We start from the raw sequence: 50,869 nt of genomic DNA, 5'->3' as shown, positions 1-50,869 counted from the left end.
CCTTTTGCTTTGCCAATCGATGAAATACTTCACCAAGCTCTTTGCGTATTTGGCCAAAAAGCACTTTCCTACGATATTTCGGGATGAACACGATATGGTACTTACACTCCCACCTCGTGTGACTTAAACTTTCTACTCGTCTCATGGTTTCTCCTTTGCGTGTTGCTTGGCGGCTCACGCTTTGGAGTTACTATGAGACTCCCGTTACTGTCAAACTGCTAATGCCTCCCCAGCAAAGCTGGGGGGTCTCTTATATTTGTCTAGGTCTCATCAAACAGGCGGAGATCGATAAATGGAAATCACACTACGCAACCTGATTGCGCACCAACCGAGAAGACACCCCCACCGTCGGCTCGGCGAACTGATCACTATTTGGTACCAACGGCAACAACAGCGCCGGGTATTGCTGCAATTGAATGACCGTATGCTGAGTGATATCGGTATCAGTCGTTGTGAGGCGGAACAGGAGGCAGCTAAACCCTTCTGGAGAGAGTAACAATTTTGACACTGTTGTTTACATTTACTCACTTGATACATACCAGGCTGATTGTCATCATGGACCCCACAGGGAACCACCGGTTGTTCCGCCATCAGCAGACTATCAAGACGAGGCGTGTCATGAACAAACAGGTATTAATAATTGCAATATCCACGTTGCTTTTGGCTGGTTGCGGTGCGGAAAATCAGGGTACCGAGCGCGCTTCCGGGAGCGCGGAAAAAAGCAGCATGGAAAAGGCTGCCGAGCATGCAAAAGCATCAGCTAAAGAGCTGGGCAATGCGATATCAGAGTCCACCGAGTCGGCGCGTGAAAAGTGGGACGAAATGAACAAAGATCGCCTCGATGAACCCTCCCGGGAAGAGCCGTCACCACCAACCCAGGATGCCGACATGGAGGCCATAAAGCAAACATATGAAGAGGTGAAGCAGGCGACCATCGAAAAAACCGGGGAGGTGGTCGACAAGGTCAAGGAGATGACCAAATAGCGACACTAAGGTGTTTGTTGCTCCTACTTACCTGCCGGCCCGACAGGTTGATCACTTATTTTGATACGGTGATCTGCATGCCCTGCATGCGCAGGGCCACCATGACGGCCCGGGCCTGAACCGGCTCAAGCTTTACCCGTTTCAGGCTCTTGAAAATGCTCAGCTGATCCAGGTAGAGCTGTTCAATCTGTGGATCACACCCCAGCCCCTTCAGGACCAGATCGATGGTCTCTGCTACCTTGATATAGCTGGAGTCAACAAAGTAGATGGCATTACGGCCGGGTGAGTAATGAACGCGGTCCATGCAGAGATTGAAGAAAATATTCGCTTCACCCTCGGAGGCCGGAGAGCTCACCTTGCGGTGGCTTTTACAAAGGGTCTTGGCGCAATTGGAGTCAACGGGACCGATCATAACAATATTTTCAGGCTGTCTCTGGTCTTTGGGCAACAATCATCACTAAGGCGATAGTACGCCGGACCTCGGAACCGTGGCAACATTAAACCCGGCACCCATCCTGAATACCCAGCTAACCGCCGTATTCAGGAAAACTGCGGGTACTATTTTGTAGATGCCACGATCGCATCCGTTCCTGCCTGGCAGATTGATCGGCCGCACCCCGCCACAGACGCTCAGCGAATTGCCGGGTTTATCCCTAAATCGGTGCGACTGGAAACAAAAGCCGCGGCGCCAGCGCCAATGCGTTTGGCGAACCGCTCCAGCAGATCCTCTGACCGGGTATAATCCACCAGAGTCTCGGCGCCGATCAACTCGCGCGCGACGTAACTGCTGCTGCCCAGACCATCCGCCAGTCCGAGCTTGATACTTTCCTCGCCGGACCAGAACAGCCCGCTAAAAATATCACCGCTCTCCTTCAGTCTGTCTCCGCGACCATCCTTAACCGCCTGGATAAACTGTTGGTGCACCTGATCAAGCATTTCCTGGATATGCTGTTTCTCCTCCTGCTTCAGGGGAGAAAATGGATCGAGAATGCCTTTGTGTTCGCCAGCCGTCAGTAATCTGCGTTCTACGCCCAATTTCTCCATGCCGCGCTCAAATCCAAAAGTACTCATCAGCACACCGATCGAGCCGACGATGCTGGCTTTATCCACATAAATATCGTCGGCTGCCACAGCTATATAGTAGCCGCCCGAGGCGGCCATATCGGTGACCACTGCATATACGGGTATTTTCGGGTGCTTCTCTTTAAGCCGACGGATCTCATCATTGATATATCCCGCCTGCACCGCACTGCCGCCCGGACTATTGATACGCAAAATTACCCCTTTGGTTTTCTTGTCCTCATAAGCTGAACGCAGGGCAGTCACCACATTATCCGCACTGGCCTCCGCATCGTCCGCGATTACGCCGTTGATTTCGATCAGAGCGGTATGCTCCTTGGTCGCTTTCATGGCGGCATCTGGCAAGGTGCCCGGAATCCAAAGAATGAGTAGCGTGACCAGATAGGCAAAAGTCAGCAGTTTGAAAAAAATGCCCCATCGCCGGGCACGCCGCTGCTCGGTGATGGATGCCGTGGCCAGCTTTTCCAACAACTCCCGTTCCCAGCCTTCCTTGCGTTTCACTCTCTCTTGTTCCAGATTATCCATCTTTCTCACTCTGAATTTATTGTAATAGTCCTAAATCGAGACTTAGCGATCCAGCCAATCCGAAAGCTCTGATATATCATCCAGACATCCGAGGGGATTGAACTGATTAAGACGATCGACCGAATGAACCCCATAGCTTACCGCCAGCCCGTGGGTTCCGGCATTAATGGCCATCTGCAGATCGTATTCGGTATCCCCGATCATCAGGGTGTTCGCCGGTTCTACGCCCAGTTCATCCATAATCTGCACCAGCATCTCCGGATGTGGTTTGGAAAAGGTTTCGTCAGCACACCGGGTGGCATGGAACAGCGACTTGAGACCGGTCTCCTCCAATACCTTGTCCAGGCCTGGCCGCCCCTTTCCCGTGGCAACAGCCAGCAGATAGTCCTGGGCAACCAAACCGTTCAGCACTTCCAAGGCGCGGGGAAAGAGCAGCGAAGGCGTCCTGTCTTCATGGAGAAAATAGCGCCGATAAAATGCGATAAAACGCTCCTTGAAAGGCTCATCAGAGCCGGGGAACAGCTTCTCGAGGGCCTCTTTCAGCCCCAGTCCGATAATATCTCTGATCTGCTCGTCTGCCGGGGTTTCAATCGCCATATCCCGGGTGGCGGCACGTACACATGAGACAATCCTCGCTTCCGAGTCCATCAGTGTGCCATCCCAGTCAAACACCAGGAGCTTGAACTTGCGTTTCATTATTTGTAAATACCAGTTTAATTCAGCTCGCTTTCGCTCGAATCCGGGTCAACAGTTCATCCAGCACCGGCTCAAGCGGCGCCCTGAACACCAGATCCTGTTTCTCATCGGGCCAGCGAAACCTTAATGTTTCAGCATGGAGGAACAATCGCCTCAGACCCAGTTCCTTCGCCTCCCTGTTGGCAGCTGCATCACCATATTTTTCATCGCCCAGTATCGGGGTTCCCAGGTGTGCCGCATGAACCCTTATCTGATGGGTGCGCCCTGTCATCAACCGGGCCTCGATCAATAAAAAGTTCCCCATTCGTTCCCTGATACTGAACCGGGTAACGGACTCCTTTCCGCGGGGATCAACCACCACGACCCGCTCACCACCTTGTAGGGTGTTTTTCAGAAGCGGCGCGTCAACTTCGACACGATCACGACGCCAGTGACCCTTCACAAGCGTGATGTAACGCTTATCGATCCCATTGGAGCGCATAAGTTCATGTAGCGTGCGCAAGGCACTTCTGCGCTTGGCAATCAGTAGACACCCGGAAGTTTCCCGATCCAGTCGATGCACCAGTTCTAGCTGATGTTCTTCAGGACGCAACTGACGCAGGGCCTCGATGACACCGAAGCTGAGGCCACTCCCACCGTGCACCGCGACTCCCGATGGTTTATTCAGTACCAGCAATCGCTTGTCTTCAAATATTATGGCCTTTTCGAGCCGATCCAACTGGCGGCTATCGACTCTCCCCGGCTCATCCTTTTCAGCCATGCGAACCGGAGGGACGCGCACCTGATCGCCCACCTGCAGGCGATAGTTTGCTTTAATGCGCCCTTTGTTGACCCGCACTTCGCCGCGGCGGAGAATCCGGTAGACCAGGCTCTTGGGAACGCCTTTGAGATGATTGATAAGGAAGTTATCAATACGCTGCCCTTCATAACCTGGTTCTATATTCAGGATATACACGGTGCTGCTGATCGGCTGGGAGTTTGACATCGGCCTTATGATACCAGTTTCGGAAACGACACCAAGCAGTTGTTGGCGTACTGCAGTAAATTAGTTACTTAAGCTGATATTACCTGGCCAGGTATCGACAATAGTGTCGACCTGTCCCCATGCACTCTCTATTTGCTGCACCTGCTTAAGATAGTTATAATCCTCCGTTAGCGGCGAATTTAGCTAATAGGGCTATCTGTATCCGCTATAAGCAAACTGATCACCGAACGCCCACCTGCCTGGTGGCGTTCTGTTATTGCCGGGCGATCAGATCTCTCACCCAGGTGAGATAGATCGATCAGCAGAATCCACTGCCGGCCCTATGCATAACAAAGAACGCATCGTATTGCAGACGCACTCGATGTACATAATTAACGGCGTGCTTCAAAGATGCTGCCGTGTTGAACAGGCCAAAGGCTGATTCAATCACGCGTGCAGCTCTCGCTTTTGATGGGAATCTGGATACTGGGAACGACCCGGTAAAGCCAGGTGTCATATAACCCTGTCCGGTTCCTGCAGGAAGAAAGCGCGCCCTGGGAATTTCACAATATGAAACGTATGTTGATCAACGCAACTCAGCCAGAGGAGTTGCGGGTAGCCATCGTGGATGGCCAAAAATTATATAACCTGGATATTGAAACAGCCGGTCGAGAACAAAAAAAAGCCAATATATACAAAGGGAAAGTTACTCGGGTAGAGCCGAGTCTTGAAGCCGCCTTTGTAGAATACGGATCGGACCGTCACGGTTTCCTTCCACTTAAAGAGATCTCCCGTAACTACTTTACCGGTGCCGCCAAAGAGTCTGGGGGACGTGTACAGATCAAGGATGCCATCAAAGAGGGACAGGAAGTCGTTGTCCAGATCGAGAAGGAAGAGCGTGGCAACAAGGGTGCCGCACTGACCACCTTCATCTCTCTCGCCGGTCGTTATCTCGTGCTGATGCCGAATAATCCCCGGGCCGGCGGTATTTCCCGCCGCATTGAAGGCCAGGAGCGCAACGAACTGCGTGATGCCATGTCCGGCCTTGAGATTCCAGATGGCGCCGGCCTGATCGTACGTACTGCCGGGATTGGCAAAAGCCAGGAAGACCTGCAGTGGGACCTCAACTACCTGCTACAACTCTGGGAAGCGATCGAAACCTCCGCCAAAGAGAAACCCGCCCCCTTCCTGATTTATCAGGAGAGCAATGTCATTATCCGCTCTATCCGCGACCATCTGCGGGCGGATATCGGCGAGATTGTGATTGATCACCCCGAGGTCTATGCAGAGGCTTGTGAGTTTATCGAGCAGGTGATGCCGCATAATGTTAAAAAACTGCGTCACTACACCGATGAAGTACCACTGTTCAGTCGCTATCAGATCGAAAGTCAAATAGAGTCCGCCTTCCAGCGTGAAGTGCGTCTGCCTTCCGGCGGCGCTATCGTCATCGATCACACTGAGGCATTGACCTCTGTCGATATCAACTCGGCGCGCTCCACCAAGGGTGCCGATATTGAAGAGACGGCACTGAACACCAATCTGGAGGCGGCGGATGAGATCGCCCGCCAGCTCAGAATGCGTGACATGGGTGGTCTGTTTGTGATCGATTTCATCGACATGACCCCCACCCGTAATCAGCGGGAGGTTGAGAACCGACTTAAAGAGGCGATGAAGCAGGATCGTGCGCGTGTCCAGCTGGGACGCATATCGCGTTTTGGTCTGCTTGAGCTATCGCGGCAGCGCCTGCGTCCCTCACTGGGCGAGTCCATGCTGCATGTCTGCCCCCGATGTGATGGCCACGGTTTTATCCGTGGGGTCGAATCCCTTGCTCTTTCGGTGCTTCGTATCATTGAAGAACACGCCATGAAGGAGAATACCCTGCGGATCAACGCCCAGTTGCCGGTGGACGTGGCGACCTTTCTGCTGAATGAAAAACGCGAGGCGATACATGACATCGAGCAGCGTCAGGATGTGAATGTTGTACTGATCCCCAATATCCATTTTGAGACGCCACATTACGAAATTGAACGCATTCGCGAACAGGATCTACCGGAAGACGCTGAAGAGACCTCCAGCTACAAGATGATGGTGGAACCGGAAGACAAAACCCCTGGTTTTGCCAAACCCAAGGAGACTAAAACGGAAGAACCGACGGTTAAACGGGTTGTTCCCTCCTCCCCTGCTCCAACACCCCAGCAGCGTCAGACGACTGTGGAGGAGAAGCCACGCGAGAAAGGATTCTTCAGCAAATTGTGGAAGGCCATCATTGGCGATGATGCCGAAACCGTTGAATCCCGCACGCAAAAATCGGCACCGGCAAGACAGTCCAGCGAAAAGCGTGAAGAACCCAAAACACGTGACAAGCGCACCCGGGACAATCAGGAAGAGAGCCGCCGATCGAACTCGGGCCGCTCAAGCAAGCCAAAGCCGACCGGAAAGAAAAAATCCGACGATAGCCGTCAACAGCAGTCTGCCCAACGCAAGAGCGACACCCGTGCCGACAAGCGCAACGGTAGTGATCAAGAGCCTGCGGTGGAGCAAAAACCGGCAACAGCCGGAGACAACCGCCCAGCCGAGCAATCATCCACTGGAGATGAACCGAAGCGCAGCTCCCGCCGCGGACGTCGCGGTGGCCGGCGGCGGCGTAAAACAAACACCGGTGACAACGAAACCGGCACGACAAATGTTAACGGAGATACAGCCAAGAGTGACCGGACAGGAGATACCGCCGTCTCGCAAGAGAGAGGCGCCCAGGAGAAGGATCAGTCCCGTCCCGGCAGAAGTCCGCGTACGCGCAAGCCAAGAGCGTCTAATCAAGATGGAGACAGCGGCACGCCAGATGTCCAGGCATCAGGTGACTCAGGGGACGAGAAAACAGCACGTCGCCCGGTTGCTGGCGAAACCGATGTAAAAGCCACCCAGGCTGCGGCCCGGACCGGCGGAGGTGCAGAAACAGATACCACTGCCAGGCCGACATCGGCTGCCGAACCGCAGGCCCAAAAGTCACCGGCAACAGAAAAGTCGCCAGACACCACTAAAGGCCCGGCCGCTGAATCCCCCGCAGCCCCGGCACCAGAAAAACCACAGGTAAAACCTGAACAACCAGCAGAGCCGAAAGCCGTGGTGAAACCGGCGGAAAAGAGTGAGACCAAGCCGGATACCAAGGTAAGCGGGCCAAAGGAGCCGCCATTGCGGCAGGTTGAGACCAAAGCGTCGGCAATTAAACCGGCTGAGTCAGCAGCACCGGTAAAACAACCGGCAGGAACACCACCCAAGCCTGCGGCGGTGGCTACGGCAACACCAAAATCCCCCCTAGCCACAGAACAACCACTGCGGCAGGTTGAGACCAAGCCTATGGCGGCAAAGCCCGTACCAACGCCTCCTCCGGCCAAACCGGCACCAGCCAAGCCTGAAGCGACACCAGCGAAGGAGGCTGCCCAGCCGTCTCCGGTGGCTGAGCAACGGCCGCTACGCCAGGTTGAGACCAAACCCGGTGTCAATACCGACCCGGCAAAACCGCAAGGCGAGACATCCGGGGCCAAGCCGGCAATGGCCAATAAATCGGCTGAAGCGCCGGCAGCTAACAATGACATGGTGTCGAGCAACAAGCCGACAAATAGACCTGCGTCAGATACGGACTCGTAAACAGACACCAGGAAATTTCACAGGTATGGCGGAGGGCGGCAATAAGCCGCCCTCCGCTATTATGCATTACCTGATCAAATCTGATGCTCCCTTCTTATTGTTGCCAACAGGGCCTCCGAGGCGGCCGAAACCAGATCAAAAACCCTATCGAATCCCCCGGTACCACCATAGTAGGGATCGGGGACTTCCCGTATGCCCAACTCAGGGGCGAAATCGAGTAGCAGATGCAGTTTCTCCCGGAAATCATCCGGAGCAATTTCCAACAGATTGTTCAGGTTGTCCCGATCCATGGCGATGACATAGTCAAACCGCTCAAAATCTTCCCGTGCCGCTTTGCGAGCGCGTTGCCTGCTAAGGTCAATACCCCGACCAAGTGCGGTTTTCTGGGAACGGGGATCGGGTTGATTGCCCACATGGTAAGCATGCGTGCCCGCTGAATCGACTTCAATATATGGAGTCAATCCAGCATTTTTGACCATCTGTTCAAACACGCCATGTGCAGTAGGTGAACGACAAATATTGCCCATGCAGACGAACAAAACGGATACTTTTTTCATATTTTGAGACCTTTAAACGGGGCAGGACGGGGTCCGTATCCTGTGACCGATAACCTATCAGTCAGGCATCCTGCACATTATTCATTCTTATCGCATTATTCCACGATTGGCGGGACCGTTGTCTGCCGTCATTGAAATGACACTCAGGATAAACGGTTGCCGAATGATGTCCAGCACCCCGCGGAACTGCGGCACTCCATCAACCCCCAGCCACCTGGCACTTCAAGTCCGTTTATAGTCTAGCTTCCACGGTTATCCCGGGCTTTTCAGCATAGGGAGAAAGTTGGCCTATAATTATGTATACAGTGCATAGACCGGTATTAGATATCATGAAATGGTTTTCCAAATACGAAAGCAAACCGTTAAGCATTGAGGAGATGCGGAAGGCCGAACTGGATAAGATCAGACGATATGATCGCTTTATCCTGCTAAGGGTATCCAGGTGTGGCTGTAAATCCGCCATCCGTCAGATGGACCAGGTGTACCAGGTCAACCAGCCTCCAAGACTTCCGTTTCCTGGCTGTGATGCCACTGAATGTCATTGTGTCTATGAGGGAATTGTTGACCGGCGAACCACAAGATCCCGGCGCTACCGCGTGGAACGCAGGCGGGCTCATAGAGACGGCTCGGACCGCCGCTTTAATCATGGTCGCAGAAATAGTGATCTACTTGTATCCTATGGCCATTTTTAGGAGGAGTGACCCTGTCTCTTCCGATCACCCATCCGTTTTTGCCCCTTTACCCTGGAGTCTATTTTGGAAGATCAGGATTTTGTTCTGCGCATACGCTCACTGATTGGAAGCCATTTCAACCATCTCGGTAGGGAGTGGGTGTTGCATGAAGTGCTGGCGGATGAGGGAGTCCTGGTGCTTTCTGACCCATCCAATAAAGCAATCATTCAGGAAAACCTGTTTGGCGAGCCGTCCAGAAAAGGACCCGAAACCGTTCTGATTCCACTGTTCGGAAAAGTACCTGACACCCTTTCCGAGGAGCTTTTGGAACTCCTGGCCAACAAGGTCGGCACAGATATTACTCACTAGCCGGCGGTCTGTTCCGTTGCTGAAACCGTTGATTGAGCAGGTCCAGATCTTGCTGCGTATCCACGCCCTGCCCCGGCATCTCCGCCGCGGCACTGACATGTATCCGTTCGCCATGCCAGAGCACTCTGAGCTGCTCAAGCGATTCAACCAGCTCGAGCGGAGCGGGCTGCCATTGGATGTATCGATCCAGAAACCCGGCGCGGTAGGCATATAGCCCGATATGACGGCGATAACCCTGAACCGATGTAGGTAGCCGTTCCCGGTTGGCAAACTCATCCCGATTCCAGGGGATGGGCGCCCGACTGAAGTAGAGGGCGTAGCCCCTGGCATCGGTCACCAACTTGACCACGTTCGGATCAAACAACTGCGCCGCATCGCTCAGGTCGGCGGAGAGGGTGGTCATGACAGCATCCGGATGGTTGTCCATGTCAACGGCAACCTGGTGCAACAGCGTGGAGGCCATATCCGGTTCGTCGCCTTGCAGGTTGACCACGATTTCATCCGCTGCCCAGGCATACTGTTTTACCACCTCGGCTATGCGATCGGTGCCACTGCGATGACGGGAATCGGTCAGACAGACCTCACCACCAAATCCCCTCACGCAAGCGGCGATTCGCTGGTCATCCGTGGCAATGATTATCTGATCGGCCCCGCTCTCAACGGCACGCTCATGCACGTGCTGAATCATCGGTTTTCCATCTATTTCAAGCAGTGGTTTTCCCGGCAATCGAGTTGAAGCATAACGAGCGGGTATAACGACTTTAAAGTTCATTGCTGACTCCGGACGATGGGACGGATTACTCTACCTCTTCATCCGCGGGCAGACTACGCGCCTCCTCCTCCAGCATCACCGGGATGCCATCGCGGATGGGGAATGCCAGCCGATCCGCCTTGCAGATCAACTCTCCTGCCTTTTTGTTGTAAGTCAGTTTGCTTTTGCACAGCGGGCACACCAAGATATCAAGCAATTTCTTATCCATCTCTAAACTCTCTGATTCGCTTATCCAGCTGTTGTATAAAACCCATGTCCGGTTGCGCACTGACTTCCAGGTACCAGTGCCGCCGATGGGCGAATGGAGCGCATTTTACCGCATCTTTCTCCGTCATGATCACCGGCAGGGCATCATCCGGGGTTATTTCCGCCTCGCTGAAACAGTGGTGATCGGGAAACGGGTGCACATGTGCTTGCAGACTCGCCGCGCGCAGGGTGTTAAAAAAACGTTCGGGATTCCCTATACCCGCCATCGCATGCACCGACTGATCCTTGAAATAGTCCAACCCGACCTGGAGGGATGGCGATGCCAGATTGATCATTTGTCCCGGGTACAGACTCATCTGGTTGCTGGTTAAATCCGAAGGTCCATTGGCTATTACCAAGTCCACCTGGGTCAGCCGTGACGGACGCTCGCGCAGCGGCCCGGCAGGCAGAGAAAATCCATTGCCCAGCCCCCTGGCCCCATCGATGACCAGGATTTCCAGGTCACGATGGAGTGCGTAATGCTGCAGGCCGTCGTCCGAGATCAGGATGTCACAATCGGCTGCGGCGAGCAGCGCCTGGGCGGTCGCGGGTCTGTCGGGCCCTACCCACAACGGGCAGCCGGTTCGACTGGCCAGCATGACCGGCTCATCCCCCACCAGGACAGGATTGCTTTCAGGTACTACCGGCTGTGGCCAGTCGGCTGCCTTACCGCCATAGCCTCTGGAGATAATGCCGGGCTTGTAGCCCAGGTCTCGCAGGTGTCGAGCCAGCCAGATCACCAGCGGGGTTTTACCCGTGCCGCCAACTGTGATATTGCCCACCACAATGACGGGCACCGGCAGTTTTTTTGTGGCAAGCAGCCCGACCCTGTAGGCACGATACCTTAGCCAGCTGACCATGCGAAACAGCCAGGAAAGCGGCAGCAGGGCAGCGGAAACCGGATTGACGCTATCCCAGTAGTGATCCAGACGTTTCACGAATCGGTCAGTTGCCCTCTACCGGCTGCTTGCCGGGAAAGGTCATGTTGACAAAGCCCAGCTGACTGGTGACATCCATCACCTTGAACACCGACTGAAAGGAGGCGCGGGCATCCGCCTTGATAATGACCGGAAGGTCGCGGCGCATGCCGGCCGCTTTTTCAATGGCCCGCTTCAGCGTATCGGCCTCGGTGTTCACCACTTCCCGCTCATCCACATAGAAGCGTCCACTGGCATCGATGGTGATCTCCAGGACCTTCTCTTCCTCTACCTGCTCATCCTGGGTCGCCGCGGTCGGCAATTCCACCTTGATACGGGACTCCTTATCGAAGGTGGTGGAGACCATAAAGAAGATCAGCAGCAGAAAGACCACGTCAATCAGCGGGGTAAGATTCAGCTCTGGCGACTCCTTGCGATGTGGGCGTAAATTCACCTGGGTTTACTCCTGCTCTCGCTCACCCTGCATCACCTCCACCATTTTCAGCGCCTGCTCTTCCATCTTGATCACCAGTCGCTCCACCTTGCCGCCAAAGTAGCGGTGAAACATGAGGCTCGGAATGGCAACCGACAGTCCGGCGGCCGTGGTGATCAGCGCCTCGGAGATGCCGCCCGCCAGCACGGTGGGATTACCCACACCCGCAGTCATAATGGCGGCAAAAACCTTGATCATGCCAATCACCGTCCCCAGCAGTCCCAACAGAGGCGCGATCGAGGCGATCGTGCCCAGGGTGTTGAGGTAGCGCTCCAGCTCGTGGACCACCTGGCGCCCGACCTCCTCTATCGCCTCTTTCATCACTATCTTGGTATGCTGGCGATTGGCCAGACCGGCCGCCAGAATGCGACCCAGGGGGGAACCCTCCTTGACGGTAACCACATGGGCGTTGGTGAGTTGTCCCTTGCTATGCAGCTGCCAGATCTGCGCTACCAGGTTATTCGGTATGACACGCTTGGATCGAAGCGCCCACAAGCGTTCGATGATAATCGCCATGGCTACGATGGAACATGCGATGATAGGCAGCATCAGAATGCCGCCAGCTTTAACCAGTTCAAACACCTTGTCTATTCCCTCTGGAGTTCTTTTGTGCGGATCAGGGCCGCCCGCCTCACCAAATGAGCAGTATCATACTGTATTCCATGCAGTGATCGAAAGCTGTTAGACATTTCCCATCCTGATCGTCCTGCACAATCATGGGGTCATCCAGTATCGTCTATGGGTCTCTCGATAACGGAAAGGGCCGTCGATCTGGCCATCTGCCTTCAATCTCAGGGATAAAGCACCGGCTTCAGCAGTGTTCAACAGGCTGGCATTTTGTCCCTGCCAACGTTCCAGTACTGCGGCCTTGGGGAATCCGTAACGGTTCCGGTAACCGGTTGATATCAAACCATACTGTGGGTCGGTTGCAGCGATAAACCGGCCACCCGACGAACTGGCACTGCCATGATGCGGTATCGTAACCACTGTCGCCGCCAGTCGTTCCCCATAGTTTGCAACCAGGGACTCTTCCGCTTCCGCCTCGATATCCCCGGTCAGCAACAACCGTCCAGCCGGCGTGTCGACAGCAAGCACACAGGATGCATTATTGCCCCGCCAGCGCGAAGAACCGTCTGGATGCAGTATCTCAAATCGCACCCCATCCCATACCCATTGCATGCCGGCGGTACAACGCACCGGCTCACCGATGGGGATACGTTCCGGCTCACCACTTAACAGCTCTGTCGATGGAAACGATCGCATTAACGCTGCCACTCCGCCCCGGTGGTCCATATCACCGTTCGTCACGATGATCCGGTCGATTTTTTCCACACCCCGGGTATTCAGAAAGGGCACGATAACCGCTTCACCGGTATTAAATCCGGATGGGAACATAGGACCCGTATCATAAAGCAGCACGTGGTCTGAGGTCTCCAGCACGATAGCCAGCCCCTGTCCCACATCAAGCATGGTCATCCAGACCTCGCCATGGGGCGGATGCGCTGGCCGGTAGAGCAGCAGTGGGGAGAGCAGAAGCGTCCCCAACCATCTTCCCGGGATGCCGGCTGGCAGCAGCAGTAACAGAGTGCTCACCAGAACGCCCAGCAGCATCCACAGCGGCGGTGTACCGGCCAGGGAAATGAGGTCACCGTGCTCCGCCACCAGGGCGAGTATCGCCTGTATCTGGCCCAGCGACCAGGCGGTAGCCGTGAGCAGCGTTACACCCAGGGATGGCCACAACATGAGCATCAGCACCGAGACCAGCGTGAGGGGAACCAACAGCAGTGAGAAGAGTGGAACGGCGATAAGATTGACCAGTGGAGAGACGACTGGCAGATCAAACCCAAGCAGCAGCAGTATCGGAGCAAGACCCAGTGCAACAACCCACTGAATCTTGAACAACCCCGGAATCACCACAGGCCTTACCCTGCTCCCCCCAAGTATCCCTAGCATAATCACCGCCACGGCCCCAAAGGAGAGCCAGAAACCGGCGGACAATACCGACACCGGGTCCGCCAGCACAATTAACAGCAGTGCGATACAGAGACCGCGTGACGGTTGAACCATGCGACGAAATAGCAGACCACCCAGCACGGCTGAAAGCATTACCAGCGCCCGCACACAGGGGATGGCAAAACCCGCCAGACCGGCATAACAGAAGCCGCTGACCAGGGCGGCAATGGCGCCCACCCGCGGTGCGGGAATAAGGCTGCAAAGTGCCGCGGACTGACGCCAGAACCAGCCGCCAAGAAAAAAAGCAAGACCGGAAACAATACCGATATGCAGCCCTGAGATCGCCACCAGATGGTTGGTGCCGGTCTTGCGAAAGACCGCCCATTCATCCTGGGAGAGGCGACTGCGATCGCCAATCACCAGCGCACGCACCAATCCTGACGGCTGTCCCGGCTGCAGCACAGAATCAACCCGCTCGGCAATCATCTGCCGCAGACGCTGAAACAGAAAGCCCACATACAGCGTGTCGAGTCGACGGTTCATCTCACCCTCGCGGATATAGCCGGTCGCTCTGATACCTTTCTGGAACAGAGTTCGCTCATAGTCCAGGGTACCGGGATTGGCCATTCCATGAGGCCGTTTTAATCTGACCGATAACCGCCAGCGTTCACCTGCTGCCAGTTCAGGCGCATTCTGATACCAGCTCAATTGCACCCGACCAGGGGATGAATAGCGCCGCTCCGCATCGGAAATCTGCTCAATATGAAACCAGAAGCGTGTCCGGTGGGCGGTCACATCCGGAAGGGACTCAATGACACCGGTGACCTGTAAATCGCCCCCTTCCAATGCTCTCGGCAGACTGGATTGCATGGCGAAATGCGCCATTACTGAAGCCCAGAGAAATCCACACATCAGGATTGCGGGCAGTTGGATGGCTAAATGGGAGCGGTAGCGCCAGGCAAGAATTACCAGCGGCAATAATAATGGCAATGAAAACAGCGGGGGCAGCGTCGGCTGAAACTGCAGCAGCAGGACACCAAAGACAAAAGCTATCGTAGAGTGAATCACATCGCCCTTCCCTGGGTTTATGATCTGGCAATCGTTGAGCTAGTAGATTAGATCTTATTGTGGATTAACTCCACTGCTTTTTGTACCAACAGAGAACGCCATAAAACGGGAATCTGCAAGCCCCGGTCAGAGTTCAATAATGGTGGGAAACCGTGTGAATACTGGTCAAAAGCGTGATAGCGTGATTCAATACGCTGCCCTTTATAAGGGGGGATTACACTGTCAAGAAGAGGTTGTATGCCAAAAAACCTGATCAAACGCTTTACCCCGAATCATGAGACGATTCGGAATCACAAGCATCTCAAGGTCTTTGGTCAGCTTCTGCACGATCCGAATCTCTGGCATTTGAATCGCCGCTCTGTCGCCGGTGCCTTTGCCGTGGGACTATTCTGGGCTTTAATTCCCATACCCTTCCAAATGATTGCGGCAGCGGCAACCGCTATACCGGTCCGGGTTAATATGCCAATCTCAGTTGCCCTGGTATGGATCACCAACCCCCTCACCATGCCACCGCTATTTTATTTCACCTATCTGGTCGGCACCTGGATCATGGGCAATCCGGCATCAAACGGTGATTTTGAACCCACCATGGAGTGGTTCAGCCACAGCATGGGCAGTATCTGGCAACCGCTCTATCTGGGTAGTCTGGTTTGCGCGTTAATAGCCGCATTGATTGGATACCTGTCCATTCGCGGGTTATGGCGTATGCACATCATCTCGAACTGGAAAAACCGGCGGGGCCCGAAATAGACACTTCCGGGACTGGCTGGCCATTCAGCAGGCCATCAGAGAGAAGCAGCACCCGGTCCATACTCTCTGCCAACGCCATGTCGTGAGTTACCACGATAAAGCTGGTCTGCAGGTCCCGATTCAGCTCCAGCATCAGACCGTATACCTGCCTTGCCGTTTTCTGATCCAGGTTTCCGGTCGGCTCATCGGCCAGCACGCAGCGCGGGTGGTTCACCAGGGCTCTGGCAACAGCGGCACGCTGGCGTTCACCACCGGAAAGCTCCCCCGGCTTGTGTCCTATCCTGTGCTCCAAACCAACCCGTGACAACATCTCTGCGGCCCGCTGCCTTGCTTCGGGTACCGGGTGGTTGCCGATCAGCAACGGCATGGCGACGTTTTCCAGAGCGGTAAACTCGGGTAACAAATGGTGAAACTGGTAGACAAAACCGAGCGCCTGGTTTCTCAATAGACCCCGCGCCTTCTCGCTCATGCGTTGCAGATTATGTCCATCGATCAGAACCTCCCCGCTGGTGGCCCGGTCCAGCCCACCCAAGCAGTGGAGCAAGGTACTTTTTCCTGAGCCGGAACTGCCGACGATGGCGATCCGCTCCCCACGCTCCACGCGCAGGGTGATGCCGCTGAGTACCTTTACCGTCAGTTGTCCATCGACGAAGGTACGGGTTAGATCCCGGCATTCGAGTACGCTGGCTTGCTCACTCATAACGTAACGCCTCGGCCGGCTGGGTACGGGAGGCGCGCCAGGCCGGATAGAGAGTGGCAACCAGAGTGATGAGAAAGGCGCTGATACTGATCGTACCCACATCGTCCCAATGCAGGTCGGACGGCAGTGTACTGATGTAATAGATATTGGGGTCAAGAAAATTTACATTGAAAAGCTGTTCAATCGACTTGACGATTGACTCCAGATTCAGCGATAGCAGGATGCCACCGCCAATTCCCAGAAGGGTGCCGACAAAACCGATGGTAGCGCCCTGAATTATGAAGATCCCCATGACACTGCGGGGCGATATACCCAGGGTGCGCAGGATGGCGATATCACTCTGTTTGTCCGTCACCACCATCACCAGGGTGGAAACGATATTGAATGCCGCAACTGCGACGATCAAAAAGAGTATCAGGGACATCATGCGCTTTTCGGTGCGCAGGGCACTGAAAAAATTCCGATGCTGGAAAGTCCAGTCACTGACCCGATAGACGCCGGGCAGCTGCTCGGCCAGCTCACGGGAGACCTCAGGGGCCAGGTAGAGGTCATCCAGCTTGAGACGGACACCGGTGACACCCTCCTCTAGTTTCAGCAGCCTGGCCGCATCCTGCATGTGAATGAGCGCCAGTCCCCGATCATACTCTCCCATGCCCACTTCGAATATTCCCGCAACCGTAAAGCGTTTTAACCGAGGCATGGCCCCGGCAGGGGTAACACGTATCTGTGGCGTGACTACGGTCACCTTGTCACCGACCCCGACTCCCAGCAACTGGGCCAGCTCCTTGCCAAGGATAATGTCGAATTCACCGGCCGCCAACTGATCCAGACGCCCGGCCAGCATATGTTCACCCACCTCGGAGACCCTGGGTTCATACGCCGGCAATATGCCGCGCAGGATGGCGCCACTGACCTTCTGCCCATTGGTCAGCATGGTCTGGGCCTCGATAAACGGCGCCTGCCCCACCACATGGGGGTTTTTGGTAGAGAGCTGCATCGCCTCCTGCCACTCTGTCAGGTTGTTCTGATAAGAGGAAATGGTGGCATGGGAAGTCATTCCGAGAATTCGTTCACGGACTTCTTTGTGAAAGCCATTCATAACTGAAAGCACCGCGATCAGCGCCACGACACCCAGCATGATTCCCAGCATGGAGATCAGCGAGATGAAAGAGATAAAGTGGTTGCGTCGCTTGGCGCGCGTATACCGCAATCCGATAAACAGTTCGAGAGGCTTGTACATAGGCGCGCATTAAACCATATTCTGAAAAGAAACACCTTTGTGTTTCGGGATCTAGATCAAAATGCTATATTTTACCTTAGAGAATAAGAGGACAGGAGTTCCTATATTATGAAACCCATTTCAACACTGTTACTGGTTGCCGCGCTCGCCTCCATTCCCCCTCTGATATCAGCCGATGTGCTCCTGCTCGATGCCATAGAGCAGGCACCGGCAAACAGCAGTGACGGTTTGTTGCGCCCGCGCACCGGGCAGAGCATGAACAGTGTTCGCGCCCAGTTCGGGGCACCTGCACAGGAGTTACCCTGGGTCGGTGAACCGCCAATCAGTCGCTGGGTTTATACCGATTTCACTGTCTATTTTGAAAACGAATACGTGATCAACACCGTCGTTCACCGTTGACAACCCAGACACCGGCCGCTGGCCGGTGTCCTATGGAACCGCTTCCTTGACACCCGAATACCTTCTGCCCGCCGAATGGGCGGCGCAATCCGCCATCATGTTGACCTGGCCACACCGGGAGACCGATTGGGCCGAACATCTCGAAGCCGTGGATCGGGTCTACCTTTCGATCAGCCGGCAGGTGGCCCGATTTCAACAGCTGCTGATCGTCTGTAACAGCAAGAGCCACCAGCGGGTTATCAGTCAAAAACTGGCTGACGCGGCAATCGACACAGACCATCTGCTGTTCGCCATCGCCCCCTCCAATGACAGTTGGGCCCGGGACCACGCGCCTTTGACCTGTATCGGTGATAAAGGTGCCCTGCTGCTGGATTTTCAGTTCAACGGTTGGGGTGGAAAATATCCCGCCGATCTGGATAACCGGATCAATCAGAACCTGTTCCATTCGGGCATATTCACCGACGCCGAATACCGGACCGTACCGCTGGTGCTGGAGGGTGGCGCAGTGGAAACCGATGGCCAGGGAACACTGCTGGCGACCCGCAGTTCGGTCCTGACCCAGAGCAGAAATCCTCAACTGACAACAGCGCAGGTTGAGAACCTGCTTACCCGGCAGTTGGGGCTTGAGCGATTTTTATGGCTGGATAATGGCCATCTCTCCGGCGATGACACCGACGGCCATATTGACACCCTGGCCCGGTTTAGCGACCCGGCGACCATACTCTATGCCACGGCAACACCGGACGACCCCGATCATCAGGAACTGGAAGCGATGGCCGCAGAACTCCGTGAATTCCGGCAGCGCGACGGGACACCCTACAGACTGATACCGCTACCGCCGATCCCGCCAATCATATCGGAGCATGGTGATCGTCTGCCGGCAGGTTATGCCAATTTCCTGATTATCAACGGAGCGGTGCTGCTGCCGGTCTATAATATTCCCCAGGATGTGGAAGCGGTTCGCCGTCTGCAGGAGAGTTTTCCGGAACGCGAGATTATTCCGATCAACTGCCTGCCACTGATCCGACAGAACGGCAGCCTGCACTGTATCACCATGCAGTTTCCACAGCAGGTGACACTCTCCCCGGCTCTGTCCGACTGATCCATACAGATCGAGGTTGTGACGACCCATTGAATCCTGTTAAATCGGCCCACAACTGTTTGCCTTCCGGGGCACCGAAACCATTTTTCAGACACTATCTATGAACAACAGCAAATCCCTCAAAATCGCCCTGGTACAGCACGCCTGTGGCAGTGACAGAGATACAAATCTGGCGCTCATCACCGACCGGATACGCCAGGCCGCGAAGGCGGGTGGAAGGCTGATATTACTGCAAGAACTACACAACACGCCCTACTTCTGTCAAACCGAGGAGACAGGTGTTTTTGATCTGGCGGAGACCATCCCCGGCCCCTCCACCGAGCACTTCGGTGCCCTGGCCGCTGAACTGGGCGTGGTGATTGTCAGTTCGCTGTTCGAAAAGCGGGCCGCCGGCATCTATCACAACACCGCGGTGGTTTTTGACAGCGATGGCAGGGTAGCCGGGCGCTATCGAAAAATGCATATTCCGGATGATCCGGGATTCTATGAGAAGTTCTACTTCACACCTGGAGACCTGGGATTCACTCCCATCGACACCAGCGTCGGCCGACTGGGTGTGCTGATCTGCTGGGATCAGTGGTATCCCGAGGCCGCCAGATTGATGACACTGGCCGGGGCTGAACTGCTGCTCTACCCCACCGCCATTGGCTGGGACCCGACTGATAATGAGGACGAACAGATGCGTCAACGCGATGCCTGGGTCACGGTGCAGCGGGGTCATGCTGTTGCCAATGGTCTGCCGGTGGCGGCCTGCAACCGGATCGGTCACGAAGCGGACCCGTCTGGCCAGAGCCGAGGCATACAGTTCTGGGGACATTCGTTTGTCTGCGGTCCACAGGGAGAAATCCTCGGAAAATCAGGCGTAGACGAGGACATCCTGCTCGTAGAGGTCAATCTGGAACGGAGCGAATCGGTACGGCGTATCTGGCCCTTCCTGAGGGACCGGCGGATCGACAACTTCGCCGATCTGCAGCGGCGTTATATCGATAGCTGTTCGAGTAAAGAGTAACCGGTGCGGGCTGTCATTCGACAGGCCGCGGCTACTCCTCGTCCTTGTCCTTGCCTTTGCCCAGGTCGAACGGAACAACGGTTGAGGTGGGCTGCGCGTCTGTATAATAGGGGCGTTGCGCTGTCTCGCCCGCCTCGTCACCCAGCTCCCGTTCTCGGGCCGTAATCATCCCCAGGCAGACTCGCACGTCCTGAATCGTCTCATCGGTCAGGGGGTGGCGCATGCCCGGCGGTGGTGTTGTGTCCCGGATGATCGCGCTTAATACCTTGCGCATCGCTTCGAGGATGGCACGGTCTTTAGTGTTATCGGAAGTGATGATCAGATCTCCTGTAACTGACGGCGCCGTTCCATCATCTCATGCACCAGGGGGTTCAACAACATCTCCATGGCGAATTCCATCTTGCCGCCTGGCACCACCAGAGAATTACGCCGTGTCATGAAGGCACCGTCAATCCGTTTCAACAGAAAGGCAAAGTCATGGTCCCTGGGTTCCCGGAAACTGATCACCACCATACTTTCGTCATTCTCGGGCATATCCCGTGCGTCGAACGGATTGGAAGTATCCACCAACGGAATACGCTGAAAGTTGATATCGGTCTGTGAGAATTGCGGCGTGATGTAGTGGACATAGTCGTGCAACCGGTGCTGGATAGCGGCGCGCACTGCATCCAGCGTATAACCCCGATTTTTGATATCGACATGGATCTTCTGAATCCATTCCAGGTTGACAATGGGAGCGACCCCCAGGGTCAGATCCACATGCCGCTTAATATTGACATCGGGGCCGGTAAACGCACCGTGCAATCCCTGATACACCAAGAGGTCCAGATTCGACGGCAGAGATTCCCACGGGGTAAAGGTGCCTACTTCCTGACCGTGCTGTTGCGCCTGATCTTCGGTGTGAAGATAGTGTCTGTACTGGCCAGAACCATTGGATGAAAACTCGCTGAACAGGGACTCCAGCAGATCAAGCCTATTGCCGTCGGGACTGAAATGGCTCAGGTAGCGGCCATCGGCGCAGGCCTCTTCAACCCGTACTGCCATCTCATCCCGTTCATAGCGGTGGAACGCACTGCCATCCACGATGAGATGGCTGATTTTTTCTCGCCAGGCAATGTGACTGAACACATCACTAACCCGATTGGAGCCGGAGCCCGACGAGCCGGTGATTACGATAATGGGGTGTTTAATTGACATTGCGAAACCGTAATACACTGCCTCGATTGATGCAATGCGCCATAGATTCAATTTTTCTTATGTATAGGGCAGCCACCACTTATGGATAGGGTCCTGTTTTATAAATGCTTTTCAGAAATATGCTGAATTATTGCAAACGCGCCAGTGTCGCAACCAGCAGATCCCAGAACCGCTGCACCGAGGGAATGTGCATGCATTCATCCGGCGAATGCGGGTAGCGGATGGTAGGCCCAAACGAGATCATATCAAGCCCCGGGTACTTACCCCCGATGATGCCGCACTCGAGACCGGCATGGATTGCCCCGATCTCGGCCTCGTTATCAAAAATCTCCTGGTAGGCGTGGCGCATGATCCGCAATAGCGGTGAATTCAGGTCAGGTTTCCAGCCGGGATATTGACCATCAATCACGGTTTTCGCCCCGATCAGCCTGAACAGTGACTGGTGAACCGCGCAAAGCTCATCGCGAGCAGAGTCAACCGAACTGCGGATCAGGCTTTTGATCTCAATACGGCCATCCGCCACATTTACAATGGCAAGATTGGTTGAGCTCTCCACCAGTCCGGGCATGGTGTCGCTCATGCGCATTACCCCGTTCGGGCAGGCCATCAAAGCATCCAGCAATCCTTGTTGAATGCCTTGCGGCAGCCAATATTCCGCGCCTGTATCGGGCTGAAGTTCGATCGACAGATCCGGTTCGACGGCCGCCAGTTCCAACGTTATGGCATCCGAATGAACTTCAATCAATGCCTTCAGCTCTGCCGTTCTGGATGCCGACACAAGGAATACGCCGGTCGCCTCCCGAGGAATGGCATTACGCATATTGCCTCCGGCGAATGAACTGAGCCGAATATCACAAACCGATTCAGCAACCGATAGCAAACGGGACAGCAGTTTATTGGCATTCCCCCTGCCGCGGTGAATATCTACCCCTGAGTGCCCTCCTTTGAGACCTTTTAGTGTAAGACGATAGCCGATCCAGCCGGTTTCAATGGCCTCGGGTGTGTACTCCAGGCGAGTACTGGCATTGGCACCACCGGCACAGCCAATACAGAGGACGCCTTCGTCTTCGGAATCCATATTAAGTAACAGTTTCCCCTGCAACCAATCCGGCCTGATACCGAAAGCGCCGGTCATGCCATCTTCCTCGTTGCTGGTGAACAGCGCCTCTATTGGGCCATGCTTGAGCTGACGGGATTCCAGCACCGCCAGGGCCGCCGCCACACCGATGCCGTTATCCGCTCCCAGGGTCGTACCGGACGCCTTCACCCAGTCCTGTTCAATCCGGGTCCGAATAGGGTCCTTGGTGAAATCATGCCGGGTATCGGCATTGGCCTGTGGGACCATATCGAGATGTCCCTGAAGCACAACACCAGGCGCCGACTCCATACCGGGAGAAGCCGCCTTTCTGATCAGGATATTGTCTACCTGATCCCTGATGACCTGCAGCCCCAGTTGCTCACCCACCTGCATGACGTACGCTTGTACTGCCGCCTCATGGTGCGAGGGTCTGGGTATCCGGGTAAGCTGGTCAAAATGCTTCCAGACAGGTTGTGGAAAGAGATTTGAAATAGCATCATTCATGGGCGACGATGATCTATGGGGCCGGCCGATTTTGGCGCAATCATGGTAGCGCCCGTCATCCCCGGGAGCAATCACAATCGGGCCTATTACCGCGTCCGCGTCTCCTTTTGCGATATGGTAAAGTCGCGGTCACGAAACAGCCGGTTCTTCTATAGTTTAGTGAACAGATAACAGGTCACCAGAATATGTCCTACCTAACCCACTACCATGAATTGATTTCTCAGATCGACAACGCCATCAGTCTTCCGCTGATTGGGCAAATTCTGCTTCCTGTCGATGAGGCGTCAGCGGATATAAAGGATAACTTTGGTTTCGTTGTGCTGAGTGATGGCAGCACCGGGCCATTTTATACCTGCCTTGAAAAAACCCGGGAATGGGTGGAGACAACAGCCCATGCAACCATCGGGCAATCACCTGTCACCATTGCCCGTCATCTCGATGGCGTGAACATCCCCCGCAGCGCGCTGGCCCTGGGCGCATTCAACGCACTCAGTCAGCATCTGATGAAGCGTGCCGGCTTTGACCCCTCCACCATTGGCAAGCGGGCCGACAGCGAATTGCCCGATGCCCATATCGGCATGGTGGGCTTTTTCGGACCTCTGATAGAACGCTATCTCGCCCAGGGAAAAAAGGTCACTGTCATAGAGCAGCAACCTGAACGGGTGCCGGCAGAACTGGGACTGGCAGTTTTTACCACCCCAGAGGCGTTGGCCGATTGTGACTATATCCTGTGTACCGCCTCGACCCTGATCAACAACACCATTGAATCGATTATCCAGGCCGCCGGGAATCCGGCAAAGATAAACCTGATTGGCCCGAGTGCCAGTGGACTACCCGATCTGTTGTTCGACCTGGGTATCCACTCAACCGGCGGCCTGATCATTGATCGGCCAGATGATCTGAAACGCGCCATCGAAGCGGGGGAATCCTGGGGTAGTTGCGGACGAAAGTATCAATTAACCCGGGCCGACTATCCCGGTGTAACGCAACTGCTTGAGGCCGTATCCAATCCGCAAGTAAACTCAATGCAGTTGTAATCAGCAAAGCTTCACACTTATGCTAGAGATACTTTCAGCTACCAGGTAACGGCCCATGACAACAAAGCAATCCGTTGGCTACCACAGTATTGTCGCTCTTTTCTCACCATCAGAAACCCGGCAGCCGGCCACTATCAGGGCGGCAAATGTCGCTGCAAAGTTGCACAGTCAGGTGACGCTGGCGCATATCGCAGAAACATCCGAAGCCGCCGATAACGAACGGATAAACGAGTTGACTGCCGAACATTCCGAAATTGTACAGACAAAGCGTGCTCAAGGCAGTCTGCTTGAGATAGTCCGGCTGGCGGATGAGGTGAGTGGTGACCTGATCGTCCTGGATAGCGGCCTCTATGGGCAACTGCAGCCGCTGCTTCAGGAAAGCAGTGAAACCGCCTGCGATCACGGAGAATGCGACGCCCTGGTGGTTCACAATACAACCGACGCAGACGATGAAAATGTGGTCGATTATCGGCATATCGTGGTTGCCGCCGATCTCAATGATCAGGGATTGATGACCATCTACAAAGCCGTGCGTATGGCCAAACGATACAACGCACGACTGACCCTCCTGAATGTTGTGGACAATTTTGCTGACGATAAGGAAAAAGCGAGTGCGGCAAAAAATCTCCGACTGCGCGGCCTGGAGGCTTTTACATCGATCATTGAAGGATTGAAGGTGGAGAAAGAGGTGGTGGTGACATCGGAGTCTGTCGATCAGGCGGTATCCGCCTATTCAGCACAACAGCAATCCGACCTGGTGGTCATTGGTTCACATAGATTCCATGGACTCTGTGTCCTGCTGGGCAGCACCGCCAAGCATGTTATTGAAAACGGAAACTGCGATGTGCTGGTGGTACACGAATAGCCGATCAATGTTGTCAGGCAATTTTACACTGGACCAGTTTTGGATCTGCATGAAATTTGTAACCAGCTGACATTAATAATAATTTAGCATTATGGAATAATATTTGCGTAATGCATGGGCATCTTCACGCCGGTGACTCAGCCATGCACTACAGATTATTTCCTGCCCTTTTATTTCTTCTTCTGACGCCCGTTTTCTGCTTGGCGGCAAATCCGCAACAAGCGGATGGCCTGCGCGAACTGGCTGTACGGTATGAGCATGGGCGTGGTGTAAGGCAGGACTATCAAAAGGCCTACCGGCTCTATTGCATGGCGGCGGACCGGGGAGACACCGAGGCTTACTATGCCCTGGGCTGGATGTATTTCAACAGTCGCGGGGTTGCGCAGGACCCATCGGTGGCGGCCGGGTGGTTTGAAAAGGCCGCTGCCGCCGGGGATCCCGCCGCCAAACGAATGCTCGCGGTTCTGGCTGCAGTGGAGCCACGTCAGGACCCCCTATGCAGTACCCTGAAGAAACAGCAAAATCCAAATCGTCAGCAGATTGAACACTGGGTCAGGGTCTGGGCTCCCGCTTACGGCCTGGAGCCCGATCTGGTGCTTGCCGTGATATGGGCCGAGTCCAATTTTAACCCGCAGGCCCACTCCCCACAGGATGCCCGTGGATTGATGCAGCTGATTCCAGCCACTGCCCGGCGTTTTGGCGTTGCGGATGTCTGGGACCCTTCACAGAACATGCACGGAGGGATGGCCTATCTGCAATGGCTGATGCAGCGCTTCGATGGAGAGGTATCACTGGTACTGGCGGCCTATAATGCAGGCGAAAATGCCGTGGAGAGTTATCGCGGAATTCCTCCCTATCGGGAGACCCAAAACTACGTCAAGCGTATTACGCGCAATTATCCCAAACCGCAACATCCGGTTATCGGAAACCCTGTCATCAGCATGATTGGCAATTAAGCCGGCTTGTGGAATTCCATAGCTGTTTCTAACCTATTTGGCACATTCGTAGGCAACAACTTAATGTTTCAGATGTAACCGCAGTACCACTCTCTCCCGGCAGATCCGCTTGAGTTGTACCATACTGGTAATGCAGTGAAATCAATCAACGACGGTAACTTGAGGTGCAGTCATGTCACATGCGGAAGCAAAGTCTGCCGCGCTGCAGACAAGGCACTGTAAAGCGTGTAACCCCCAAACACCTCCCTTGTCAGAGGCACAATGCCGAGCATTGTTGGCAAGCCTGTCAGCGGAATGGCAACTGGTCGGTGCTACCCAGGCCATTACCCGCGAGTTTCGCTTCAGAAACTTTTACCAGACCATCGCCTTTGTCAATGCAGTGGCCTGGATAGCCAATGGGGAGGATCATCACCCGGATTTGGAGGTAGGCTATAACCGCTGCAAGGTACAGTACAGTACCCATGCAATCGGCAACCTCTCAGAAAACGATTTCATTTGCGCGGCAAAGATTGACGCACTGTTTCCGCTACTGGATCAGGAAGGTTAGCAACAATCCTTCATATCTGACTGAATTAAAATGATAAACATCGGTGCAGCCAACAGGGTGACGCCTGCCGCGCATCGGTCTACTGGCAGTGTTTGTTAGTAATTGCTAATATTTATTGAATGTTTCCTGACCGGTAGTCCGCAGATGCCCGATACAGCCGTTTCCGAAGATGTGATCAGAACACCATTCAGTCTGGATGATGATGGTTTTTATCGGGCTTGGCGGGTCAGAAAACTGGCCGGCTACCCCACTTCCCTGGAACAACTGCTGGTATTGGTCAGGGACCCACGCTGCCTGAGCGATGAAGAGTTCAACGCCATCAGGCAACGGGTACAGAAGGCCAATATGGCCATCTACATCAGCGAGACCGGGAGTGATCCGGACCCCGAGATTCCGCTCTCGCTGGGACGACAGTTTGGCGCCAGGCACCTGAATCACAACTGGCTTTCGGATGACACCGGTCTTACCTCACTGAAAGTCGCCGCAGACGGAGTAAGACAGCAGTACATCCCTTACTCCAATCGCCCCATCAAGTGGCACACTGATGGCTACTACAACAGGCCCGAAGAGCAGATCCACTCGCTGATCCTGCACTGTATCCAGAGTGCCGGCAGCGGCGGCGAAAACGCCCTGCTCGATCATGAAATTGCCTATATCCTGCTGCGTGACAGGAACCCTGAATTCATTACCGCGCTCATGGGGCCGGATGTAATGACCATACCACCGCGCATGAACATGAGCGAAGTGGCCCGGCAAGAGGAGGTCGGCCCGGTTTTTTCCATCATGCCCTGTGGCAACCTGCACATGCGCTATACCATCCGGACCCGCCACGTCGTCTGGTCCGAAGACCCGCTTACCCAAGAGGCGCTGGGAGCCCTGAGCGAAATCCTCAACAGTGATTCGCCCTACATCTTTCGTGGCAGACTGGAACCGGGAATGGGGCTGATCAGTAACAACATCCTCCACGACCGAACGGCATTTCAAAATGATGAACAAGGTGTGCGTCATCTCTACCGGGCGCGCTATTATGACCGACTGCAGGATACCGGAATCGACCAGTATCCCTGATCGGCCCGGCGGTCACGGACGAAATACCGCGGTGTCGGGATGAAACGCATACCAGGCAAACCAGTATGAACGGATGACCGGTATCTGGTTACCTTGAGGATCGAAAAATCGTGCACTCTGACTGACGGGATTGTAGTGGATGGTGAAGGACTGACCGGCAAACCGATCCTGGATCTCGCCCTCCGTTCGACTCAGTTCGGCGACCGGATAAGCCTTGAACTGCCCGTCTATCTCCAGCCCGAGTATCTGTTCTTTCGGATGATAGCGCGGATCCTGTTTCTTGACTGGAAAATAGATCCCCTCGCTGGTTTCATAGCCGGCATAGGGGTCCCGATCATAGTTTCGGGTGTACCCCGTTTCCCGCGACAGTACCCATGTCTCCGGATGCTGCGCCCGCCACTCCAACCAGGTCGTTACCACCAGTGGCAACACCTTCAGCCGGGTGCCGTTCATCTCGCCGGTGACCGCACGGGCCAGCAGCTGTGACCAGAGTGACTCCGTCTTTCGGTCATAGAGCAGCACGTCACTGTTATAGAGCAGACCCGATACACCGAACTGTAATACCTCACCGGAGACACGCGCAGAAAAAGCCACGCCGCTGCCACACAGCGGACAGTAGGTGATCGCCACGGGTTCTTCGCCGTACCGGTCATTGACGATTTCGTGCCAGTTCATGATCCCGATCGGGTAGGCCTTTGTAACCCCGTTCCAGTCCAATCCCAGAACCCGTGATTCCGGTTTGAGATCAGCGACCGCCCCGGATTGTACAAATCGTGGATTATCGATGGCGGGGATACCATCCTTTGCTGGCCCGCCCGAGTGGATCTCCCCCAGTGGGATAGAGGCCCGATCCGGATAGAGTTCGAAGTCACCAATACGCTCTGCGGTCGCAGATACCGGCAACATGAAACAAGTAACCAGAATCAGCTTCATACAATGTGCTGCCGGTTGGGTCATGAAGGTTACTCCCTGGTAGCGGCAGTCGTTCTGCCAAGCAGAAGCGCACGGCGGAATCATACCTGTCAGGGATATAGACCCTGCAATATAGGCTTTCCTTTCATGCCTTGGTTCAACTGCGAACCGTCAACCAGACCCCCAGTAGCAGTATCAGCATACCGGCTATCTTCTGGAGGTTCAGTTCCCGCACCTGGGCACCAAGAATGCCGTAGTGATCCAGCAGTGCCCCCACTATGAACTGTGCCGCAACGATCAAGGTGAAAGCGGACACCAGCCCAAGCCGGGGAACACTGAATCCGATAGCGGCAACAATCACCAAGCCGGCGGCCCCGGAAAGAAAGGCATACCAGGGTAAGGTATGCCATATCGAGAGGTTGCCGCCACGCAGAGCCAGCATCAACAGGCCGACCAACAGCCCACCACTGCCATAGGTGATAAATACACTCTCCAGAGTACCCATGCCCCGATCAAGCAACGCCATCAACTGGGCCTGCAGCGCGACGGCAACGCCGCCAATCACCGCCACAACCGAGATAAAAAGCAGACTGGACGACATCTTAATTCCCCTGTCGGTTTTGTTATTGCCTACACAATAGCATTATTTGACCCATGTCCCGCTTCACTTTATCCGTGTAAGAGCCTGTTGTAGCTGGATAATACCCGGCGTCATACGTTCTCGAACAGTTCCACCGTAGCCAAGCGGCAGACCCAAGTTTGGGCGATTCGTGTATAGAGCAGAGAAACCGGATAGACTCCCACCCCGGATCGCAACTGAACAGAAGACAGCGACAACCAGTGTGGCATGGTCTGAAATCAAGCAGGCGTCAGCGAAGGTCAGAACCTGCCCGCCGGTAGATAGCCCCAAGGAAATGTCCGGCAGAAACCAATAACCGCTCCGGATCTGAAAGCTGAACTGAGGCGAAGAACGAGACATACTGAGGTTAGCGATACCGTCCCGCTTGCCCGGCTGCCACACTGATGATCACTTGAAAACAGCAATCTCATCCAGAGATTTTTTTTCGATATCCGGCACCCTGACCCCTGCCTCTGGATAACCGACCACCAGAATCATGGTAGGGGTTTCGTTTTTCGGCCTGTCGAGTATCTGATTAAGAAAACGCATCGGACTGGGTGTATGGGTCAGGCTGGCCAGTCCGGCATTATGAATAGCCGTGATCAGCATGCCGGTTGCGATGCCTACTGAATCCCGCACATAATAATGCTTGATCTTTTTTCCCGCTTCATCGATCCCGTAGTTTTCGCTGAAAATCACGATCAGGTATGGGGCATATTCAAGGAAAGGTTTTTCGGCATTGGTAGCCAGTGGCTTCAGTGCATCAAGCCACTCCTCCGAGGCGCCTCCCGAATAAAACTCGCGCTCCTCCTCCTCAGCCGCCAAGCGGATTGTGCGTTTCAGCCCCGGGTCACTCACCACCACAAATTTCCAGGGTTGCTGATTGGCTCCACTGGGGGCACGTCCGGCAGTCCGGAGACACTGCTCAATCACCTTTCGATCCACCGGGCGGTCCGAGAATGACCTGATACTGCGGCGACGTTTCATGAATTCAAGAAACTCATCCGCACGCTGCTGCATTTTCGACGGAGGCAATTCGATAAATTCAAGCGGTACCTGTCTGTAAAGATGATCGGTCATGATCAAAGTACCAGCTCCGTGAGCTGTTGAAATAGTGCGGCTATCGGCTGAATGGCCGGTTCCGTATGTGCCTGTGACTCGGCATTGGTTGGTTTATGATCGAGGTATTCATGCGCCAGCTTATCGGCCCGGCGCAACAACGTCACCTGTTCCGATGGTGAGGATTTCGTGTGGTGACCGGCGGTCAGTTCAATGAGTATCTTCGGCAATTGCCAATTTTCAAAAAGCCTCGCACCCAATTGCCCATGATCTATGCCCAACAGCTCGATTTCCAGTTCGGCACCTTCATCACCACCAACATAACGAGTAACCACATCCGCATACTCAATCGGCATCATCTGCAGAAACAACAGTTTGCCGACATCGTGAATCAATCCGGCAACAAACATCTCCCCCGCCGAATCCTGACGCTGCTGTTCAGCAAATACTCGGCAGGCGCAAGCGGTGAACAGGGAGTGCTGCCAGAAGCTGTTCATATCCATCAGATCTGGCCGAATACCAAAAAACAGGCTCTTGACTTCGGTGGAGATCAGCAAGGCCCAGAGGTCGAATGGGCCGACGCGCAGAATAGCATCTTCCACCCGGGTAATCTGCTTTGCCGCCCCGTAATAAGCGGAGTTTCCAATCTGGAGTGTTCGCGCCGTCAAACCGGGATCGGTCTCAAGCAGTTGTATCATGCGCTCGATACCGGCGGTTTCTGATTCGAGCTCTTTATAGATTTCTATCAACACATGTGGCAGGGACGGCAATTTTGCATGCTTGATCAACCAACCGGGCAGATCAGTCTCACGTTCGGTCTTTAGCTTCGCAGCGGCCAGGTCACGGACATCCCGGGCACCCTGATCCCAGGCGGCAACAGAGTCCGGACAGAAAGAACAGATGCCCAGCCGGGTGGATTCATCCTGACGCAGCCAGTGCATGCCCTGATCAATGGAAGAACTGATGTACCGATGGGTTCTGCCGCAGTTTATGCAGATCATATCGCCCTCCCTCGACGACTGAGATATCAGATTCCACTGAATGATGTGCGACTATTCAGTTTATTACGTAATAAGCATACAAGCAGCCACAGTATAAACACAGTTTTTTGAATCAACCCTCACTTGAGCAACAAACCCCGAACCACGGCAGCGACACAAAAGAAGTCGATGATTTATCTCATAAAGAGGGGCATTGTCAGGGACAATCAAAGGTGGAGATTCAATACAGATCCGCCCCATGGCCTATGTCACCCTGACCATTGACCACCGGGCTCTGGATGTCTACCAGGCCAATCGCTTTATGTAGTGTTTTGTCGGGGTGATCGAAAACCGGGATGATTGATCGTAAGAGGACGGAGTCAAAGAACCTTGACTCCGCCCTACTCCCGGGGTGCCCTTCAGCGACTTATGCCAAACGGGATAGCGATCATCACATAGTCATGACCGCCATAGCTGAAGCTCTTCCAGGGTTCATCATCCCGTAGTGCCGCCTTGACCAGGTTGATCGCCTGCTGATGCCGGGCATCACAGATATCACCCTGTTCATCCACCAGGTAAGCCTCAAAATGCATGGGACAGGAATTGACGTAAAGGGTTGCCAACAGTTGGCTGGGTATGCCGTTCTCATTGCCGTCGAGGAAGTCAACCGGTTCCCAGCAAGCATCGGGTATCTGGATCACTGCATCGTCCACCTGGCTGGACGCATCGTTCTGTGCAACGGGGAGTGGGGAGATAAATGAAGAGGTCTCGTTGACGACTGAAAAACTCATATGTGCAGACATGTCACAATGCTCCGTAGTATTCGCCTTTGATCACGGCCCGCTTCAACATCCACATACAACAACTTTCAGACAAGGTGGGCCGGTAGCTTTTATCTCATTGTTTTTATTATGCAATACTTGTTTCAAGCACAATTTCAGCTTGGATATTTCAATCCCTTATGATCTGCTATCATAGCAACTCATTTCTCTATTTTCTGTCATTCAGATGACATTTGGAGCTATGGAAACTCTCGAACAGTTTCTGGTTAAAAACCCCTGGATGGAGGACCTGTCACCGGCCCAGCAACAGCTGGTCAGGGACACGCTGTACGAGCGGCACTTCAACGCGGGTGACATTATCTGCCGGAAAGGTTCCCCCACTGAAGAGTGGGTCGGTATTATCGACGGCCTGGCAAAAATTTCCTGTGAATCCCACACCGGCAAACAGATCTCATTCATCACCGGAATCCCTTCCGGCAGCTGGGTTGGGGAGGGCTCTCTGCTGAAGCGTGAGCCCAGGCGATACGATATTGTTGCACTGCGGAAATCCCGTATAGGCTTCATGCCTGCAGAGACGTTTTTCACCCTGCTGGAACAGAACATCAGCTTTAACCGCTTCCTGCTGACCCATTTCAATGAACGTCTCGGCCAGTTCATTGGCTATATGGAGTATGACCGTTTCCTGTCGCCGGAAGCGCGGGTCGCCCGTGCACTGGCCTCCATGTTTAATCTCAACCTCTATCCCGGCATGCATTACAAGCTGGAGGTATCTCAAGAAGAGTTGGGGAATCTCTCGGGTATCTCCCGCCAACGGGTCAACCAGGCCCTGCATGTACTGCAGTCTGAAAAGATCGTCGATGTAAAGTATGGTGCCATTACCATACTGGATATTGATGCCCTGAAATCTTTCGAGGCGTGATGCCTCGCTTATAATACGGCGGCCAACTCGGCCCCATCACGAATCGCCCGCTTGGCATCCAGTTCTCCCGCCAGTTTGGCGCCACCGATCAGATACGCGGCTGCACCCCGCGCCTGCAACGTTTCATAAAGCGATGCTCTCGACTCCTGGCCGGCACAGATAATGACGTTATCCACGTCGAGCAGTCGCGGCTTGTGATCAATGACAACATGCAACCCTTCATCATCAATCCGCTCATACCGGACACCTGCCAACATCTCTACCTGGCGATGTTTCAGAGTGGCCCGGTGGATCCAGCCCGTCGTTTTTCCCAGGCCGGCACCAGGCTTGTTTGCCTTGCGTTGCAGCAGATATATCTTTCTGCCCGACGCTATGGATGCCCGCCTCATACCGGCAACTCCGCCCCTGGCAGCCAGGCTCTTGTCTATTCCCCATTCGTTAAGAAAGGCGTCGACCCCTTCAGCCGGACCGGTCTCCGGTTCATTGTGGGAAAGGTACTCGGCCACATCAAAGCCAATGCCACCGGCACCGATGATCGCCACCCGTTCACCGACAGGCTTTTGCTCGCGCAATACATCGATATAGCTGAGCACCTTGGGATGAGAGAGACCAGTGATTGTCGGGGTTCTGGGCAGCACACCTGTTGCAATCACTACCTCATCGTAACCTGCTGATATCAATTCCTCCGCTGTCACCTCCTGTCCGGCATGCAGCACCACGCCCGTCAGTTCAATCTGGCGATTAAAATAGCGCAGGGTCTCATTGAATTCCGCTTTTCCCGGAATCCTCCGGGCCATATTGAACTGTCCGCCAATAAGCGGATCTGCCTCAAACAGATGCACTTCATGCCCCCGGCCGGCGGCGATGGTGGAGCAGGCCAGGCCGGCGGGTCCGGCACCCACAACCGCGACGCGCTTGCGCCGCTCTGCCGGCGGGTAGTTCAACTCAGTCTCGTAACATGCCCGTGGATTCACCAGGCAGGTGGCCCGTTGCCGGGAAAAGACATGATCAAGACAGGCCTGATTACAGGCGATACAGGTGTTGATCTGATCGGCCCTGCCCTGCTCCGCCTTGCGGACAAACTCCGGGTCGGCCAGCATTGGTCGGGCCATCGAGACCATATCGGCATCGCCTTGTGCGATCACCGCTTCTGCAACTTCCGGGGTATTGATCCGGTTGGTGGTGATCAACGGAATCCCCACCTCACCCTTCAATCGTCCGGTAACCCAGGTAAAGCTGGCGCGGGGAACCATCGTGGCTATAGTGGGTATTCGCGCCTCATGCCAACCAATACCGGTATTGATCAATGTGGCACCGGCGGCTTCTATTGCCTTGGCGAGGTCGATCACCTCTTCCCAACTGCTCCCCTTTTCAATCAGATCCAGCATTGAGAGGCGGAATATAATGATGAATTCCCGGCCCACCGCCGCGCGGATTTGTTTGACCACCTCAACTGGCAGGCGCATGCGGTTACCGAATGTCCCGCCCCAGTTGTCCGACCTCAGGTTGGTATGGGTGACCAGAAACTCATTCAGGAAATACCCCTCGGAACCCATCACCTCGATGCCATCGTAACCGGATTGTTGCGCAAGACAGGCGCAACGTACAAAACCTTCAAGCTGCTTTTGTATCCCCCGGGCGGAGAGTGCGCGGGGCTTGAATGGGGTGATGGGTGATTTCACTGCCGACGGTGCAACACTGATCGGTGTATAGCCGTAGCGCCCTGCATGAAGTATCTGCAGGCAGATCTTACCGTCTTCCCGGTGGACCGCATCGGTAACTAACCGATGCCGTTTAACCTCGAACCTGCTTGTCAGTTTAGAGGCGAAAGGCGCCAACCAGCCGGCCCGTGTCGGTGCAAAGCCGCCGGTCACCATTAATCCAACACCACCGCGTGCCCGTTCGGCAAAGTAGGCCGCCAATTTTGGATAATCCGCCTTTCTATCCTCCAGTCCCGTATGCATGGAGCCCATCAAAACGCGGTTTTTTAACACAGTGAATCCAAGGTCAAGCGGCGCGAGCAGGTGTGGATAAGGAGCTTTCATTATGTAAGCCGATACCTTGTGTATAAACAGAAATAACCAAGGTGAAGGATTACAGCCTTGGTGAGTACGTGCAATTGCCGCCCTGGCATCCAGCCGGATGCCGATTGATCTGGTTAACCCGGCATATTATCGCAGAACTGTCGAAATGCTTTCAGCCGTATTCTGTATCGGCAATGAACTATCCGGTTCGCAACAGACCGTAGATCTTCTTCAGGGCCTGATCCACGAACGGGAACCGGTTTGGCTCAATAATGCGCGCTGTCTCATTGGCCAGCCTCGAAACCAGGACTTCCGTGGGCAGAATAAAAGCTTTGTAGCCAAAGCGGTCTATAAACATATGATTATTTGTCACCGGGCTATACCATGACAATTTGACACGCTGTAACTTGCCATCAGGTTCATCAAACTCAAACCAGCTACCGATATCTGTTTGTTGTGCCTTTGCCAGGAGTTTGCGCATTTTTTCTGATCGCATACCCTTGACCGCTTCTCTATTGGTGCGCAGTTCAGCCTCAGGCTGAACGACAACTTTTTCTACCGGTTCCGGTTGAGTGGATCGCTGTAATTCATGAACTGCCTGCTGTAAAGCAACATACTCCGATGGATTGGTATTACCAAGAAAATCAAGCCCTGACTCGATGCTGTTCTTTAGTCGTGGCCAGGTGTGCTTCAGCCATTCCCTTGTTTGGGGGTCTGTGTAGCCGTTGTTGATCTTGATGACGCTATTGATCACCATCAGGACTGTCCGCCACTCCTTATGCTTTTCTGCCTGTTCATCTCTTAACAGCAGCAGAGTCATATAGTTTTCCCAGACAACGGAAAGGAACTGCCAGAGTACCGGATGGAAGCGCACTCCGGCGCAATGCTGGTGCATAACTTCATCGGCACGTAGCCGTGCGTACTCCAGTCTATCCTTCCCCCTGGTGGCCTCCTTGGTTCTCTCCTCAAGTATTTTTGTTTTATGTTCCAGTGCCTGCAGGTGATCGAGGAATTCATCATAGGCACGGCTGAAGAGTGAAATGTCATCCTTGAAGTCGCGCATGATGATCTGAATCATGTCGCTCATCCTGTGATAGATACCCGCCTCAACATTGTTTTCATCGACCCAGCGGCGCCCGGCATTCACCACCAAATTCAGCAGTTTTCTGGCGATATGCTCAGGATTGGTCAGAAAATCACGGTCGATTATTGCCACTTTCAGATAAGGCGTATGCAGGTGACATATCAGGGTTTTTGTAAGACTGGCAAGATCCTGATCATCGAGAATATGCTCAAACAGCATGCCGACCAGTTCTATCGTATCCAGGTCAGCAGTAGGAATGGTATTTGTATCCAGTTCCCTATAAATATCTTCTCTTTCGCTGGTGATCCTTTTTTGCAGGTATTCAATAGTAGCCGCACTTCTATCGGCAGGTGTGAGTGTGGCTGCTGTTTCGGATTCATAAACCCCCATGTCAAAATGTTTTGGCATGTCGAGTTGATTGATCGCCGTCACCAGGTCAGGTTTGCTTCTCAGCTGTTCCAGGTTGCCATCCGGACGATATTCCGGATGATCCTTGAAACGGGGGTCGGTTCGGCGTCGTTCCGTCAACAGTGAAAGGATGGAATTGAACACCGCTTCGCCAATAGAAAAATCCTCATTGGTTAACGGCTCGGTCCTGCCCCGTGACGTGTTCTTTGCCGCTTCCGGCTGACTGCTTGATTCGTTTTCTGCCGGCACACGTTCTTCACTGTTCTGTGCCTTGCTTTTATTTAATGAAACCACGGGTGCAAGATGAGGATAGATACCGGCGTCGGAAAGAATCTTGTTTATTTCGGCATACAAGGTACCAATATCATTCAGGACATTCTTTTCAAACAAAACATAGAGTATCAGTAGCAGTTTCTGCTCAAGTTCAAACCTGCAGGAGACCGCCTGGAAAGTTGTGGCAATATGATCAGGACAGGCCGGTATATCCGGGTCTCGAAGTTTCCTGCCCTGTTGCATAACCGCCAGCCGCTGGCCGATTTGATAAAGCACCTGATGGTTTTTATTTCTCGACCGGGTGATCATCGACTGAATGGCGATGTGTATCTCAAGGTCACTATTTTCTACGATGTCGATCTGTTCAGTGTTGTTCGCCTCGATAATCGGCTTTGGATAGTGGATAGACTGTCCGCGACGGAATGCGGAAAAGCCTGTTTTAAGAGTGTCAAAATAGGCCTGTGTAACCTGATCACTCAGATCCTGTATATGGCTGATGGAGTCGAAAAACAGGATCTGCGCGTTATCAGTTTCAGCTTTACTGGCAAAGTCGATCATGACCGGCTCAACTTCAAAAAACATTCGGTCAAACCGCTCTTTGAGGAAATCATTCACCTCTGTTTGATAATTCTCGACCAGATAGTGAAACTTCGGCAAAACTGTTACTGGCGTATCATTCATGCCATATCACTCGGATGCCCTGTCTTCGTATATATAACAATGGGAGAGAAACGCGGCAAACTATACATGGGTGATCGGTCAATCACCCGTTGGGCTGCTGACAATTTCAACAAATCGCTGTAGTTGTCGCGCATTTGCGCCATCATTGGACAGATTGTTGGTTGCCGGGTAAACCCCACGTCCTTCAATATGAATACGATTGTTGGCAATATTGTTATTTTCAAGATAGGCCGCAACCGCTTTAGCCCGCTTCAGGGAAAGTTCCTGATTGTACTCGACCTCACCCTTACTATCCGCATAGCCGATAATTTGGACGGTGCGGCCCGCATGACTCTTTAACCAGTCAACCGTTTCGGATAGCAAGCTTAGATACTCATCAGAAATTACCGCGCTGTCGCTACCAAAAAGAATTTTCTTCCGCAGTCTGAGCAGGGTATCCTCTTCACCAGTATGCGGCGACTTATCTGCCTCCTTGCCATCCATAGGCGTATTTAGCGACTTGGAATTGTGTGAGGTATCTCCACTATTTCGCCGGGGTTCAGATATGGCAGCAATATCTTCCTTGATCCCGCTGTTTGTGGGAAGCGGACTGGCAACCGGTTCTATTGATTGTGAGCCGACAGGTGGGTCAAGAGGGGGAGGCAGGACTGTTTCCGCAGGCCGCGAACCCGCTATCACTGGAGTGAAAATAGCGTCACTATCTTTCGCTTCCGGATTCTGTTTTTTGCCTTGTATGATGGGATACCGTTGCGAGGCCAGTGCAATCGTATCAGAGTCCGTTAGTTCCTGGACTATTGAACTAGGCGGTTGCAAATCGTCCTGCGTGGAGGGCTGGTATGGCGGTCTGACTGCCTCCAGATGGGCCGATCGCCACCAGTGTAGCAAGTCGTCGTCATGAGCGGAGGCTTGGGGTGGTGAGACTGAATCGCCAGTTTCTCCACCGGTTTCCGTTGTATCAGGTAAAGCAGAAATATTGCTTAATTCAATTTCCGGTACTGTTTTTTTTTGAGCATCGATCAACTGGTCAGTCGATAACTCTCCACTCTTCTCCTCCCTGAAAGGAGAACTGTCATTCGATTGCAGATCGGTATCGGGTGAGATATTTGTGTTTTGTACCGCCTGACTCTGGTTTTCCAGGTCAGCTACGCCACTATCCTGTTCGTTTTTATTAAGTTCGTCCTTGACTGGCAACGGGTCAGGTTTACTGGTTGTTGGATCTTTACTCACGCTGCTTATGTTGGAATCAATTTGTCGTTCAAGATCCACTATACCGTCCTGAAGCAGTCGTGGACTGATGACGTAAAGCGCTATCAATACCGCCGCCGCGATGAGCAAAAATATCAGCGCAGTGGACAGCATGCTCCATTTTCTGGTGACGATGCCGTGTGGATTGGCACTCACCTGATATTCATTGTAATAATGAGTCCTTGCACCACCAGTTTCGTCTCGTCTCTGTGCGTTAGCGAACCTGTTACCATAGACGTGTTCTGCCAACGGCGTTTCTGCCGGCTTATGGATTGGTATCGGTTCCGAGGGTAAATCCACTGCTTCCGATAGCGAGAAATAGTTCTCTTGTATAACATCCTGTTGGGAATTATCGGACTGATAAGAGGAGTGGCTCTCTTCCCGCCTTACCTGCTCTTCAAGCGAGCACAGATCGGCAATTTGGTTACCCCCCGGATTGACCGGTGCTGGTGAAATCGACGGGGTAGCTGCTGGATTGTCGTTCGTGGGCGGCTGTTCCGCTACCCCGGCCTCAGGAACAGACGGTTCTTTAGTGGATCGTGAGGTCTCGTTATCATTCGCCTCTGCTGCGGTTTCTAAGTCAGACTCAAACTCCTCATCATCCAGCAAGGGTGGCAAGTCGGCCTTGAAACCAATTGGTGCCAGTTGCTCATGCTGTAGTTCACCGACTACGGTTCTTACATCAGACGCGCGAATACGATGCTTTTCCTCCACACATCCGTGGAGTAAAAAACGACTGCATATAAGATTAATTCTTCTTGGTACCCCTTTGCTAAACTGAAATACAACCGGATATACACCCTCATCGATTGTCGGGTCATTCTTCCAGCCTACTCGATCCAGGCGATGCCTGATATAGGCTTTTGTGTCCTGCTCACTCAACGCCTCGAGATGACAGGCCGCCACCAGGCGCTGATGAACCTGCTCCATACTCGGTTTTTGCACCAGTTCACGCAGATTCTCCTGACCGACAAGAAAAATCTGCAGCAAGGGTTGATTATTGAGCTGGAGATTGGTGAGCAGTCTTAACTCTTCCAGCGCGGATGCGGAGAGATCTTGTGCTTCATCGATAATCAGCAGTGCCCTGGTTCCTTCTTCGTGATAGCGTCGCAGTCGCACGGAAAGACCTTGAAGCACCACGGCCTTATTTGGGGCATCGATATCAAGCCCGAAGTTACAGGCCACAAGCCGCAACAGATCATCAGCTTCCAGCTGCGTGCTGACAATTGTCGCAACTACTATCCGGGATTGGGATAGACCATCAACAAGATCGTTGACCAAGGTGGTTTTACCAGTCCCCGGCTTTCCGGTAACCATTACAAAGCCTTCGGCCCTGTGAATGGCATACTGCATATATGCCTTGGCCTTGGCATAGCTCTTATGGCTGAAACAGAACCGATGATCGGGACTCAGTCGAAATGGCTCGACTTTCAGATTATAAAAAGATTCATACATAAGACACAGTCAATCCTTTGTCAGGCGCAAGAATCGGATTAGTACACCACTTAGGTGGTGAATTGTCATATTCCTATCTTGACCATTGCTATAATTGCCAACTCCCAACCATATCGGGTAATACCGCCTCTCTTTAACCAGCCATCTCTGCGGGATCTATTCTCCCAATATTCGATGGGACATGAACTATATTCAGGTCCGAAAAAAATAAATCTAATTCATATAATCAGCATGTTACAGATTATATATACATTAGTACATTAGCATGACATTTATCATATCAATCCTGCCCATTCAGATAACTTCCGGAGATCCCCCGGTTCGATAATGGGGCCAACACCAATAAGAAAAGGAATTGGGTTCCAGGTGCAGCGAGCTAATCCGATGGGTTAATTGCCGCCAGTAACTCCAGTAAATCACAAAGCACGAATAACTGAACTATAAAGTAGAAGAGTCCCTCAATGAAAGCCTGCATACTGGGAATATCCATGTAATAATCAGGCAGTGATCGTTCTGTAGCTGAAAACATCGGTTCGGGGTGAGACAAGAATATCCCAGGGAAGATTAACCAAGATATCCGGTGGCGGGAACAGGCTTCCGGTATCAAAAACAAGGATGGCAGTGACTGCCATAAATATAACTATGTACGAACAATTCTATCATCTGAAAGAAGACCCCTTTCGACTGAGTCCAAATACGAAACCCTGTTACAAACACGCCAGCTACAGCCATGCGAAGACCTATATGCTCTATGCATTGCGTCGCGGTGAGGGAATTGTACTGGTCACAGGCAGATCGGGAACAGGAAAAACGGCCTTATTAAGAGATTTCATTCACTCCATTAAAAATGAACCCGTTGTCACCGCTGATCTGGTTTCTACGCAGCTCCAAGCTACCGACTTGATCAGAATGATCGCCTTCGGTTTCGGTATTAGCCAACTGACTAATGATGAAGCAGAGGTCATTAGTGAATTGGAAACACAGCTTTCGGGAATGCGTAACTTTGGGCGACGCCCCCTGCTGATTATCGATGAAGCACAGAATCTGGAGACTGAATCGCTACGCAAGATTGAACTTCTCATGAGGTTGAGATGGAAATCTGAACCCCTTTTGCAGATTTTTCTCATTGGCCGGGATGGACTGCATGAATTGTTGCTGACGGAAAAACTGAAACAGCTCTATGCTCAGGTAAATGCGGTTATTTGTCTTGAGCCACTCGACGAAAGCAGCACGGGTGAATATATCCGGCACAGATTAAAACAAGTTGGATGGAATAATGACCCCCAACTGGCCGATGAAATTTACCCAATCATCTTTAACTACAGTCACGGTATTCCGCGGTTAATCAATCTGATTTGCAGCCAGATTCTTCTGTTTGGAATGACCGAGGAGCAACATTTTTTCGGGCTGAATGAAATCAACCTGGTTTTGCGACAGATGACCAATGATCAGATGCTGCCCTCTCCATTAAGACATGTAACGAGCTGATTTATAAATTATCATCAAAGAAGGGATCGTAAAATATCCCTTCTTTGATGAGATAAAACTAAAGTCTCCAGAGTTTAACGCCTGCTTCCGAGAAGGCTTCCCTGTCAAGCTTCGACTTCACATCCATTACTACCGCACCGTCTTGCATAATTGCCTTAAAATCCGCGGCCGATAGCGTCTGATAGTGGCTATGAGCCACCGCCAAAATAACTGCCTGGGCCTGCGGTAGCTGTTCCCAGCTTTTCAATTGGACGCCATACTCATGCATCGCCTCTTCAGGGTCAGCCATGGGATCAGTCACGCACACATCGCAGTTGTAGCTCTTCAACTCGTCGATAATATCCACGACCCGTGAGTTTCTCAGATCCGGGCAGTTTTCCTTGAACGTCAGTCCCAGAATAACCACTTTGGCGCCATTGACGGAATGCCCGGCCTGAATCATCCGTTTTACCGTCTGTTCAGCAATATACTTGCCCATACCATCATTGGTCTTGCGTCCTGCAAGAATCACCTGAGGATGATAACCAACAGCCTCCGCCTTATAGGTCAGGTAATAGGGATCCACGCCAATACAGTGCCCCCCGACCAACCCTGGACGAAATGGCAGGAAATTCCATTTGGTACCGGCGGCCTCAAGAACGTCTACAGTATCGATGCCCATTTTGTGGAAAATCATCGCCAGTTCATTCATCAAGGCAATATTCAGATCACGCTGGGTGTTCTCTATCACCTTGGCAGCCTCCGCCACCTTTATGGTAGAAGCTCGGCATACACCAGCCGTGACTACACTCTCATAGAGTTCAGCGACCAGTTCGCGGGTAACCGGTGTATCCCCGGAGACCACCTTAACGATTGTTTCAAGACGATTTTCCTTGTCGCCCGGATTGATACGCTCCGGTGAGTAGCCAATATAGAAGCCGCGGTTGCGGTCACCACTATCAGTTCCATCGCGGCCGGCCCACTGCATACCGGATACCTGCTCGATAATGGGTACACAGACCTCCTCGGTACAACCCGGGTAAACCGTTGATTCAAAAACGACCGTAGCCCCTGGTTTCAAGTTAGCAGCCAGAGTCCGACAAGCTCCGATTACGGGTGACAGGTCAGGTTTTCTGGCATGGTCAATCGGCGTTGGCACCGCCACCACGACAATCGACGCTTCAGCAAGGCGGGATGGGTCACTGGTGTATTCGAGATGTGAGGCAATGGCCAGATCTTCAGGTTCAACTTCACCACTTGGATCGGATCCATTCCTATAATTGGTAAGCTTTCGTTCATCCAGATCATAACCGATGGTGTCGCGCTTTTTACCAAACGCTACCGCAAGCGGTAACCCAACATATCCAAGACCCACAACTGCAATTTTGTCCATTATCATTCCTGATTTTTGTTGACGCCCTTAGAGCGGGCCAGCCATTGTAAAAACTGAGCCTCCCCTCCCCGGTTAGAGTTAAGGTTGGGGAGTCTGCAGGGAACTAACCTGCCCGCAAAATAGTATTTTTTATCAATTATTTCAGTTTGTTACAGATAATTCCTCAATAAACCATTGAGTTGTAACATCCAGTCCCTGCTGTAGATCATGCGTTGGCGCATAGCCAAGCAGTGCTGTCGCCTTGGAAATATCCGCCAGGGAATGCCGTACATCGCCGGCCCGAAACTCTACATATTCCGGCTGTACGCCGGCAACATGTTCATGGTGCCGGGCAAGACGCTCCCGGATCTCGCGAAAAAGCTGATTGAGTGTTGTACGGACACCAAATGCGACATTGTAAACCTGATTTACCGCTTCCGGATTGGACGTTGTCGCGGCCAGCAGATTCATCTGCACGGTGTTATTGATAAAGCAGAAATCCCGGGATGTCTCCCCATCGCCATTAATGCGACATGACGTGCCCCTGTAGAGCTCTTCTATCCAACGCGGAATTACCGCAGCATAGGCGCCTTTTGGGTCCTGTCGCGGTCCAAACACATTAAAATATCGCAGTCCAATTGACTCGATACCGTAGGTTCGCGCAAAAACATCCGCGTATAACTCGTTCACATATTTAGTCACAGCATAAGGCGAAAGCGGCCTGCCGATCAGTTCCTCTCTCTTCGGCAACCCCGGATGGTCGCCATAGGTGGAGGAAGAGGCCGCGTAAACAAAACGTTTCACCTTGGCATCCCTGGCGGCAACCAGCATATTCAAAAAGCCGGTACTATTGGTGTCATTGGTTGTCAAAGGATCGTTAATTGAGCGTGGCACACTGCCAAGAGCGGCCTGATGAAGCACGTAGTCAACCCCGTCAGTGGCTATCCTGCAGTGCTCAACGTTCCTGATATCCAGCTCATGGAAGGTGAACCGCTGCCACTGGGTTTCGCTAACCAGGGCTCGGACTTTTTCCAGATTATGCGGATGACCGGTGGCAAAGTTGTCCATCCCCACAACCGTTTGGTCAAGCTGTAACAGCTCCTCCAGAAGATTTGAACCAATAAAGCCGGCAACACCGGTGATCAACCATGTACGTGGATTAACCCGAAGTTCGTCCCGAACTTGCATAAATGCAGACATTTGCTAGACCTACCTCACCCTTCATATCCTGCTGTATTGAAGACATCCCGGATGCATTGTGAATCAGCCATGGGGCATTTCAGCCAAGCTGTTAATAATTCAGCAGATTGTACTTTCAAAGCCCCCCCGGGGCCAGTGATAATAAGTTAACATGGGCCAAGGAATCTTAATGGTACAACCTGTTGCCCGGGTATTTAAAAAGGATCAGGCACAACGGTACAATCGGGATGCTGATACACCACAGTTGAAGCCGGGGAATTGCAACACATCTAATGGACCAGAATCAAAATAATTCAGGGTAAGCCGCATTGAATATAGGATTTTTCAGTTATCTTTTTGCTTTCCTTGCCTACGCCGCATTGACTGCCCTGCTTATTACTTCCTGGCGAGGCAGAACACTCGGTCGTTTGTTGATACTTGCCAGCAGTTTTTCCACAATCTGGGCTGGAATTTCCGCTCTTTCTGCACTGTCGCTGATAACCTTTCCCGGCATCATGCAGCTTTTGGAGCTGGGCCGGGATACCTTCTGGTGCCTATTTTTGTTGAAGAGCGTTCAGTCCAACAGCAGCCAAAAGATTGGCCGCCTTTTACGCATTACCCCTATTAACCTATTCTTCGCCTTTCTGGTGATCGCCGGTATCATTACTGTACTGCTTCCGTTGTTTGCCGTATTCACTTCAAATGTCAGCCTGATAAACCGCGACGCTACTTTAGGAATCTGGGTCGCCTTTAACATCATTGCCCTGCTGCTGCTGGAGCAACTATTCAGAAACTCTGCAGTCGAGCAACGCTGGGCAATCAAGCATCTCTGCATTGGCATTGGTTGCACCTTTGCTTACGATTTTTTCATGTTTGCAGATGCGCTTCTGTTCAAGCAACTCAATCCGGCCTTGTGGAACGCCAGAGGCATCGTGAACGGTTTAATGGTTCCGCTGATTGCCATATCGGTAGCCCGCAATCCCAAGTGGTCCCTGGATATCTACATATCCAGAAATGTTGTATTCCAATCCATCACCCTGATGGGGGCCGGAATTTATCTGCTGGTTATGGCTTCGGCTGGCTATTACATCCGCTTTTACGGAGGATCTTGGGGGTCTACTCTGCAGATTGCCTTCCTGAGCGGAACAGGTGCACTCCTCCTGATCATCCTTTTTTCCGGAACGATTCGCGCAAAGCTCAGGGTCTTTCTTAGCAAACACTTTTTCAACTACAAATATGACTATCGGGAAGAGTGGTTGCGGTTTACACAGACACTCGCTGAAAGTGACGAGGATGTCCCTGTGAGGGTTATTCGAGCCATCTCGGTATTGGTCAACAGTACAGGGGGGTCTCTCTGGATCAGGCGTGATGGTGGCCAGTACGAGTTCAACAGCAGCCTGAATATGCCTGAGCCGATTATAGGAATCACTGCAGAACATGACCCTCTATGTAGCTTCCTGGAAAAAAACCAGTGGCTGGTTGATCTGGATGAATATCGGCGGAACCCGGATCTTTACGAGGGATTCTCGCCACCCGGTTGGCTAACAGCCATTCCTAATGCCTGGTTGATTGTTCCGCTGCTTTTCAAAACCAAAGTGTTTGGATTTATCATCATTTCACGCTCCCAGTCACAACGCTCAATCAACTGGGAAGACAGGGATCTGTTAAAAATGGCCGGACAACAGGCCGCCAGCCATCTGGCGCAACATCTATCTGAAAAGGCATTGACCCAGGCACGCCAGTTTGAGGCCTTCAATCGGCTATCCGCCTATGTTGTGCATGATCTCAAGAATATTCTCGCGCAACAGTCGCTGATTGTTTCCAATGCCGAGCGACACAAACACAAACCAGAGTTTGTCGATGATGTAATCAGTACCGTCAGAAACTCAGTCAAGCGTATGACCAATCTGATGGAACAGATGAAGAGTGGTATGCGAGGCAGCGGCTCACAGCGTATCGATCTGGGTTTACTACTGGCAGATGTAACCACTACAGATGCCACAAGAAAGCCCGCGCCTGAACTCCATCCAGTCCCGAATAAACTTTTTGTCCACGCCGATAAGGAACAGCTGGCGACAGTGTTCGGTCATATCATCCAGAATGCCCAGGACGCCACACCGAATGACGGACATGTTATCATCGACATAACACGAATCTCAGATCAGGCGGTCGTGGAAGTTAAAGACAACGGGACTGGCATGGACCAGGAATTTATAAAACAGCGCCTCTTCCACCCCTTTGACTCTACCAAGGGCCTGACAGGAATGGGGATCGGGGTGTATGAAAGCCGCGAGTATATTCGTAGCCTGAATGGCGATATCAGCGTAACAAGCACACCAGGAGAAGGGTCGGTTTTTCGTATCACCCTACCCTATGCAAAGCCTACAGAGTAGCTCCGTACAAGACAGACACAAAAAAAATTACAAGAGTGAGGTAACCAGTGGCGGATTTGAATAAGTACCTGTTAATCGTTGAGGATGATGAAGGCCTACAGAGTCAACTAAGATGGTGTTTCGATGATTTTGAGGTGCTGATGGCCGGAGACAGGGAGGAGGCCATCACACAGATCCGCCGTCACCAGCCAGCGGTTGTGACGCTTGACCTGGGATTGCCCCCCGACCCTGGTGGCGTCAGCGAGGGCCTTGCCACACTGGAAGAGATCCTCGCACTTGCCCCGGGCACAAAAATTATCGTTGTAACCGGGGACAATGACCGTACAAACGCCGTTAAGGCAATTGCCCTTGGCGCCTATGATTTCTGCCAGAAGCCAGTTGAGCCGGAAATTCTGTCACTAATTGTTAAGCGTGCCTATCATGTAAATGAACTCGAACAGGAAAATATCAAACTTCAACAGAATCGGTCCGGTACTCCCCTCAATGGCATCATTGCAACCAGCCCGGAAATGCTTAAGGTTTGCAGAACAATCGAAAAGGTCGCGCCATCCAATATAACAACCCTATTACTTGGCGCCAGTGGCACCGGAAAGGAGTTATTTGCGCAGGCCCTGCACGAACTCAGTCCACGGTCTGATCATAAAATGGTCGCCATCAACTGCGCAGCCATACCGGCAAACCTGCTGGAAAGTGAACTTTTCGGTTATGAGAAAGGCGCATTCACCGGCGCCTCGAAACAGACCAAGGGCAAAATAGAGTACGCTAATGGAGGTACCCTGTTCCTCGACGAGATTGGTGATCTGCCATTTGATCTCCAGGCCAAGCTACTCCGTTTTCTACAGGAACGTATCCTGGAGAGGATTGGGGGACGTGAGGAAATCCCTATAGACGTAAGAATTATCTGTGCAACTCACCAGAATATTCAGAATCTGATTGAAGAGGGGCGATTCAGGGAAGACCTTTATTACCGAATCAGCGAAGTTACGATAAAAATACCGCCATTAAAGGAGCGTGAAGGAGACGCGTTACTGTTAGCCAAGGCATTTCTTGAGCGTTTCAGCCAAGAGTACAATCAACAGATAAACGGTTTTGAGAAAAACGCTATTCTTGCTATTGAACACTACGACTGGCCGGGCAATGTGCGTGAAATAGAGAGTCGGGTTAAACGCGCTGTCATCATGGCTGAAAGCTCGCTGATAACGATTGAAGACCTTGAACTCGCCGCACCGGATGAAGAGTCTACACCGCTAAATCTAAAGCAGGTTCGTCGGGAAGCTGAACGAAAGGCTATTTTGCGGGCACTGAATCATGCTGACTCAAACATTTCCGAGACAGCAAAAAATTTAGGTATTACGCGCCCAACTCTCTACAGTTTAATGGAAAAATACGACATCAAGCCGTAAAAACTGACAATAGCTGGCTGGCTCTCTACCGCACACCCTTCTTGAAAAAAATGATCTCCGCGGTCTGTACCAGTATGTAAAAGTCAAACAGCAGCCCATGATTTTTCACATAGTAGAGGTCGTATTGCAGCTTTTCCATTGAGTCTTTCTTGGATGCGCCGTAGGGGTAGCATACCTGCGCCCAACCGGCTAATCCTGGCGTTACCCGGTGGCGTTCCTTGTACAGCGCGTTTACCTTGCAGAGCTGTTCCACAAATTCAGGACGTTCCGGTCTGGGGCCGACAAGACTCATATCACTGACAAAAATATTCCACAACTGGGGTAACTCGTCCAATCTGTATTTTCTTATGAAGGACCCGACACGGGTGATTCTAGAGTCGTTTTGTTGAGCCCATCGGGCTACCCCATCCTGCTCCGCATCTGTACACATACTGCGAAATTTGTAGAGATTAAAACATCTACCATCACGCCCGACGCGTTCCTGGCGATATAAAACTGCCCCTCTCCCCTTGCTTTCCAGCAGAATAGCCACGGCAGTAAGCACCATCGCTGGCGAGCAGATCACCAGCATCACGGCACTTATAAGGATATCAAACGTACGTTTGGTCGCCGCGCGGAGAATATTCCGCTTAAACCCATCGGTATAAATCAGCCAGCTTGGCTGAATGAGATCGAGTCGTATTTTTTCCGTTTCCCGTTCAAAAAAGTCAAGCAGATCAGTAATTGATATTCCACTCATGCGGCAATCAATAAGACCGTCGAGTGGTAATTTTCTACGTCTGTCATCTGGTGCAATAATAATTTCGTCAATATGATTCTGAATCGCAAAGTTTCGAATATCGTCGTCGATATCGAGTAACTTCTGATTTCCTACCTGCACCACCTCTTCACTGGAGGTCCGTACGAATCCGACCAGTTCAAACCCCCTTTTATCCGTCTTGCGCCTGAGTTTATTAATGGTAGCTGCCCGCTTACCGGCGCCAACAACCATGACCCGTCGCTGCAGGATATTGCCATCAACAAACTTATAGAAATATATCCTTAATGCTATGGAGTAGATAAAGGCTACCAGGACAAATTTAGCGATATGGCTTGGCTCTTCTGTGAACAGGGGGAAAAGCGAATCCAACAGCGCCATCGCCAGAAAACCGGATAGAAATGCCACCATCAACCGAATAAGTGCACCCTTGATACCTTCCCTTTGCCGGGTGTCATAAAGACCCATGGACGCAATTGCCAGTATCAGTACCATCCCGGCAAAGGCTGCCTCGGGCCATTGAGGCATGGCCGTAACAGACGGTTTGACAGTCTCCACAAGGGGTATAACAAACAGGTAGACAGACACAAACGAGAAATACTCAACACAGGCAAGCAACAGAAACTGAGCATGAAAAAAGTGTCCGAACAGCCGCACCTTCCCCCCTTATGGAATGAAAGCGCGAAAAGACACCTGTATTGGTAGTACCATCAGGCGCCACACCATCAGGCACATTTCCGGTTTCAGAACGCCTTTGCTGCTGCTGTTTGTTATTGAACCGGATCAATGGAACGTCTGGATTACCCTGAGCGCTCATACCCTCTCCCTTGCACCCTGCTTTTTATTTCCTTAACGAGGTTTGTACGATTCTACCCCGCCTACGTGTCTACAAAACTACTGGAACATAAAACGGTATCAGAGTCCTGTCATTTCCAGTCCAGGCTGAACTTTGACACTGCTGTTTTTAACGTACTGTGTAATCTTAACCCTTAGGTAGGGTTACGCCTACCCCCGTTGACTTAAGTCAACAAGTTCCATGGTTAAAGATAGACAAAAAAATTGCACTCCCTGAGGCTTTTTTTTCTTATTCTATCGAAGGATTTGTAGCCAGAAGATAAAGAATCATATTCCTCATCTGTATCGATTAGTTGCTCCGGTATCCGCAGCAGAGCACATTACAATACCAGGGTTGGAAACATAACAGTTAACGGAATTATTTTTCTTTCTGGAGTAAAAGTTTTGTAATCCCGGGATTTTTATCGCTCTCAATACAGGTAGAGAGCATGTACGAGAGTTTAGCGGCATCGACTGGAATTTGCCTTTTTTCCAATACAGGCACGGCCAGATTACTAGCCTCGCTAACCATAAAGATCACAACTCTATCTTCGATAAGTACCGCAATATACGGGTTATTTTCATCTTTTACATAGGGATAACCATCATCGGTTATCAGATAGCGATACCCTTCGACCTCGCAGTTATTCCCAGCTTGACCCGCTGCCGTCTCCTCCAGGATCGTGGTAGGGTCGGCACCCTGTCGTAACTGCCAGGAAATCTGTTCGTTATCGTAAACAATGGTGCTGATCAGCATTGGAATAGCGAATGCAAACAGAAAACCAAAGGCGACAAAGTAAAGCATTACTCTCATACTCTTGCCCTTTTATATGCCTGACCGGACCGTCCCCAGATCCAACACATACTCACTTTAGGAGTTAATTTCCACAACATGCTGACCGATAATTTAATATTTGTGCATAAATACGCGTTGACTTGGAGATCAATCCTACGCATAGATAAGCAACATCCTACACAAATATTGGTATTAGCTTTATCCTGCTTTATTAATAAAAGTCACCTTTGCAACATTTAGGCCATTAGTATATCTCTATGTAATATAAGCGATATAATCCGCACGCCCTTCTTAGATGTAAAATATTCCGACAAGTTACGGTGTGGAGAATTCATCCAGAGCAGTCTAGGGAATCCTGGCACAAACACTACCCCAACCGCCTCCACTCGTCTTCTTCTCCGACAATCCTGAACGGATAGCGGGTTATTCCGGAAAACTGTTTTACCTGCCCCCGCTTCTTTTCCGTCGCGTGGATGATTTGGCCAACTACTTTTCAAGTAGAAGGGCAGAATCCAATCTGGACAAAATTCATAATAACAGTGCGGCCGCAACCAGAGATGTCGCCTCGGTAAGCTCGCAAATGGCACCCGCGCTATCTCCTGTGAATCCACCGATACGTGACAACATCATGTGTCGGCAGACAACAAATAACAGGGCACAAAACAGCAAAATCCCGACTGCATGCCATCCCAGGACAAACAGACAGAGCAGTGCAGAAGCCAGCAACACCCTTTCAGCCTGAGCCCTGGGAAGATGCGCGGCAAGGGTGGCACCCAACCCTGAAGGTCGGATATAGGGCAGATAAAGGAATGTGGCAACAAGACTGAGACGCCCA

48 protein-coding genes (1 of these 48 only partly in view) are annotated in these 50,869 nt (G+C 52.6%); 18 read left to right on the top strand and 30 right to left on the bottom strand.

The features are described 5' to 3' along the window. The coding region (locus A3GO_RS25790) for a transposase (protein ID WP_211245095.1) at positions 1-145 on the bottom strand (145 nt) is incomplete at its 3' end. A 147-nt stretch (positions 146-292) separates the two neighbouring features. On the opposite strand from A3GO_RS25790, the gene A3GO_RS0113395 reads away from it, so the two are divergent. Together A3GO_RS0113395 and A3GO_RS0113390 are read left to right on the top strand one after the other, a co-directional pair. After that, the gene (locus A3GO_RS0113395) at positions 293-496 is read left to right on the top strand and encodes a DUF1127 domain-containing protein (protein ID WP_051302280.1); all 204 of its coding nucleotides are present in this window, start codon (positions 293-295) and stop codon (positions 494-496) included. Positions 497-618: 122 nt separating this feature from the next. Beyond that, complete coding sequence (locus A3GO_RS0113390; RefSeq protein WP_157606814.1) at positions 619-984, top strand: hypothetical protein; 366 nt, start codon at positions 619-621, stop codon at positions 982-984. Positions 985-1,039: 55 nt separating this feature from the next. Here the strand turns inward: A3GO_RS0113390 and A3GO_RS0113385 are convergent, their stop codons facing one another. The 4 genes from A3GO_RS0113385 to rluC form a co-directional block, all read right to left on the bottom strand. Continuing rightward, on the bottom strand, positions 1,040-1,396 hold the full coding sequence (locus A3GO_RS0113385) for a hypothetical protein (protein WP_029133824.1): 357 nt from the start codon (positions 1,394-1,396) through the stop codon (positions 1,040-1,042). A gap of 218 nt (positions 1,397-1,614) precedes the next feature. Beyond that, on the bottom strand, positions 1,615-2,589 hold the full coding sequence (gene sppA, locus A3GO_RS0113380) for a signal peptide peptidase SppA (protein ID WP_037375360.1): 975 nt from the start codon (positions 2,587-2,589) through the stop codon (positions 1,615-1,617). Positions 2,590-2,631: 42 nt separating this feature from the next. Beyond that, entirely contained in the window at positions 2,632-3,285 is a 654-nt protein-coding gene (locus tag A3GO_RS0113375) for an HAD-IA family hydrolase (RefSeq protein WP_037375357.1), read from the bottom strand. 22 nt (positions 3,286-3,307) lie between these two features. Further along, entirely contained in the window at positions 3,308-4,270 is a 963-nt protein-coding gene (gene rluC / locus A3GO_RS0113370) for a 23S rRNA pseudouridine(955/2504/2580) synthase RluC (protein WP_029133821.1), read from the bottom strand. Positions 4,271-4,819: 549 nt separating this feature from the next. On the opposite strand from rluC, the gene rne reads away from it, so the two are divergent. Further along, positions 4,820-7,894 (top strand): ribonuclease E, encoded by a 3,075-nt coding sequence (gene rne / locus A3GO_RS23850; RefSeq protein ID WP_084610079.1) that lies wholly within the window; start codon positions 4,820-4,822, stop codon positions 7,892-7,894. Positions 7,895-7,968: 74 nt separating this feature from the next. On the opposite strand, the gene A3GO_RS0113360 is transcribed toward rne, so the two are convergent. Continuing rightward, the gene (locus A3GO_RS0113360; protein ID WP_029133820.1) at positions 7,969-8,451 is read right to left on the bottom strand and encodes a low molecular weight protein-tyrosine-phosphatase; all 483 of its coding nucleotides are present in this window, start codon (positions 8,449-8,451) and stop codon (positions 7,969-7,971) included. Between the two features lie 755 nt (positions 8,452-9,206). Here A3GO_RS0113360 and A3GO_RS0113355 point away from each other — a divergent pair. Further along, positions 9,207-9,491 carry a hypothetical protein gene (locus A3GO_RS0113355; RefSeq protein WP_029133819.1) on the top strand — a complete coding sequence of 95 codons (285 nt, stop codon included), beginning with the start codon at positions 9,207-9,209 and terminating at the stop codon, positions 9,489-9,491. On the opposite strand, the gene kdsB is transcribed toward A3GO_RS0113355, so the two are convergent. From kdsB to A3GO_RS0113320, 6 genes are all read right to left on the bottom strand, one after another. Continuing rightward, a complete protein-coding gene (gene kdsB, locus A3GO_RS0113350; RefSeq protein ID WP_029133818.1) occupies positions 9,481-10,263 on the bottom strand; it encodes a 3-deoxy-manno-octulosonate cytidylyltransferase in 783 nt (260 codons plus the stop codon). The genes A3GO_RS0113355 and kdsB overlap by 11 nt on opposite strands. Before the next feature lie 25 nt (positions 10,264-10,288). Further along, positions 10,289-10,471: a Trm112 family protein gene (locus A3GO_RS0113345; RefSeq protein ID WP_029133817.1), complete on the bottom strand. Its 183-nt coding sequence runs from the start codon at positions 10,469-10,471 to the stop codon at positions 10,289-10,291. Continuing rightward, positions 10,464-11,447 (bottom strand): tetraacyldisaccharide 4'-kinase, encoded by a 984-nt coding sequence (gene lpxK / locus A3GO_RS23845; RefSeq protein ID WP_037375354.1) that lies wholly within the window; start codon positions 11,445-11,447, stop codon positions 10,464-10,466. The genes A3GO_RS0113345 and lpxK overlap by 8 nt, the downstream gene beginning before the upstream one ends. Before the next feature lie 7 nt (positions 11,448-11,454). Further along, positions 11,455-11,880, bottom strand: a complete 426-nt coding sequence (locus A3GO_RS0113335; protein WP_029133816.1) for an ExbD/TolR family protein — start codon at positions 11,878-11,880, stop codon at positions 11,455-11,457. Between the two features lie 6 nt (positions 11,881-11,886). After that, positions 11,887-12,501 (bottom strand): MotA/TolQ/ExbB proton channel family protein, encoded by a 615-nt coding sequence (locus A3GO_RS0113330; protein WP_029133815.1) that lies wholly within the window; start codon positions 12,499-12,501, stop codon positions 11,887-11,889. Positions 12,502-12,633: 132 nt separating this feature from the next. Next, a complete protein-coding gene (locus A3GO_RS0113320; protein WP_029133814.1) occupies positions 12,634-14,940 on the bottom strand; it encodes a DNA internalization-related competence protein ComEC/Rec2 in 2,307 nt (768 codons plus the stop codon). 237 nt (positions 14,941-15,177) lie between these two features. On the opposite strand from A3GO_RS0113320, the gene A3GO_RS0113315 reads away from it, so the two are divergent. Further along, positions 15,178-15,690 carry a DUF2062 domain-containing protein gene (locus tag A3GO_RS0113315; protein ID WP_029133813.1) on the top strand — a complete coding sequence of 171 codons (513 nt, stop codon included), beginning with the start codon at positions 15,178-15,180 and terminating at the stop codon, positions 15,688-15,690. On the opposite strand, the gene lolD is transcribed toward A3GO_RS0113315, so the two are convergent. Beyond that, complete coding sequence (gene lolD / locus A3GO_RS0113310) at positions 15,653-16,390, bottom strand: lipoprotein-releasing ABC transporter ATP-binding protein LolD (protein ID WP_029133812.1); 738 nt, start codon at positions 16,388-16,390, stop codon at positions 15,653-15,655. The two genes, A3GO_RS0113315 and lolD, sit on opposite strands and share 38 nt — an antisense overlap. Next, positions 16,383-17,630: a lipoprotein-releasing ABC transporter permease subunit gene (locus A3GO_RS0113305; protein WP_029133811.1), complete on the bottom strand. Its 1,248-nt coding sequence runs from the start codon at positions 17,628-17,630 to the stop codon at positions 16,383-16,385. The genes lolD and A3GO_RS0113305 overlap by 8 nt, the downstream gene beginning before the upstream one ends. A gap of 108 nt (positions 17,631-17,738) precedes the next feature. On the opposite strand from A3GO_RS0113305, the gene A3GO_RS0113300 reads away from it, so the two are divergent. The 3 genes from A3GO_RS0113300 (at position 17,739) to A3GO_RS0113290 (ending at position 20,140) form a co-directional block, all read left to right on the top strand. Further along, positions 17,739-18,029: a hypothetical protein gene (locus tag A3GO_RS0113300; RefSeq protein WP_051302278.1), complete on the top strand. Its 291-nt coding sequence runs from the start codon at positions 17,739-17,741 to the stop codon at positions 18,027-18,029. A gap of 46 nt (positions 18,030-18,075) precedes the next feature. Then, positions 18,076-19,131, top strand: a complete 1,056-nt coding sequence (locus tag A3GO_RS0113295; protein ID WP_029133809.1) for an agmatine deiminase family protein — start codon at positions 18,076-18,078, stop codon at positions 19,129-19,131. A gap of 100 nt (positions 19,132-19,231) precedes the next feature. Further along, positions 19,232-20,140: a carbon-nitrogen hydrolase gene (locus A3GO_RS0113290; RefSeq protein WP_029133808.1), complete on the top strand. Its 909-nt coding sequence runs from the start codon at positions 19,232-19,234 to the stop codon at positions 20,138-20,140. A gap of 31 nt (positions 20,141-20,171) precedes the next feature. On the opposite strand, the gene A3GO_RS0113285 is transcribed toward A3GO_RS0113290, so the two are convergent. From A3GO_RS0113285 to A3GO_RS0113275, 3 genes are all read right to left on the bottom strand, one after another. After that, on the bottom strand, positions 20,172-20,414 hold the full coding sequence (locus tag A3GO_RS0113285; RefSeq protein WP_051302276.1) for a hypothetical protein: 243 nt from the start codon (positions 20,412-20,414) through the stop codon (positions 20,172-20,174). A gap of 44 nt (positions 20,415-20,458) precedes the next feature. Then, complete coding sequence (locus A3GO_RS0113280; protein ID WP_029133806.1) at positions 20,459-21,337, bottom strand: phosphoribulokinase; 879 nt, start codon at positions 21,335-21,337, stop codon at positions 20,459-20,461. A gap of 127 nt (positions 21,338-21,464) precedes the next feature. Further along, a complete protein-coding gene (locus A3GO_RS0113275) occupies positions 21,465-22,919 on the bottom strand; it encodes an aminoacyl-histidine dipeptidase (RefSeq protein ID WP_029133805.1) in 1,455 nt (484 codons plus the stop codon). 185 nt (positions 22,920-23,104) lie between these two features. Between A3GO_RS0113275 and A3GO_RS0113270 the strand changes: the two genes are divergently transcribed. The 5 genes from A3GO_RS0113270 (at position 23,105) to A3GO_RS0113250 (ending at position 27,392) form a co-directional block, all read left to right on the top strand. Continuing rightward, entirely contained in the window at positions 23,105-23,956 is an 852-nt protein-coding gene (locus tag A3GO_RS0113270; protein ID WP_029133804.1) for a Rossmann-like domain-containing protein, read from the top strand. Positions 23,957-24,011: 55 nt separating this feature from the next. Further along, positions 24,012-24,821, top strand: a complete 810-nt coding sequence (locus A3GO_RS0113265) for a universal stress protein (RefSeq protein ID WP_029133803.1) — start codon at positions 24,012-24,014, stop codon at positions 24,819-24,821. A 143-nt stretch (positions 24,822-24,964) separates the two neighbouring features. Next, the gene (locus A3GO_RS23840; protein WP_084610075.1) at positions 24,965-25,777 is read left to right on the top strand and encodes a transglycosylase SLT domain-containing protein; all 813 of its coding nucleotides are present in this window, start codon (positions 24,965-24,967) and stop codon (positions 25,775-25,777) included. A 172-nt stretch (positions 25,778-25,949) separates the two neighbouring features. After that, the gene (locus A3GO_RS0113255) at positions 25,950-26,324 is read left to right on the top strand and encodes a 4a-hydroxytetrahydrobiopterin dehydratase (RefSeq protein ID WP_029133802.1); all 375 of its coding nucleotides are present in this window, start codon (positions 25,950-25,952) and stop codon (positions 26,322-26,324) included. A 144-nt stretch (positions 26,325-26,468) separates the two neighbouring features. Beyond that, positions 26,469-27,392, top strand: coding sequence for a TauD/TfdA family dioxygenase (locus tag A3GO_RS0113250; protein ID WP_051302274.1), 924 nt, complete (start codon positions 26,469-26,471; stop codon positions 27,390-27,392). 12 nt (positions 27,393-27,404) lie between these two features. On the opposite strand, the gene A3GO_RS0113245 is transcribed toward A3GO_RS0113250, so the two are convergent. From A3GO_RS0113245 to A3GO_RS0113230, 4 genes are all read right to left on the bottom strand, one after another. Beyond that, entirely contained in the window at positions 27,405-28,349 is a 945-nt protein-coding gene (locus A3GO_RS0113245) for a DUF3179 domain-containing protein (RefSeq protein ID WP_029133800.1), read from the bottom strand. A gap of 112 nt (positions 28,350-28,461) precedes the next feature. Beyond that, on the bottom strand, positions 28,462-28,905 hold the full coding sequence (locus tag A3GO_RS0113240) for a DMT family transporter (protein WP_029133799.1): 444 nt from the start codon (positions 28,903-28,905) through the stop codon (positions 28,462-28,464). Between the two features lie 426 nt (positions 28,906-29,331). Next, positions 29,332-30,003, bottom strand: coding sequence for a nitroreductase family protein (locus A3GO_RS0113235; protein ID WP_029133798.1), 672 nt, complete (start codon positions 30,001-30,003; stop codon positions 29,332-29,334). 2 nt (positions 30,004-30,005) lie between these two features. Continuing rightward, complete coding sequence (locus A3GO_RS0113230) at positions 30,006-30,983, bottom strand: HDOD domain-containing protein (protein WP_029133797.1); 978 nt, start codon at positions 30,981-30,983, stop codon at positions 30,006-30,008. Between the two features lie 193 nt (positions 30,984-31,176). On the opposite strand from A3GO_RS0113230, the gene A3GO_RS26585 reads away from it, so the two are divergent. Next, positions 31,177-31,290 carry a 2-oxo acid dehydrogenase subunit E2 gene (locus A3GO_RS26585; protein WP_335340043.1) on the top strand — a complete coding sequence of 38 codons (114 nt, stop codon included), beginning with the start codon at positions 31,177-31,179 and terminating at the stop codon, positions 31,288-31,290. Between the two features lie 91 nt (positions 31,291-31,381). On the opposite strand, the gene A3GO_RS0113225 is transcribed toward A3GO_RS26585, so the two are convergent. Further along, positions 31,382-31,765: a hypothetical protein gene (locus A3GO_RS0113225; protein WP_037375349.1), complete on the bottom strand. Its 384-nt coding sequence runs from the start codon at positions 31,763-31,765 to the stop codon at positions 31,382-31,384. Between the two features lie 220 nt (positions 31,766-31,985). On the opposite strand from A3GO_RS0113225, the gene A3GO_RS0113220 reads away from it, so the two are divergent. Continuing rightward, complete coding sequence (locus A3GO_RS0113220; RefSeq protein ID WP_029133795.1) at positions 31,986-32,663, top strand: Crp/Fnr family transcriptional regulator; 678 nt, start codon at positions 31,986-31,988, stop codon at positions 32,661-32,663. 8 nt (positions 32,664-32,671) lie between these two features. On the opposite strand, the gene A3GO_RS0113215 is transcribed toward A3GO_RS0113220, so the two are convergent. The 3 genes from A3GO_RS0113215 to A3GO_RS25380 form a co-directional block, all read right to left on the bottom strand. Continuing rightward, entirely contained in the window at positions 32,672-34,708 is a 2,037-nt protein-coding gene (locus tag A3GO_RS0113215) for an NADPH-dependent 2,4-dienoyl-CoA reductase (RefSeq protein ID WP_029133794.1), read from the bottom strand. 178 nt (positions 34,709-34,886) lie between these two features. After that, positions 34,887-37,133: a DUF1631 family protein gene (locus A3GO_RS0113210; protein ID WP_084610073.1), complete on the bottom strand. Its 2,247-nt coding sequence runs from the start codon at positions 37,131-37,133 to the stop codon at positions 34,887-34,889. A 78-nt stretch (positions 37,134-37,211) separates the two neighbouring features. Beyond that, on the bottom strand, positions 37,212-39,833 hold the full coding sequence (locus A3GO_RS25380) for an AAA family ATPase (protein ID WP_051302272.1): 2,622 nt from the start codon (positions 39,831-39,833) through the stop codon (positions 37,212-37,214). Positions 39,834-40,448: 615 nt separating this feature from the next. On the opposite strand from A3GO_RS25380, the gene A3GO_RS23830 reads away from it, so the two are divergent. Further along, complete coding sequence (locus A3GO_RS23830; protein ID WP_084610072.1) at positions 40,449-41,321, top strand: ExeA family protein; 873 nt, start codon at positions 40,449-40,451, stop codon at positions 41,319-41,321. A 58-nt stretch (positions 41,322-41,379) separates the two neighbouring features. Here A3GO_RS23830 and A3GO_RS0113190 read toward each other — a convergent pair whose 3' ends face one another. Together A3GO_RS0113190 and A3GO_RS0113185 are read right to left on the bottom strand one after the other, a co-directional pair. Further along, entirely contained in the window at positions 41,380-42,693 is a 1,314-nt protein-coding gene (locus A3GO_RS0113190; protein ID WP_029133792.1) for a nucleotide sugar dehydrogenase, read from the bottom strand. A 141-nt stretch (positions 42,694-42,834) separates the two neighbouring features. Then, positions 42,835-43,872, bottom strand: coding sequence for an SDR family oxidoreductase (locus A3GO_RS0113185; RefSeq protein WP_029133791.1), 1,038 nt, complete (start codon positions 43,870-43,872; stop codon positions 42,835-42,837). A 308-nt stretch (positions 43,873-44,180) separates the two neighbouring features. Here A3GO_RS0113185 and prsK point away from each other — a divergent pair, with 308 nt between their 5' ends. Together prsK and prsR are read left to right on the top strand one after the other, a co-directional pair. Then, the gene (prsK, locus tag A3GO_RS0113180; RefSeq protein ID WP_029133790.1) at positions 44,181-46,244 is read left to right on the top strand and encodes an XrtA/PEP-CTERM system histidine kinase PrsK; all 2,064 of its coding nucleotides are present in this window, start codon (positions 44,181-44,183) and stop codon (positions 46,242-46,244) included. A gap of 47 nt (positions 46,245-46,291) precedes the next feature. Beyond that, entirely contained in the window at positions 46,292-47,647 is a 1,356-nt protein-coding gene (gene prsR / locus A3GO_RS0113175; RefSeq protein WP_029133789.1) for a PEP-CTERM-box response regulator transcription factor, read from the top strand. 25 nt (positions 47,648-47,672) lie between these two features. On the opposite strand, the gene A3GO_RS0113170 is transcribed toward prsR, so the two are convergent. The 3 genes from A3GO_RS0113170 to A3GO_RS0113160 all read right to left on the bottom strand — a co-directional run. Continuing rightward, on the bottom strand, positions 47,673-49,061 hold the full coding sequence (locus A3GO_RS0113170; protein WP_029133788.1) for a TIGR03013 family XrtA/PEP-CTERM system glycosyltransferase: 1,389 nt from the start codon (positions 49,059-49,061) through the stop codon (positions 47,673-47,675). A gap of 556 nt (positions 49,062-49,617) precedes the next feature. After that, on the bottom strand, positions 49,618-50,043 hold the full coding sequence (locus tag A3GO_RS0113165) for a hypothetical protein (protein ID WP_029133787.1): 426 nt from the start codon (positions 50,041-50,043) through the stop codon (positions 49,618-49,620). Between the two features lie 519 nt (positions 50,044-50,562). Further along, positions 50,563-50,869 carry the end of an adenosylcobinamide-GDP ribazoletransferase gene (locus A3GO_RS0113160; protein WP_051302268.1) on the bottom strand. The gene runs 434 nt beyond the window's last position, so only the last 307 of its 741 coding nucleotides appear in the window; its start codon lies off the right edge, out of view; it ends in the stop codon at positions 50,563-50,565.

Source organism: Sedimenticola selenatireducens DSM 17993, from assembly GCF_000428045.1.
In the GTDB taxonomy this organism is placed as follows: Bacteria; Pseudomonadota; Gammaproteobacteria; order Chromatiales; family Chromatiaceae; genus Sedimenticola; species Sedimenticola selenatireducens.
The sequence above is the reverse complement of the archived record's forward strand: the minus strand, read 5'-3'. Positions and strand labels throughout refer to the sequence as shown.

Bases quoted from the DNA above. Each gene is read 5' to 3' on its own strand.
- A3GO_RS0113395 (WP_051302280.1), top strand. From the start codon at position 293: ATGGAAATCACACTACGCAACCTGATTGCGCACCAACCGAGAAGACAC.
- A3GO_RS0113390 (WP_157606814.1), top strand. From the start codon at position 619: ATGAACAAACAGGTATTAATAATTGCAATATCCACGTTGCTTTTGGCT.
- A3GO_RS0113385 (WP_029133824.1), bottom strand. From the start codon at position 1,396: ATGATCGGTCCCGTTGACTCCAATTGCGCCAAGACCCTTTGTAAAAGC.
- sppA (WP_037375360.1), bottom strand. From the start codon at position 2,589: ATGGATAATCTGGAACAAGAGAGAGTGAAACGCAAGGAAGGCTGGGAA.
- A3GO_RS0113375 (WP_037375357.1), bottom strand. From the start codon at position 3,285: ATGAAACGCAAGTTCAAGCTCCTGGTGTTTGACTGGGATGGCACACTG.
- rluC (WP_029133821.1), bottom strand. From the start codon at position 4,270: ATGTCAAACTCCCAGCCGATCAGCAGCACCGTGTATATCCTGAATATA.
- rne (WP_084610079.1), top strand. From the start codon at position 4,820: ATGAAACGTATGTTGATCAACGCAACTCAGCCAGAGGAGTTGCGGGTA.
- A3GO_RS0113360 (WP_029133820.1), bottom strand. From the start codon at position 8,451: ATGAAAAAAGTATCCGTTTTGTTCGTCTGCATGGGCAATATTTGTCGT.
- kdsB (WP_029133818.1), bottom strand. From the start codon at position 10,263: ATGAACTTTAAAGTCGTTATACCCGCTCGTTATGCTTCAACTCGATTG.
- A3GO_RS0113345 (WP_029133817.1), bottom strand. From the start codon at position 10,471: ATGGATAAGAAATTGCTTGATATCTTGGTGTGCCCGCTGTGCAAAAGC.
- A3GO_RS0113315 (WP_029133813.1), top strand. From the start codon at position 15,178: ATGCCAAAAAACCTGATCAAACGCTTTACCCCGAATCATGAGACGATT.
- lolD (WP_029133812.1), bottom strand. From the start codon at position 16,390: ATGAGTGAGCAAGCCAGCGTACTCGAATGCCGGGATCTAACCCGTACC.
- A3GO_RS0113305 (WP_029133811.1), bottom strand. From the start codon at position 17,630: ATGTACAAGCCTCTCGAACTGTTTATCGGATTGCGGTATACGCGCGCC.
- A3GO_RS0113300 (WP_051302278.1), top strand. From the start codon at position 17,739: ATGAAACCCATTTCAACACTGTTACTGGTTGCCGCGCTCGCCTCCATT.
- A3GO_RS0113290 (WP_029133808.1), top strand. From the start codon at position 19,232: ATGAACAACAGCAAATCCCTCAAAATCGCCCTGGTACAGCACGCCTGT.
- A3GO_RS0113285 (WP_051302276.1), bottom strand. From the start codon at position 20,414: ATGCGCAAGGTATTAAGCGCGATCATCCGGGACACAACACCACCGCCG.
- A3GO_RS0113280 (WP_029133806.1), bottom strand. From the start codon at position 21,337: ATGTCAATTAAACACCCCATTATCGTAATCACCGGCTCGTCGGGCTCC.
- A3GO_RS0113275 (WP_029133805.1), bottom strand. From the start codon at position 22,919: ATGAATGATGCTATTTCAAATCTCTTTCCACAACCTGTCTGGAAGCAT.
- A3GO_RS0113270 (WP_029133804.1), top strand. From the start codon at position 23,105: ATGTCCTACCTAACCCACTACCATGAATTGATTTCTCAGATCGACAAC.
- A3GO_RS0113265 (WP_029133803.1), top strand. From the start codon at position 24,012: ATGACAACAAAGCAATCCGTTGGCTACCACAGTATTGTCGCTCTTTTC.
- A3GO_RS23840 (WP_084610075.1), top strand. From the start codon at position 24,965: ATGCACTACAGATTATTTCCTGCCCTTTTATTTCTTCTTCTGACGCCC.
- A3GO_RS0113255 (WP_029133802.1), top strand. From the start codon at position 25,950: ATGTCACATGCGGAAGCAAAGTCTGCCGCGCTGCAGACAAGGCACTGT.
- A3GO_RS0113250 (WP_051302274.1), top strand. From the start codon at position 26,469: ATGCCCGATACAGCCGTTTCCGAAGATGTGATCAGAACACCATTCAGT.
- A3GO_RS0113245 (WP_029133800.1), bottom strand. From the start codon at position 28,349: ATGACCCAACCGGCAGCACATTGTATGAAGCTGATTCTGGTTACTTGT.
- A3GO_RS0113240 (WP_029133799.1), bottom strand. From the start codon at position 28,905: ATGTCGTCCAGTCTGCTTTTTATCTCGGTTGTGGCGGTGATTGGCGGC.
- A3GO_RS0113235 (WP_029133798.1), bottom strand. From the start codon at position 30,003: ATGACCGATCATCTTTACAGACAGGTACCGCTTGAATTTATCGAATTG.
- A3GO_RS0113230 (WP_029133797.1), bottom strand. From the start codon at position 30,983: ATGATCTGCATAAACTGCGGCAGAACCCATCGGTACATCAGTTCTTCC.
- A3GO_RS0113225 (WP_037375349.1), bottom strand. From the start codon at position 31,765: ATGTCTGCACATATGAGTTTTTCAGTCGTCAACGAGACCTCTTCATTT.
- A3GO_RS0113220 (WP_029133795.1), top strand. From the start codon at position 31,986: ATGGAAACTCTCGAACAGTTTCTGGTTAAAAACCCCTGGATGGAGGAC.
- A3GO_RS0113215 (WP_029133794.1), bottom strand. From the start codon at position 34,708: ATGAAAGCTCCTTATCCACACCTGCTCGCGCCGCTTGACCTTGGATTC.
- A3GO_RS0113210 (WP_084610073.1), bottom strand. From the start codon at position 37,133: ATGAATGATACGCCAGTAACAGTTTTGCCGAAGTTTCACTATCTGGTC.
- A3GO_RS25380 (WP_051302272.1), bottom strand. From the start codon at position 39,833: ATGTATGAATCTTTTTATAATCTGAAAGTCGAGCCATTTCGACTGAGT.
- A3GO_RS23830 (WP_084610072.1), top strand. From the start codon at position 40,449: ATGGCAGTGACTGCCATAAATATAACTATGTACGAACAATTCTATCAT.
- A3GO_RS0113190 (WP_029133792.1), bottom strand. From the start codon at position 42,693: ATGGACAAAATTGCAGTTGTGGGTCTTGGATATGTTGGGTTACCGCTT.
- A3GO_RS0113185 (WP_029133791.1), bottom strand. From the start codon at position 43,872: ATGTCTGCATTTATGCAAGTTCGGGACGAACTTCGGGTTAATCCACGT.
- A3GO_RS0113165 (WP_029133787.1), bottom strand. From the start codon at position 50,043: ATGCTTTACTTTGTCGCCTTTGGTTTTCTGTTTGCATTCGCTATTCCA.